At 66.6% G+C, this 49,123-nt stretch carries 44 protein-coding genes; 21 read left to right on the forward strand and 23 right to left on the reverse strand.

Annotation, left to right across the window (positions count from 1 at the left end; translation table 11 throughout):
* Both OEX18_10845 and pepT read right to left on the reverse strand, forming a co-directional pair.
* The coding region (locus tag OEX18_10845) for a DUF2277 domain-containing protein (protein MDH4337756.1) at positions 1-249 on the reverse strand (249 nt) is incomplete at its 3' end.
* 14 nt (positions 250-263) lie between these two features.
* Positions 264-1,532: a peptidase T gene (gene pepT / locus OEX18_10850; protein MDH4337757.1), complete on the reverse strand. Its 1,269-nt coding sequence runs from the start codon at positions 1,530-1,532 to the stop codon at positions 264-266.
* A 141-nt stretch (positions 1,533-1,673) separates the two neighbouring features.
* On the opposite strand from pepT, the gene OEX18_10855 reads away from it, so the two are divergent.
* On the forward strand, positions 1,674-2,690 hold the full coding sequence (locus OEX18_10855) for a DUF1028 domain-containing protein (GenBank protein MDH4337758.1): 1,017 nt from the start codon (positions 1,674-1,676) through the stop codon (positions 2,688-2,690).
* On the opposite strand, the gene OEX18_10860 is transcribed toward OEX18_10855, so the two are convergent.
* Positions 2,691-3,248, reverse strand: coding sequence for a hypothetical protein (locus OEX18_10860; GenBank protein MDH4337759.1), 558 nt, complete (start codon positions 3,246-3,248; stop codon positions 2,691-2,693).
* Positions 3,249-3,268: 20 nt separating this feature from the next.
* Positions 3,269-4,723, reverse strand: a complete 1,455-nt coding sequence (locus tag OEX18_10865; protein MDH4337760.1) for a sodium:proton antiporter — start codon at positions 4,721-4,723, stop codon at positions 3,269-3,271.
* Between the two features lie 207 nt (positions 4,724-4,930).
* On the opposite strand from OEX18_10865, the gene OEX18_10870 reads away from it, so the two are divergent.
* Positions 4,931-6,808, forward strand: a complete 1,878-nt coding sequence (locus tag OEX18_10870; GenBank protein MDH4337761.1) for a potassium transporter Kup — start codon at positions 4,931-4,933, stop codon at positions 6,806-6,808.
* A gap of 1 nt (position 6,809) precedes the next feature.
* Here the strand turns inward: OEX18_10870 and OEX18_10875 are convergent, their stop codons facing one another.
* Positions 6,810-8,450: a hypothetical protein gene (locus tag OEX18_10875; protein MDH4337762.1), complete on the reverse strand. Its 1,641-nt coding sequence runs from the start codon at positions 8,448-8,450 to the stop codon at positions 6,810-6,812.
* A gap of 257 nt (positions 8,451-8,707) precedes the next feature.
* Between OEX18_10875 and OEX18_10880 the strand changes: the two genes are divergently transcribed.
* On the forward strand, positions 8,708-9,319 hold the full coding sequence (locus tag OEX18_10880; GenBank protein ID MDH4337763.1) for a hypothetical protein: 612 nt from the start codon (positions 8,708-8,710) through the stop codon (positions 9,317-9,319).
* An 81-nt stretch (positions 9,320-9,400) separates the two neighbouring features.
* On the opposite strand, the gene OEX18_10885 is transcribed toward OEX18_10880, so the two are convergent.
* Positions 9,401-10,039 carry a hydroxyacylglutathione hydrolase gene (locus OEX18_10885; GenBank protein MDH4337764.1) on the reverse strand — a complete coding sequence of 213 codons (639 nt, stop codon included), beginning with the start codon at positions 10,037-10,039 and terminating at the stop codon, positions 9,401-9,403.
* A 73-nt stretch (positions 10,040-10,112) separates the two neighbouring features.
* Here OEX18_10885 and OEX18_10890 point away from each other — a divergent pair, with 73 nt between their 5' ends.
* Positions 10,113-10,646, forward strand: a complete 534-nt coding sequence (locus OEX18_10890; GenBank protein MDH4337765.1) for a hypothetical protein — start codon at positions 10,113-10,115, stop codon at positions 10,644-10,646.
* 4 nt (positions 10,647-10,650) lie between these two features.
* Here OEX18_10890 and OEX18_10895 read toward each other — a convergent pair whose 3' ends face one another.
* Together OEX18_10895 and OEX18_10900 are read right to left on the reverse strand one after the other, a co-directional pair.
* Entirely contained in the window at positions 10,651-13,044 is a 2,394-nt protein-coding gene (locus OEX18_10895) for a T9SS type A sorting domain-containing protein (GenBank protein MDH4337766.1), read from the reverse strand.
* A 109-nt stretch (positions 13,045-13,153) separates the two neighbouring features.
* Positions 13,154-15,148 carry a dipeptidyl peptidase 3 gene (locus tag OEX18_10900; protein MDH4337767.1) on the reverse strand — a complete coding sequence of 665 codons (1,995 nt, stop codon included), beginning with the start codon at positions 15,146-15,148 and terminating at the stop codon, positions 13,154-13,156.
* Positions 15,149-15,195: 47 nt separating this feature from the next.
* Between OEX18_10900 and ligA the strand changes: the two genes are divergently transcribed.
* The 5 genes from ligA to OEX18_10925 all read left to right on the forward strand — a co-directional run bounded on the left by ligA (position 15,196) and on the right by OEX18_10925 (position 19,323).
* Positions 15,196-17,226, forward strand: coding sequence for an NAD-dependent DNA ligase LigA (ligA, locus tag OEX18_10905; protein ID MDH4337768.1), 2,031 nt, complete (start codon positions 15,196-15,198; stop codon positions 17,224-17,226).
* A gap of 15 nt (positions 17,227-17,241) precedes the next feature.
* Positions 17,242-18,048 (forward strand): hypothetical protein, encoded by an 807-nt coding sequence (locus OEX18_10910; protein MDH4337769.1) that lies wholly within the window; start codon positions 17,242-17,244, stop codon positions 18,046-18,048.
* Positions 18,049-18,098: 50 nt separating this feature from the next.
* Complete coding sequence (locus tag OEX18_10915; GenBank protein MDH4337770.1) at positions 18,099-18,293, forward strand: T9SS type A sorting domain-containing protein; 195 nt, start codon at positions 18,099-18,101, stop codon at positions 18,291-18,293.
* A gap of 108 nt (positions 18,294-18,401) precedes the next feature.
* Complete coding sequence (locus OEX18_10920) at positions 18,402-18,791, forward strand: DUF1801 domain-containing protein (GenBank protein MDH4337771.1); 390 nt, start codon at positions 18,402-18,404, stop codon at positions 18,789-18,791.
* Between the two features lie 22 nt (positions 18,792-18,813).
* Positions 18,814-19,323, forward strand: a complete 510-nt coding sequence (locus OEX18_10925) for a GNAT family N-acetyltransferase (protein ID MDH4337772.1) — start codon at positions 18,814-18,816, stop codon at positions 19,321-19,323.
* On the opposite strand, the gene arsB is transcribed toward OEX18_10925, so the two are convergent.
* The 3 genes from arsB to OEX18_10940 form a co-directional block, all read right to left on the reverse strand.
* The gene (arsB, locus tag OEX18_10930; protein MDH4337773.1) at positions 19,318-20,397 is read right to left on the reverse strand and encodes an ACR3 family arsenite efflux transporter; all 1,080 of its coding nucleotides are present in this window, start codon (positions 20,395-20,397) and stop codon (positions 19,318-19,320) included. The two genes, OEX18_10925 and arsB, sit on opposite strands and share 6 nt — an antisense overlap.
* A 96-nt stretch (positions 20,398-20,493) precedes the next feature.
* A complete protein-coding gene (locus OEX18_10935; protein MDH4337774.1) occupies positions 20,494-22,182 on the reverse strand; it encodes a T9SS type A sorting domain-containing protein in 1,689 nt (562 codons plus the stop codon).
* Positions 22,183-22,262: 80 nt separating this feature from the next.
* Entirely contained in the window at positions 22,263-22,400 is a 138-nt protein-coding gene (locus tag OEX18_10940) for a hypothetical protein (protein ID MDH4337775.1), read from the reverse strand.
* Between the two features lie 380 nt (positions 22,401-22,780).
* Between OEX18_10940 and OEX18_10945 the strand changes: the two genes are divergently transcribed.
* From OEX18_10945 to OEX18_10960, 4 genes are read left to right on the forward strand one after another with little or no spacing between them, the layout of a single operon-like run.
* Positions 22,781-23,434, forward strand: coding sequence for a hypothetical protein (locus OEX18_10945; GenBank protein MDH4337776.1), 654 nt, complete (start codon positions 22,781-22,783; stop codon positions 23,432-23,434).
* 51 nt (positions 23,435-23,485) lie between these two features.
* A complete protein-coding gene (locus OEX18_10950) occupies positions 23,486-24,040 on the forward strand; it encodes a TlpA family protein disulfide reductase (protein MDH4337777.1) in 555 nt (184 codons plus the stop codon).
* Complete coding sequence (locus OEX18_10955; GenBank protein ID MDH4337778.1) at positions 24,037-24,975, forward strand: ABC transporter ATP-binding protein; 939 nt, start codon at positions 24,037-24,039, stop codon at positions 24,973-24,975. Before OEX18_10950 ends, OEX18_10955 begins: the two co-directional genes overlap by 4 nt.
* Complete coding sequence (locus OEX18_10960; protein ID MDH4337779.1) at positions 24,972-25,784, forward strand: hypothetical protein; 813 nt, start codon at positions 24,972-24,974, stop codon at positions 25,782-25,784. The genes OEX18_10955 and OEX18_10960 overlap by 4 nt, the downstream gene beginning before the upstream one ends.
* Positions 25,785-25,847: 63 nt before the next feature.
* Here OEX18_10960 and OEX18_10965 read toward each other — a convergent pair whose 3' ends face one another.
* Positions 25,848-26,378: a peptidylprolyl isomerase gene (locus OEX18_10965; protein MDH4337780.1), complete on the reverse strand. Its 531-nt coding sequence runs from the start codon at positions 26,376-26,378 to the stop codon at positions 25,848-25,850.
* A gap of 265 nt (positions 26,379-26,643) precedes the next feature.
* Between OEX18_10965 and OEX18_10970 the strand changes: the two genes are divergently transcribed.
* The gene (locus tag OEX18_10970) at positions 26,644-27,669 is read left to right on the forward strand and encodes a GAF domain-containing protein (protein ID MDH4337781.1); all 1,026 of its coding nucleotides are present in this window, start codon (positions 26,644-26,646) and stop codon (positions 27,667-27,669) included.
* Between the two features lie 25 nt (positions 27,670-27,694).
* Positions 27,695-28,438 (forward strand): hypothetical protein, encoded by a 744-nt coding sequence (locus OEX18_10975; protein ID MDH4337782.1) that lies wholly within the window; start codon positions 27,695-27,697, stop codon positions 28,436-28,438.
* Here the strand turns inward: OEX18_10975 and OEX18_10980 are convergent.
* Both OEX18_10980 and OEX18_10985 read right to left on the reverse strand, forming a co-directional pair.
* A complete protein-coding gene (locus OEX18_10980) occupies positions 28,435-29,463 on the reverse strand; it encodes an aspartate-semialdehyde dehydrogenase (GenBank protein MDH4337783.1) in 1,029 nt (342 codons plus the stop codon). The genes OEX18_10975 and OEX18_10980 overlap by 4 nt on opposite strands.
* The gene (locus OEX18_10985; GenBank protein ID MDH4337784.1) at positions 29,460-30,248 is read right to left on the reverse strand and encodes a hypothetical protein; all 789 of its coding nucleotides are present in this window, start codon (positions 30,246-30,248) and stop codon (positions 29,460-29,462) included. Before OEX18_10985 ends, OEX18_10980 begins: the two co-directional genes overlap by 4 nt.
* A 369-nt stretch (positions 30,249-30,617) precedes the next feature.
* On the opposite strand from OEX18_10985, the gene OEX18_10990 reads away from it, so the two are divergent.
* A complete protein-coding gene (locus OEX18_10990; GenBank protein MDH4337785.1) occupies positions 30,618-31,430 on the forward strand; it encodes a glucose 1-dehydrogenase in 813 nt (270 codons plus the stop codon).
* 58 nt (positions 31,431-31,488) lie between these two features.
* Complete coding sequence (locus tag OEX18_10995; GenBank protein ID MDH4337786.1) at positions 31,489-32,382, forward strand: hypothetical protein; 894 nt, start codon at positions 31,489-31,491, stop codon at positions 32,380-32,382.
* On the opposite strand, the gene OEX18_11000 is transcribed toward OEX18_10995, so the two are convergent.
* From OEX18_11000 to OEX18_11025, 6 genes are all read right to left on the reverse strand, one after another.
* On the reverse strand, positions 32,374-33,354 hold the full coding sequence (locus OEX18_11000) for an isocyanide synthase family protein (protein MDH4337787.1): 981 nt from the start codon (positions 33,352-33,354) through the stop codon (positions 32,374-32,376). The two genes, OEX18_10995 and OEX18_11000, sit on opposite strands and share 9 nt — an antisense overlap.
* Before the next feature lie 48 nt (positions 33,355-33,402).
* Positions 33,403-35,784 (reverse strand): transketolase, encoded by a 2,382-nt coding sequence (locus OEX18_11005; GenBank protein MDH4337788.1) that lies wholly within the window; start codon positions 35,782-35,784, stop codon positions 33,403-33,405.
* A gap of 117 nt (positions 35,785-35,901) precedes the next feature.
* Positions 35,902-36,750, reverse strand: a complete 849-nt coding sequence (locus OEX18_11010; GenBank protein ID MDH4337789.1) for a phosphatase PAP2 family protein — start codon at positions 36,748-36,750, stop codon at positions 35,902-35,904.
* 114 nt (positions 36,751-36,864) lie between these two features.
* A complete protein-coding gene (locus OEX18_11015) occupies positions 36,865-37,887 on the reverse strand; it encodes a polyprenyl synthetase family protein (protein MDH4337790.1) in 1,023 nt (340 codons plus the stop codon).
* 17 nt (positions 37,888-37,904) lie between these two features.
* Positions 37,905-38,420, reverse strand: a complete 516-nt coding sequence (locus tag OEX18_11020) for a transcriptional regulator (protein ID MDH4337791.1) — start codon at positions 38,418-38,420, stop codon at positions 37,905-37,907.
* Between the two features lie 131 nt (positions 38,421-38,551).
* Positions 38,552-39,301: a c-type cytochrome gene (locus OEX18_11025; protein MDH4337792.1), complete on the reverse strand. Its 750-nt coding sequence runs from the start codon at positions 39,299-39,301 to the stop codon at positions 38,552-38,554.
* Positions 39,302-39,463: 162 nt separating this feature from the next.
* Between OEX18_11025 and OEX18_11030 the strand changes: the two genes are divergently transcribed.
* Entirely contained in the window at positions 39,464-40,813 is a 1,350-nt protein-coding gene (locus OEX18_11030) for an AMP-binding protein (protein ID MDH4337793.1), read from the forward strand.
* Here the strand turns inward: OEX18_11030 and OEX18_11035 are convergent.
* The gene (locus OEX18_11035; protein MDH4337794.1) at positions 40,810-42,465 is read right to left on the reverse strand and encodes a T9SS type A sorting domain-containing protein; all 1,656 of its coding nucleotides are present in this window, start codon (positions 42,463-42,465) and stop codon (positions 40,810-40,812) included. The two genes, OEX18_11030 and OEX18_11035, sit on opposite strands and share 4 nt — an antisense overlap.
* Before the next feature lie 191 nt (positions 42,466-42,656).
* On the opposite strand from OEX18_11035, the gene OEX18_11040 reads away from it, so the two are divergent.
* Both OEX18_11040 and OEX18_11045 read left to right on the forward strand, forming a co-directional pair.
* Positions 42,657-44,309: a mechanosensitive ion channel family protein gene (locus OEX18_11040; protein MDH4337795.1), complete on the forward strand. Its 1,653-nt coding sequence runs from the start codon at positions 42,657-42,659 to the stop codon at positions 44,307-44,309.
* A 54-nt stretch (positions 44,310-44,363) separates the two neighbouring features.
* Complete coding sequence (locus tag OEX18_11045; protein MDH4337796.1) at positions 44,364-47,222, forward strand: protein kinase; 2,859 nt, start codon at positions 44,364-44,366, stop codon at positions 47,220-47,222.
* Positions 47,223-47,229: 7 nt separating this feature from the next.
* Here the strand turns inward: OEX18_11045 and OEX18_11050 are convergent, their stop codons facing one another.
* Both OEX18_11050 and OEX18_11055 read right to left on the reverse strand, forming a co-directional pair.
* Entirely contained in the window at positions 47,230-47,568 is a 339-nt protein-coding gene (locus OEX18_11050) for a phage holin family protein (protein ID MDH4337797.1), read from the reverse strand.
* A 50-nt stretch (positions 47,569-47,618) separates the two neighbouring features.
* On the reverse strand, positions 47,619-48,149 hold the full coding sequence (locus tag OEX18_11055; GenBank protein MDH4337798.1) for a C40 family peptidase: 531 nt from the start codon (positions 48,147-48,149) through the stop codon (positions 47,619-47,621).
* A gap of 169 nt (positions 48,150-48,318) precedes the next feature.
* On the opposite strand from OEX18_11055, the gene OEX18_11060 reads away from it, so the two are divergent.
* On the forward strand, positions 48,319-49,123 hold an 805-nt coding region (locus tag OEX18_11060; protein ID MDH4337799.1), incomplete at its 3' end, for a 3-hydroxyacyl-CoA dehydrogenase family protein.

Consider the following 49,123-nt stretch of genomic DNA (forward strand, 5'->3'; position numbering starts at 1 on the left):
CGAGCGGGCCTTTGCCTTGGCGGCTTCTTCTTCGCGATTCTTCGGCGGTGCCGTGGTGACCATGCTGTGGATGAGGGTGCGCGCGATGGCGGCGATGTCGCGCACCGCGGCGTTGAATGCGATTTCGTTGGCTTTGGACGGCTTGGTGGTGCCGCTGATCTTGCGCACGAACTGCAGCGAGGCGTTGTAGACCTCGTCGTCGCTGGCGGGCGGCTCAAAGTTGAACAGCGGTCGGATGTTTCTGCACATGGCGGCCGTTCCTCCTACTGCTTGGTGGCCGATCGCTCGGCCCAGATTTCCGCGAGGCGCACGATGGTCTCCGCGGCCTTGTCCATCACCTGCACCGGCACCCACTCCAGCTTCGAGTGGATGGCCTCGCCGCCCGCAAACAGGTTGGGGCAGGGCAGTCCCATGTACGACAGCCGCGCGCCGTCGGTGCCGCCTCTTATAATGGTGTGGTTGGGCTTGATGCCGGCGCGCACGATGGCGTCCTCGGCGTACTTCACCAGCCGCGGCTCCTTTTCGATCTGGTAGAGCATGTTGCGGTACGACTCCTTCACCTCCACCGCCACCTTGGCCTTCGGATGCATCTTCTGCACCTCGTTGGCCACCTTCTTCAAGAGCGCCTCCTGCTTCTCGATGCCGGTCATCTCGAAATCGCGCAGCAGCATGCGCAGCTGCACCTTCTCCACCTGGCCGTCCACCATGTAGGGGTGGATGTAGCCCTCGCGCTTCTCGGTCATCTCCGGGCTCAGCTCGCGGGGGAGCTTGTCGAGGAAGTCGCCCAGCACGCGAATGGCGTTGACCAGCTTGTTCTTGGCGTAGCCGGGGTGCACGCCCACGCCGTCGATGGTAACGGTGGCGCCGAAGGCGTTGAAGGTCTCGTACTCGATCTCGCCCAGCGGGCCGCCGTCCATGGTGTAGGCGAAGTCCGCGCCGAAGCGCTTCACGTCGAAGTGATCGGCGCCCTTGCCGATCTCCTCGTCGGGCGTGAAGCCCACCTTGATGATGCCGCGAGGGATGTCGGGGTTGCGCAGGAAGAGCTCCACCGCGGTCATGATTTCCGCCACGCCGGCCTTGTCGTCCGCGCCCAGGAGCGTGGTGCCGTCGGAGGTGACGATGTCCATGCCGATGTACATTTTCTCCAGGTTGGGATACTCGCTGGCGTGGATGACCTGGGTGGTGTCGCCGGGCAGCACGATGTCGCCGCCCTGGTAGTTCTTGTGGATCACCGGCTTCACGTTGGTGCCGGTGATGGCGGGGGAGGTGTCCACGTGCGCGATGAACCCGATGACGGGCACCTTCATGGCGTGCTCGGGCGGCAGGTTGGACGGCACGGTGGCGAACACGTAGCCGTGTTCGTCGATGGTGGCGTCCTTGAGTCCCAGGCCCAGCAGCTCCTCGTGCAGCAGGCGCAGCAGGTCCCACTGCTTGTCGGTGCTGGGGAAGGTCTTGGAGTCCTCGTCGGAGCGGGTGTCGATTTTGACGTAACGGAGGAACCTGTCCAGAAGGCTTTCTTTTGGGGCATTCATGATTGGCTTCCCGTGGTATTTGGCGGGCTGTCGCGCCCGCGGCCCATGTGTTAGCGTACGGCCGGAGAGCCCACAGAATAGGCCCTTTCGCGGCCGCCGTCAATGCGGCCGCGGCCCGCACGCACGCCACGGAGGAAAGCCATGCAGCGCCGTCTACTTGTTCTTCTCGTCCCGGTCCTCATGCTGTTGTCGCCCGTCCCGGGCGGGTCCGCCACCGTCGAGCGGCCCATGCATACGTATTCGATTGTCGCGCGCGACTCGGTGACCGGCGCGTTCGGCGTGGCGGTGCAGTCGCACTGGTTCTCGGTGGGCGCGCGGGTGGCGTGGGCCGAGGCCGGTGTGGGTGCGGTGGCCACGCAGTCTTTCACGGAGGTGTCCTACGGCCCGCTGGGTCTGGACCTGATGCGCGCCGGAAAGACCGCCCCGCAGGCGCTCGCCGCACTGCTCGCCGCCGACCCGCAGCGCGAGGTGAGACAGGTGGCCATGGTGGACGCGCAGGGTAATGTTGCCGCGCACACGGGAAAGAACTGTATCGCCGCATTCGGCGATCACCCGGGCGCGCAGTACTCGGTGCAGGCGAACCTCATGTTGAAGGACACGGTGTGGGACGCGATGGCAACGGCCTATGAAACCACGAAGGGCGACCTGGCCGAGCGCCTGCTCGCCGCGCTGGAGGCCGCGCAGCGCGAGGGCGGAGACATCCGTGGCCGGCAGTCGGCCGCCATCGTCATCGTGCCGGGGGAAACGGCGGGGCGGCCGTGGGCGGAGCGCACCATGGACCTGCGCGTGGAGGACAGCACCGAGCCGCTGGTGGAACTGCGCCGCCTCATCGGGGTGCACCGCGCCTACGAGCGCATGAACGCGGGCGACGACCTGATGGCGGTGGGCGACATGCCGGGCGCCATGAAGGCCTACGGCGACGCCGCGCGCCTGCTGCCCGACAACCCGGAGATCCGCTACTGGGCGGCGATCACCATGATCACGTCGGGTCAGGAGAAGGAGGGGATCGCGTATCTCAAGGACGTCTTTGCCGCGGACCCGAACTGGGTGGAGGTGACGCGGCGCCTGGTGCCGGCCGGCCTGCTCCCCGACGACCCGGCCTTGATGCAGCGCATCCTGGCGGTTGCGCCCAAGGAGTTCCTCTACGACGCGCGCTGATCAGGTGCGGTGCAGGTCGATCTCGTCGGGGTGCACGAACTCGAGGTCGTCGAGCCGCATGCGCGTCTCGATGACGCCGCCCACGTCGCCCTCCACCACGCCCTTGCCGCGGAAGGTGTACTCGTGCGCGGGTGAATACGCCTCGGTCCCCTTCGCGTTGGGGTGTACGACCTCCTCCGGCTCGAAGTCCAGCACCGCCACCCCGTCCGGTAGCGCGGCGAAGACCTTCTTGATCTCGTCGGCCACCTTGCGGCTGGGCGTGTCGAACTCGAAGTGCAGGTAGGCCCGCTCCAGCTTGGATTCCTCGACGACCTCGAACTTGTAGCGCGGCGCCGCCCCCTCGATGGCCTTGCGCAGTTTGGCGACGTTCTTGTCCGTGCAGATGATGTGCTGCACCTCGCCGTGGTGCTTGATGCGTTCGCGCAGCGCCTTCAGGCGCAATCCGGCCTCGTGGGCAAAGTAGATTTCGGTGAGCCCGGCACCGGCCGCGAAACCGGTGACGTAGGGAACCAGGTCGCGGTCGTCGCCGCGAACGATGATTTCGGTGAAGCCAGCCATAGTGCCTCCGTGCAACCCGCCTACCGGAAGAACAGGAACGTCATGATGACGAACAGCGGCATGAGGATCGGGATCGAGTACTTGAACATGTAGCCGAAGAAGCTCGGCATCTCCACGCCGGCCTCCTCCGCAATCGATTTAACCATGAAATTGGGCGCGTTGCCGATGTACGTGTTGGCGCCCATGAACACCGCCCCGCACGAGATGGCGTGCAGGTAGTGTCCGTGCAGTTCGATCAAGCGTGCCACCGCCTCCGGCTCCGGCGTGTTGGGGAAGAACGCCCCCAGCGCGGTATTGAAGAAGGTGAGGTAGGTGGGGGCGTTGTCGAGGAAGCTCGACAGGCCGCCGGTGAGCCAGAAGTAGTTCTCGGGCTTGTGCGCCAGCGCAATGAGCCCGGCCAGTGCGCCGTGCTCTCCCGCCTTGAGGATGGCGAGTGCGGGGATGATGGTCATGAAGATGCCCGCGAACAGGATGGCGACTTCCTTGATGGGGAACCAGGTGAACTGGTTGCTCTTGTGGATCGCGTCGGACGTGGTCTTGAAGGAGACCAGGCCGATCACGACGAGCAGTGCGTCGCGCACGATGCCCGCAATCTGCAGGTGCACGCCCGCCACCGAGACGTAGCCTGGCTTCCACATACCGCTCATGAGCACCGCGCCCACGATGGCGGCGAGAAACAGAAAGTTCTGCCAGCCGCGCACGCCCAGCTTTCCCACTTGCTCCACGGGCTGTTCGCGCGTCTCGCGCGCGTACAGGCGCCGGTCGATGAAATAGAACAGGGTCAGCAGCGGTACGGCCAGGAACACCATGTCCGGCAGCAAGTGCAGCGTCCAGAAGAAGGGCACGTGGTGCAGGAACCCCAGGAAGAGGGGCGGGTCGCCGAGCGGGGTGAGCGCCCCGCCGATGTTGCTCACCAGGAAGATGAAGAAGACCACGATGTGTGTCTTGCGCCGGCGCCACATCACCGCCCGCAGCAGGGGACGGATCATCACCATGGAGGCGCCGGTGGTGCCGATCCACGACGCCAGCAGTGTGCCGCAGATCAGGATGATGACGTTCTCGCGCGGGGTGCCGTGCAGCGTGCCCTTCACCAGGATGCCCGAAGACACCGAGTACAGCGCCCACAACAGGATGATGAACGGAATGTAATCCGCCATGTAGATGTGGGCGATCTCGGTGACGGCCTGCCCGCGGTGCGCGATGATGAACGGAACTGCGAACAGCAGTGCCCAGAACAGCGACACGACCGGGAAGTTGCGGTGCCACCAGTGCGGCGCGAACAGCGGAAACAGCGCGATGGAGAGCAGGATGCCGGCGAAGGGGATGGCCCACCAGATCTGCAGCCGTTCGCCCAGGTGCTGGCCCCCCGCCTGCGCGGCGGCCGCGGCGCCGGGGATGAACAACAGAGCCAGTGCGGCGAGGGCGTACAGCCCGCCGGTGCGCCATTGCGCGCGTGTCCTGGGGAGTATGGTCACGGGGGTTGCCCTGCCGGTCATTCTGGTTTCGCGCACGGGGTGGCCGTGAAGAATACGAAAACCCGTGCGAGCACTCGACTACGTCCCCGCAACGTTAGGACAACGGTGCGGCGCGCGCAAGTGGAATCCCGCTCGCGGCGTGCCGATGCGGTGGGCTGCTTATGGCTATCGGCCGCCCGGGCGGTTCTGCTATAGTAGGCACCTTCCATGTCTCACGCCGCACCCGAGAAGAATTCCCGCGCGCTCACGATGGTCGTCGCCGCGCTGGGCGTCGTCTATGGCGACATCGGCACCAGCCCGCTGTACGCCATCCGCGAGTGTTTTCATGGTCCGCACGCGGTGGCGGTGACCCCGGAGCACATCCTCGGCGTGCTCTCGCTGGTCTTCTGGTCGCTGGTCATCGTCATCTCCATCAAGTACCTCATGGTGGTGATGCGCGCCGACAACCAGGGCGAGGGCGGCATCATCGCGCTGATGGCGCTGGTCGCCAACCTCTCCGGCAAGCCCAACCGGCGGCAGTGGCTCATCGTGACGCTGGGGCTGTTCGGTGCGGCGTTGCTCTATGGAGACGGCATGATCACACCCGCCATCTCGGTTCTCAGCGCCATCGAGGGGCTGGAGGTGGTGACCCCGGTGATGCAACCCTACGTGGTGCCCATCACCGCCCTGATCCTGCTGGGGCTGTTCCGCCTGCAGCGGCGGGGCACCGGCCAAATCGGGAAGCTGTTCGGCCCGGTGACCTTTGTGTGGATGCTCGCGCTCGCGGTGTGGGGTGTCATATCCATCGTGCAGTCGCCGGTGGTCTTCAAGGCGGTCAACCCCATGTACGGTGTGCGCTTTCTCGCCGAGCACGGAATCCACTCGGTGATGACGCTGGGCGTGGTGTTCCTGGTGGTGACCGGCGGCGAGGCCCTGTACGCGGACATGGGCCACTTCGGCCTGGCGCCCATCCGGCGGGCGTGGTTCTCCATCGTGTTGCCCGCGCTGGCGCTCAACTACTTCGGTCAGGGCGCGTTCCTCATGCGCTCGCCCGAGTACGCCGTGAACCCCTTCTACCACATGTTTCCGGAGTGGGCGCTCATCCCCATGCTGATCCTGGCCACCGCCGCCACCATCATTGCGTCGCAGGCGGTCATTGCGGGGGCCTTTTCGCTGACCTGGCAGGCCGCGCAGCTGGGTTTCATTCCGCGCATGCACGTGCAGCACACCTCCGACGAGGAAATCGGCCAGGTGTACATTCCTTTCGTGAACACCGGCCTGCTCATCGCCACCATCGCACTGGTGTTCGGCTTCAAGACCTCCAGCAACCTCGCCTCGGCGTACGGGCTCGCGGTGAGCACCGACATGGTGATCACCACCATCCTGCTCTTCATCGCCATGCACCAGGTGTGGAAGTGGAATGTGTTCGCGGCGCTTGGGGTGTGCCTGGTTTTCCTGGTGGTGGACATTGCCTTCTTCAGCGCCAACGTCATCAAGATATGGGACGGGGGATGGTTCCCGCTGGCCATCGGGGTGGGCATCCTGATCGTGATGACGACGTGGCGGACCGGTCGCGTGCTGCTGGAGGCGCGTGTGGATGAACGCCGCACGTCCTTTGAGGAGCTCAAGAAGAAGCGCGCCACCGTCACCCGGGTACGCGGCACCGGTGTCTTCCTGGAACGCGACCCCAGCGACGTCCCACCCACGGTGATGCGCATCCAGCGCCACCTGAACGTGATGTTCGACCGCGTGATCATCCTGTCGCTGCAGACCGAACGCGTCCCCCGTGTGCCCATGTCGGAGCGGCTCAGCGTTGAGTCGCTGGATGACAACATGTACCGGGTGGTGGCGCGCTACGGCTTCGACGAGATGCCGAACGTGCCTCGGCTGCTGCGCCGCTGCCGGGAGCAGGGGCTGGAGATCGACCCCAGCGAGGTGACCTACGTGATGAGCCGCGAGACCCTGGTGGCCACGCGCCGCAAGGGCATGGCGATGTGGCGCGAGCGCCTGTTCTCGTTCATGGCGCGCAACTCGAGCCTGGTGTCGGACACCTTCCGCATTCCCGCCAACCACGTGCTGGAGATCGGTGCCGAGATCGAACTCTGAGTCAGCGCCGCGAGGCCTCGTAGCGCGCCCGCAAGATGTGCCGCAGCTCGGGGTGCAGGGTGGAGCGGCGCAGCAACGACTCCACGTCCTTCACCGATAGATCCGAGAGATAGTTCATCGAAATCGCCACCGGCGTCTGCGGGTTGGTCAGCAGCGCCATGCGCGCGTTGAAGGCCGAGAACAGCTCGCGCCGCCGGCCCAGCCCGCGCAGCACCTCCGGGTTGACGCGGTGGTTCTTGGCGGTCGCCAGGGCGCGGTCGCGGGTGGACACGTGCGGGACCACCTCGCGCGCGATCTTGGCGATGGGGTGCGCGATGAGCATGTTCCAGTAGTGCCCGTCGCGCGCGATCTTGCGCAGCACCACCAGCGGGACCCCGTCGAACGACGGATCCTCGCCCGCAACCGACCCCACCCGTTCCTTCTCGCGGCGCACGCGCGCGATGTAATCGGCCAGCACGCCGTCCTGGATGCCGTGTGTGGTCTCCTTGGTGGCGAGGTAGTCGAGCAGGGCGGCGAGCTTGTGGAAGTAGTTGTCCTCCAAGAAGAAGTTGAGCTTCACGAAGATGCGCGCGATGCCGCGCGTGTACAGCACGTCCGAGCGGCTGGTGAGGGTGAGCAGCCGGCGGTAGACCGTGTTGAAGAATATCTTGCGCTGTGCGGTGGTGTAGCGGCTGGAGCCGACCATGCGCTCGAGCAGCGTCAGGATGCTGGCGCAGGGCACGGTTTCCGGCGTGACCACCTTCCACACCGAACTGATGTCGGTGTTGTTGACCGCGTAGCGGCGCACCTCGTAGTCCGGGTGCAGCATGAGGCAGCGCGTGAAGCGTTCGCGGTGCGCGTCGCCCACGTCGTGCACCGCGCGCACCACCGAGGCCGCGCCCTTCTGGCTGGGGGCAAACAGTCCCGCCAGCGTGCCCGCGGCCGCGCGCGAGCGCGTGGAGCCGTGCTCGGCGAGGACGTCGATGAGGCGCACGCGCTTGGGGTGGCCCCAGAAATCGCCCGCCACCAGCATCTCCGGACGCTTCCACAGGCCGATCTCGATGTCCTCGGCGTCGCGCGGGTGGGTGGCCAGGTGGTCGGCAAAGAGGTGGCGCAGGTCGCCGGTGATCATGGTCATGGCGTCTTCCACGTCGAGGTCATCGCCGTGCGCAAGCGCGCCCAGTGCCGTGTCGAGCGCGCCGCGGTCCACGTGCGACGACGTGCGGTTGCGGAAGGAATCCCACGGGCGCGCGTCGACGTGCTCGCTCCAGCGGTGGCGCAGTTCGGTGTAGCTCTCGGCAATGGGATCGCCGGCGCGCTGGCGCAGGCCCACGCGAATGTCGTCCAGCAGGAGGTTGCTGCGCGGAATCTGGTGTTCGTAGGCGAGACGGATGGTGGTCGCGAAGGCCTTGTCCACGCTCTTCCATTGCACGTAGGCGGACTCCACCAGCTTGCATACGTCTTCTACGTTGGCGGTGCTCCCGGGACGTTCGATGTCCTCGGCCGCTACCACGGCGCCGTGGATGGCGTTGACCAGGCGTTCGGCGGCCTGTTCGGTGGCGGCCAGGTCGCAGCCCTCGCCGCGTTGAAGCTCCAGGGAAAGGACCAGTTCCGACGCAAGATCGTCGATCCGCTCGGCGGTGGCTGGCAAGAATCCGGCCATGTGCGATTCGCCTCCTGGGGGCCAACCAGTTGTCGAATCACAAGTTGTATGGATTCGACCGGCTCCCCGAAGGGCGATCGTGCAAACGGCGTGCCCCGGGAGGCGGGTGGGCGGGGTCCGACTCTCAGTAGTAGGCGAACATCCACAGGTTGACGCAGCTAGCCAGGGGGCTATGGTTCAGTCAGAAACCTGCCGCACCACCCCGCTGCCTTGCGGTTGAATCACGCCCCGTGAGAATCCGGAGGGAGGAACTCCAAATGAAGAAACTGGTACTGGTCGCTCTGGCAGCGATCTGTCTTGGCGCCGTGACGGCGAGCGCGCAGTCGTACAAGCTCGAGTTCTCGGGCGGTACTTCGGTATCGTCGTGCGAGCTTGCGAGCAGCGGCGTGGGTGTCTCGTCGGTCCACGTCATTCTGACGGGCAGCGGCGGCGTAACCGCCGTCCTCTTTGGCGCGCAGATTCCGGCGTGCTGGGCGGGCACCACCTGGATCCGCGACAATCCCGCCGTGCAAGTCATCTACCCGTCATCAATGGAGGACCCGGTGGGTGACTTCTGGCTGGCCCTCGGTGATACCCAGAGCCCGCTTGGGCTTTCCATCGCCTTCAAGGAATGCCTGGAACTTCCGCTTTACCTCGGTACGATAGAGTTCATGGGCGGTGGCCCCGCGCCGTGCTGTGAATTCGCGGCGACGCATCCGTCATATTGGGACAACTTTTCCACCCCCGCCCAGGTGGTGGACTGCAACTTCAATGAGCACGATGCCGCCGGCGGTTCGGTGAAAGTGAGCAGCGGTCCCACGTGTCCGTGTCAGAACGCGCTCGCAACCGAGCAGACCACCTGGGGGCGCGTGAAGGCGCTGTACCGCTAGACTGACAGGAGAGAAACGAACGCACGAATGCCCGGTGACCGCCCTGTGGCGGACGCCGGGCATTTTGTTTCCAGCACGCGGCTACTTGATGCCGTGCTTGCGCTTGTAGTCAAGCCAGTTGGCCTTGAGGTCGATGAAGGCGTCGAAGTCCGGCTGGAGCAGGAACGGGTTGGTCTTGCGCTCGTGGCCGATGGTGGAGGTGGGTGCGACCCCGTAGTTGTGGCCGGGCCACACCTCGGTGTCGTCGGGCAGCTTCATGAGCTTCTGCAGGCTCTCCCACTCGCGGCGTGCGCCGGGGCCGAGGTCGGTTCCGCCCACCTTGCCCACGAACAGCGTATCGCCGGTGATCACGTGCCCGCCGCACACCACGCACACGTGGTCGTCGGTGTGGCCGGGCGTGTAGATAAACTCCAGCTTCAGATCGCCGAGCGCGAGCGTGTCGCCCTCGTCCACCTTGACGTCGAGCGGGAGGTGCATGGTGGTGTGGCCCACGGTCTTCCCGCCGAAACGCTTCTTCGCGGGCGCCATGCCCCACGAGTGGTCGCTGTGGCCGTGGGTGATGACGATGTATTCCACGTTGAGCCTGTGGCCGTCGATCAAGCCGGCGTACTTCTCGGGATCGGGCGGGGGATCGATGATGACGGCGCTGCCGCCGTCCTTGTCGGCAATGAGATAGGCGAAGTTGCGGTCCCCGCCAGCGTCAATCTGGTGGAAGATCATGGGGGGATGGTAGCGGGTGGCGCGTGGATCGGCAAGCTCCCTTGTAGTGGCCGCGCAGTGCTATAATTCACCCATGCGACTCGCCCTGACAGTGTTGGTGCTGATGACCGGGCTGGCGATCACCGCGGATGCCCAGGGGCGCGGCCGGATCGCCATCTTCTCGGATGCCGAACTCACCGACTCCTCGCTGGTGGATGCCTTTCCACCGCGGATTGCCGACGTTTACATTGCCCACGTGAACCACAACGGGGTCACCGGGTCCCGGTTCAAGTTGGTCGCCGATCCGGGATTCGCGGGGATCTGGTCTTCGGAAGCGTCGCAGTTCGCGGAGGTCATCGGCACGTCCGCGTCGGGCATCGAGATCTACTACGCGTCTTGTGTCGCGGTGGATGTGATCGTGCTCAGCGTGACGTACCTGTTGCCGGGAACGTCATCGGCGTGCAGCTGCCTTCGCATCGTTCCGTATCCCGGAGATGAGCCGTACATCGTGTGCAACGGCTGCGACTTCATGGAGCTGCCCTGCAGCGGCGGGGGATCCCTCCACGTGAACTGCACGGTTCCCGTCGAAAGCACCACCTGGGGACGCGTGAAGGCGCTCTACCGCTAGCCCTTCATTTCAACAGCACGATCTTCTGCGTTTCCGTGGCGCCGCCCGCCTGCATGCGCACAAAGAACACCCCGCTCGCGGCGCGCGCGCCGTTATCGGCGGTTCCGTCCCACTCGCGGCTGTGCACGTTCGCCGAGGCGGGCACGAACTCGTCCACCAGCAGGCGCACGCGGCGCCCGGCCACGTCGTAGATGCCGATGGTGACGCGGGAATCCTGCGCCACGCGGTAGCGGATCTGCGTGGACGGGTTGAACGGGTTGGGGACCGCGGGTTCCAGCATGGCCGCGCGCGCTGGCGGAGGTGTGGAAGCCACGGCGGTGGGCGTCAGGGCCCAGCTCGCGAAGCGGTGAGCGCCGTTTCCGCCGGCGGTGGCAAATTCGCCGCCCACGAACAGGGCGCCTTCGCCCACAGCCAGGGCGTCGGCGGGCCGGTCGAGGCCGCTGTCCATGGCGGCCCACGCGGAACCATTCCAGGAAACGATGTTTCCGGCCGGTAAGCCGCTCGCGTTGGCAAAGGCGCCCGCCGCAAACAGCACACCGCCCGCCGACGCCAGCGCGCGCACCGGTCCGTCGACGCCGGGGTTCTGCGGATCGCCCAACTTCTGCCACAGGCTGCCGTCCCAGGCGGCGACGTGGTTCATCACGTCGAGTCCCCAGTGCACGAAGTCACCGGCCGCGTACAGCACGCCGCCGTGGAATTCGAGAGCGCGCACGGTGCCGTCGTCGAATCCGAACGCCATGGTGTTCCAACTGGTGCCGTCGAAGTGGGCGACGTTTCCCACCGGCTGGCCGGCGGCGTAGTTGAAGTCGCCGCCCGCGTACACGTCGCTTCCGTTCACGGCGAGCGCACGCACCGAACCGGTGTTGGTGAGTCCGCCGCCGACCGCGTGCCACGCACTTCCATCCCAGCGGCCGATCTTCTGCAGGATCTCGGCCTGGAATGAGAGAAAACCGCCACCGGCATAGAGGTTGGTTCCGTCGCTGGCCAGCGCGTACACGGGACCACCCAATGATGCGCCCACCGGGTACCACGTGCTTCCGTCCCAGCGCGCCAGGTACGCGGCACCACTGCCGCCGGCGTCGGTGAACTCACCGCCCACGTACAGATCGCTTCCCACCATGAGCATCGCGTGCACGGTTCCGTTGACGCCGCCGCCCAGCGCGCTCCAACCGTTGCCGTCCCAGCGCACCACGCGTGCCGCCGGCGTGTCGTACGCTTGCAGGAAGTCGCCGCCCAGATAGACGTCGGAGCCGGACGAGGCCAGCGCGCGCACGCGTTTGTCGGGTGCGTTGGCAACCCAGCGTTCGCCGTCCCACATGGCGAGGTGGTTGAGTGCGGGCATCCCGCCGGCGGCGGTAAACTCGCCGGCCACTATTAGATTGCCCTGGTACTCGGCCAGCGGCCCCGCCGCCGCGTACTGTCCGCTGTAGGTGACGCCGCCGTCCATGTTGTCCCACGCGCTGCCGGTCCATTTGGCCACGCCGTCCACGGGGGTGCCGCCGGGAACCGTGCTGCCGCACACCATGGTGCGATACAGTCTGTCGTTGAAGAACAGGGCGTCGGTGAAAGAGCCGATCGTCGCGCAGTCTGCCTCATCTGCCACGGCATCATACCACTGCCCATTCTGCAGGTAGCGGACGCTCGGGTAGCCGAACGCGCGCCCCCCGCACATGTACAGGTCGCCGTTGCGCTCGAAAAGCTTGCCCGGCCACATGTACGGCAGGTCGGTCTGCATGTTGGTCCACGAGTCGCCGTCCCAGAAGGCGAGGTGGTAAGCGTCGGCGCCGTTCATGCTGTGATAGTTCCCGCCCGCCACCAGGCCGCCGTTGTACCAGAGCAGCGACCAGACGGCAAGATTGCTGGTGCCACCGGCGATGCCGATCTGGGTGACGGTGGTGCCGTCCCACTTCGACACGAAGGAGGGGTAATCGCCGGCGATGTAGACGTTGCTGCCATCGGTTGCGAGGGAGAAGAGCCACTGGCTCTGCTCGAGCAGGGGATCGTGAATGCCGGTCCACGTGTTGCCGTCCCAGATCGCCATCTCGCCCGGGGAGCCGTTGACGGTGACAAACCTGCCCACAACGACAATGGAGTCCGGGGTGCCGGCCAGCGTGAAGATGGTTGGTTGCAGGGAACCCAGTCCGAAGACGGGTCCGCCCACGTTGGTCCAGGCATTCCCATCCCAGCGCGCGATGCACTGCGCGTTCACCCCTCCGATGGTGTTGAATTCCCCGACGGAGTAGAGATCCCCGCCAATGACCACGAGGTCATGGATGGTGCCGTCGGTGGGGTCGCCGGGGAAACCGCGCAGGCCGAACTGGTCGTCCCACGGGAAGGCATTGATAGATGCCGGGGCAAGAATGACCGCGAGAATGAGAGCGAGTAGAAACCGTGCCATGCGTGAAACCTCCGTTGCGGCGCGAGGCGGTCATGGTCGGCTGGTCGGCTAGAATTCAAGTATAAGTCCCGGGTTGGCCCCGGGTCAAGCGCTCGTTTTGGCGGGTCCTTCAGTCGTCGGCGATGTCCTGGGAGTGCTCCAGGCGCCGGAAGCGCAGCTGCTGGGCGGTGAGGTCCTCGTCGTACGCAAGGTTCACATCGGCGATCTTGCCGTTTCGGATGACGGGCCTGAGGTGTGGGAACGCAAACACCTTGAGCTGGGGGAGCTTGAGCTTCTCGCGGCGCGTGGCGATGTTGGCCTTCCACGCCGGGTCCACCTGGGTGCCGAACTGGTCGAAGAGCGCGTGCGCCGCGTCGGTGTCACCGGTGGATTTGATGATCTGCAGGCGCTTGAGCAGCTCGCCCGCGCCGCGGTGGGCGGCGTCGGTGTCGTTGACGCGCACGAAGTAGTCGCCCTTCACCTGGATCACTTCCACGCCGTAGTTGTGGCCGTCGTAGCCGCCGCGCAGGAGCCAGTTGAGAATGGCGTGGTGGCCGCGGTCGTGCGCCTCGCGCACCGTGGTGCCCTCGATGCGGTCCATGCGCGAGAGCCAGCCCTGCAGGTAGGTCACGAACGCCGTCTCCACCACCAGGTTACGCAGCGAGGGCACGTACGCGCCCATGTCGGAGAGGATGGGATCGCCGATGTGGTACAGCGCCACCAGGTCCGCGCGCGCCTCTTCCAGCGACGAGTACGCGCGCCCCAGCTTGCTGCGCGGGTCCACGCTGCCCAGCGCGGGGTCCGGGCATCCCGAGCCGTGGCCGACGATCTCGTGCAGGTACACCTTGAGCGGGCGTACGATGGAGTGGGAGAGCGACAGCACCGCGTCGTGGTACTCGGGCAGGTAGAACTCGTTCACCACCAGTTTCTCGATGCCCTCGGTGCGCGTGTTCTCCACATTATAGATGATGATGTTCTTGCTGCCGTGGTCGCGGCGCAGGTCGTTGTAGTTGGGGAGATTGAACGCCGCCGGCGACACCGGCCCCGCATCGCCGGTTTCCACCAGAACGTTGACGATCTTGGCCACCGGTCGCGAGATTTCGGTGCGCTTGTAGATATCCGGCCACGGCATGCGCGCCTCGAAGTACGGCGCCTCGTCGGCGATCTTCTCGGTGAGCCCCGCGCCGGCGCGGAAGCTTGCGTTGCCCTCGAAGTTGGCAATCACGCCGCGCGGGTCGAGGTAGCTCTCGATGAAACCGTTCAGGTAGTCCACGCGCGCGTCGCTCTTGAGCCAGTGCACCATGTGCTCGCGGAAGTGCTTCTCGTCGCCGGTCTCGTAGAAGGTGAGCAGGGACTGCAGCGCCGCGCGCTGCTCGCTGCTCTCCGCGTGCGGCAGCGCCAGGCGCACGAAGTGCGAGATGGTCTCCAGTTCGCGCCCGTACAACCCGCCGATCCTGTACACCTCCGGCACCACGCGCCCGTCGCGCTTTGCGAAGCGCACGTTGATGCGCTCGCGGAACTCGGGCGGCTGCGCCTCGATGTCGGCCAGGGTCACGCCGGGGTCGTAGTAGTTGACGGCACTGGTGGCCACGATGTCCACACCCGCGGACTGGTTGGTTTGCACCGGCTCGTGGGCGGTGTCGAAGATGGCGTCGTGCAGGCCCGCGAGCAGCGCGTCCACCGGTGTGCCCTCGAGCGGCAGGCGCGCGCCGTTCTTTACCGCGTGGTGCGCCGCGCGTTTGAGCATGTCCGGCGTGAGCGTGGGGGGCGCAAACTTGGCGTGGGTCTGGTGGTGGTACTGCCCGTGGTGGATCCACACCAGTTTGAGGTACTCGTGCACCGCGTCGCGCACGGCGGGGTCGAGCCCGTCGGAATGCAGAAAGATGGCCTCCAGCAGGCGCGCGATGGTGTCGGCGTGGCGGTGCGACTGCTGGAAGGAGATGCCGTTGCCGGCAATGGCGGCGCGGGTCATCAGGAAGGCGAACTGCTTTTCCTCCAGCGAGAGCGCCTCGAACCCCGGCGCCTCCACCCCGATCACCAGGGCGTCGCGGCCGTCGGGGCCGATGCGTTCCAGCTCCCCGATGCGGGGGCGCTCCGTGGCGGGTTGCGTGCGGTCCTTCGTCATGGGGGTGCATTCTACACAGTTTGCGGGCCCTCTGCTACAATCGCCGTGTGAGCAGTAAAGCAAGCAATGTGCCCGCCCGCAAGCCCGCGAAGAAGGATGTCGAGGCGCTGCGGCGCGACATCGAACACCACAACTACCGCTACTACGTGCTCGACGACCCCGAGGTGGCCGACGCCGAGTACGACGCGTTACTGCGCCGGCTGGAGGCCATCGAAGAAGCGTGGCCGGAGTTCCGCACGCCGGACTCGCCCACCCAGCGCGTTGGTGCGGCACCCGCGGAGGGTTTCCAGGTGGTGTCGCGCACCGTGCCCATGCTCTCGCTCGAAAACGCCATGGACGAGGAGGAGCTGCGCGAGTGGCGCGAACGCCTGGAGCGCGTGGTGGGGGAGGTAAGTGACTTTGTGTGCGAGCCCAAGATGGACGGCGTGGCGGTGGAGCTGGTGTACGAAAACGGCGTCCTCGCGCAAGCCTCCACGCGCGGCGACGGGGTGAACGGCGAGGACATCACCGCCAACGTGAAGACCATCCGTGCCATTCCGTTGCGGCTGCGCGCGGAAGGCAAGGGCCCCACGCCGCCGCAGACGCTGAGCGCGCGCGGCGAGGTGTACTTTGCGCTCGCCGACTTCGAGCGCATCAACCAGAAGCAGGCCGACGAGGGTGGCAAGCTCTACGCCAACCCGCGCAACACAGCCGCCGGTTCCCTGAAGCAGCTCGACCCGAAGGTCACCGCCACGCGGCCGCTCAAGTTCTTCGCCTACGGCATTGGCACCTCGGAGAAAACCGGCCTGGATACGCAGTGGGATATCCTGCAGGCGCTCAAGCACTGGGGATTGCCGGTGAACCCGCTCTCGAAGCGGGTCAAGGACGTGGACGAGATCGTCGCGTTCCACGGAGACCTCGAGAAGCGCCGCGCCAAACTCCCGTACGAGATCGACGGCGTCGTCATCAAAGTGAATTCAATCGCCACCCAGCAGGAGGCCGGCACGCGCTCGCGCTCGCCGCGCTGGGCGATTGCCTGGAAGTTCCCGCCCCAGGAGGCGCGCACGCGCGTGCTCGGCATCGAGGTGCAGGTGGGGCGCACCGGCGCGCTCACACCGGTGGCGCGGCTCGATCCCGTGCGCGTGGGTGGCGTCACCGTGTCCAACGCCACGCTGCACAACCAGGACGAGGTGGACAAGAAGGACGTGCGCGTGGGCGACTGGGTGTGGGTGCGGCGCGCGGGGGACGTGATTCCCGAGGTGGTGGCCCCCATCGTCGAACAGCGCGAGGGCTCCCCGCGCAAGTTCAGGTTGCCGTCAAAATGCCCCGAGTGCGGCACGCCGGTGGTGCGCCCCGAGGGCGAGGCCGTCACCCGCTGCCCCAACAGCGAGTGTCCCGCGCAGGTGCTGGGCAAGCTCATCCACTTTGCCTCGCGCGGCGCGCTGGATATCGAAGGGCTGGGGTGGAAACTCATAGAGCAGCTCGTGAACGCCGGCCTCGTCAAGACGCCCGCCGATTTCTACGCGCTGGCCATCGACGACCTGCTCCCGCTGGAGCGCATGGCGGAGAAATCCGCGCAGAACGTCATCGACGCCATCGCGCATTCAAAGAAGACCACGCTGCCGCGCTTCATCTATGCGCTGGGGATTCGCAACGTGGGCGAGACGGTGGCGGAACTGCTGGCCGAGCACGCGGGCAGCGTCGAGGCGCTGCTGGACGCGAGCGCGGATGAACTCGCCGGGATCCACGGCGTGGGCGATGTGATCGCGCAGGAGTTCCGCGCCTGGGCGGACGTGAATCAGAACCTGAAACTCGTCGACCGGCTGCGCAAGGCGGGCATCGAGTTCGCGCAGGTGGAGAGAAAGAGCGACGAGTTTGCCGGCAAGAGCTTCGTCTTCACCGGCGCACTGAGCAAGTTCACCCGCGAAGACGCCGAGGCCGAGGTAAAGAAGCGCGGCGGCAAGGCGTCCAGCTCCGTGTCCAAGACCACCAGCTACGTGGTGGCGGGCGAGAAGGCGGGATCCAAGCTGGAGAAGGCGCGGAAGCTGGGCGTCGAAGTGATCTCCGAAGACGACTTCCTCAAGATGATCGGGCGCTAGGCTTCCTTCGATCGCATGAGGACAATTCTGGCCGTCATTCTGGGTATCGCCGCAACGGAACTGGCGTACGCGGGGGATCCGTGCGCGCATCAATCACTGCTACCGGCCTATTCGCACAACGACTACCGGAACGCACAGCCGCTGCACGACGCGCTGGCGCTCGGCTACCGGGGCGTCGAGGCGGACCTGCTGCGCGTGGACGAGGTGCTGCTCGTGGGGCACGAGCGCGGCGAGCTGGACCCGACGAGGACGTTCGCGCACCTCTACCTGGATCCGCTGTTTGAACAACTGCACAACTGCGGATACATACTCCCCGACGCCACCTCGTTTCTCTTGAACATCGAGTTGAAGGAGAAGGACGAGCATGCGTTTCGCCTGCTGCTGGATGAACTCGAGCGCTATCCGGAGCTCTTCCAACCGCAGGACGCGAACGTGGTTCCCGCCGTCCGCCCTGTCTTGGTGGGATGGTGGCCCGCATCACGACAGCCCTGGCCCGAATACCTCGGCATTCAGCTCGTCGTTCGCGACTCCGGCACGGCCCAGGCGGACGCCGCCGGCCTGCCCGTCGCCCTGATAACGATTCCCTACGGCAGGCGGTTCACCATGGCGGGACGCGGGGGAATACCCGCGACGAGTCTCACCATGCTCGCAGAGGGCCGCAGGCTGGCCGCCGCGTATGGCGCGCCGCTCCGCGTCCACCATGCTCCCGAGAGCCCCCGCGTCTATCGATGGCTGCTCTCCGAAGGTGTCACCCTCATCGGAACCACCGATCTGACCCGCACGCGCACCCTTCTGCTCGACATCCCCGAAACATCACCGTGAGGTGATCTCCGCGGACCCCTTTTGATACGCCCGCCGATCCGGACGTGCGCGTGAACCTGAACGTGTTCGACGTGCACGGGCGTCTCGTGCGCGCGCTGGTGAAGGACCAGGCCGCCCGCGGAGCGCGGGACGTGGTGTGGGACGGCCGCGACGACGACGGCCGGGCGGTGGCGTCGGGCGTGTACTTCTATCGATTGGAGCTGGGGGGGAACACGGTGACGCGTCGCATGACGCTGTTGAAGTAGCCGCGGTCCAGCCCGTGCAGGGTTGACATGGCGGAGGTTCTGACGTTTCCTATGCTCTTCGTGAGTCGCAACGGGGCGAGACAGGGCGACCCGGGAGGGACCGTTGACATGAAGAAGGGCCCGTCGAAGAGTAGCGAGTCTGCATCCGCTTTGATCGATGCGAGAATCGAAGCGCTGGGCGACTGGCGGGGCGAGATGCTCGCCCGCATCCGCGCCGTCATCCGGGAAGCCGACCCCGACGTGGTCGAGGAGTGGAAGTGGGAGAATCCGGTGTGGTCGCACGACGGGCTGATCTGCACCGGCGAGGCGTACAAGAAGGTCGTAAAGATGACCTTCGCAAAGGGAGCCTCCCTGAAGGACCCTTCCGGTCTCTTCAATTCCAGTCTCGAAGGTAAGGTCCGGCGCGCCATCGACATCCACGAAGGCGACGCGCTGGACAAGAAGGCGCTGAAGGCGCTCATTCGAGAAGCCGTGGCCTTGAACAAGTCAAAGGCCTGACACGGGGGGCGCGCTCGTCGCCATGCACACCATCGAACAGCTGAAACCCCCCGCGCGCGACGCCGACCTGCGCGCGCTCGCGCGCCTGCTCAGCGATGCGGTGGAGTCCGGGGCGGCGGTGAGTTTTCTGGCGCCGCTCACCGTCGAGCAGGCCGAAGCCTGGTGGCGGAATGTGCTGGTGTCCCCGGGTGCAATCGTTCTTGTCGCGCGCGGCGGCGACGAAATCGTCGGCACCGTGCAGCTGCACCCCGCGTGGGCGCCCAATCAGCCGCACCGCGCCGAGATTGCGAAGCTGCTGGTGGACGCGCGTTATCGCCGCGCGGGCCTGGGCAGGGCTCTCATGCAATCCATCGAAAATGCGGCGCGCGAGGCGGGGTTTCGTCTGCTGACGCTGGACGCCAAGCAGGGCGCCGCGGCGGAAAGGCTGTACCGCAACACGGGCTGGACCGAGGTGGGAGCCATTCCGCGCTACGCCCTGGATCCGGACGGGGTCACGCCCCACGGCGCGGTGATCTTCTGCAAGGAGCTATGACGAGCCGTCGGGTGCCGCCGCCGGGAACCAGTGGCGCGTTCGGTTGCAGGCCGAGCACACCGAGAGCATCACCGGCACCTCCACCAGCACCCCCACCACCGTGGCCAGCGCCGCACCCGAGTCGGGGCCGAAGAGCGTGATGGCCACCGCCACCGCCAGCTCGAAGAAGTTGCTGGCGCCGATGAGCGCGCCCGGCGCCGCCACCGAGTAGGGAACGCGCAGCTTGCGCATGAGCCAGTACGCCAGCCCCGCGTTGAAGTACACCTGGATCAGAATCGGCACCGCGATCAACAGCACGTGGAACCAGCGCCCCGTGATGTTGTCGGCCTGGAAGGCAAAGATGAGCACCAGGGTCGCGAGCAGTGCGAGCGTGGTGACCGGGTGGAAGGCGGGGAGATACTTCTGTTCGAACCACGCGCGCCCCTTTGAGCGGATCAGCAGCACGCGGCTCACGCATCCCAGCAAGAGCGGGATCACGATGAACGCCACCACACTGTAGAGCAGCACGTTGAAGGGAACCTGCAGGCCGCTCGCACCCGCCACCAGCAGCCCCACGATGGGCGCAAACAGCACTAGCATGATGAGGTCGTTCAGGGACACCTGCACCAGCGTGTAGGCGGGGTCGCCGTCGGTGAGGTACGACCACACGAACACCATGGCGGTGCACGGCGCGGCGGCGAGAATAATGACGCCCGCGATGTACTGGTCGGCCATCTCCGGGCCGATCAGTCCCGCGAACACGTGCTTGAAGAACACCCAGCCCAAGAGCGCCATCGAGAACGGCTTGACCAGCCAGTTGACGAACAGCGTCACCAGGATGCCGCGCGGCCGGCGGCGCACCTCGAACACGCTCGCCAGGTCGATCTTGAGCATCATGGGGTAGATCATCAGCCAGATGAGGACGGCGATGGGCAGGTTGATCTGGCTGTGGCTTCCGAACTCGAGGCCGCGCAACGCGGCGATCACACCGGGAGCGGTCTTGCCGAGCAAGACGCCGGCCACCATGCACAGCCCCACCCACAGGGTGAGGTAGCGTTCGAAGATGTTGAGACGTTTGGCGGGTGTCTGTTCCATTGGATCTCCGGCGTTGAGTCGCCGGAGACGATCTTAACATGCACTCCCACGGCGGGAGTGCATGCTAAGATCACAGGCCGACCGCAGCCGACATGGCTACCGGGCGATCACCATCTTGCGCGCGATCGTCTCTCCCGCCGCCTCGACGCGACAGAAATAGATGCCGCTGGGGAGCAACCGGCCCGCGTTGTCGCGGCCATCGAAGGCCACTCGCCGCAAGGTCCCTTCGCCCAACGTCATTGCCCGAACCCGCCTGCCGGCAACGTCGAACACTTCGAGACGAAGCCGCGACGGTGCGGCTTGCTCGATGTCCAGCCACGTGGTTGCGCTGAACGGATTCGGATAGGCCTGGCCGACGAACAGAGTGCTTTGGTGGATGGGTCCTGACACGCCAACCGGAATGGCCCCGGACGCATCCAGCCGCAGGGCGTAGATGTCGTAGTCGACGGTGTTCCGGAAATCCTCCCACGCCACAATTGCGCCCCCGGCGCCGTCACTCGCCATGGCAGCAGTGCCCTCGTCGCTTCCGGGTGCGGGAGAGATTCCGTTGACGGCCCAAACGGGAGTTCCCGTGGCATCCACGCGCTGGACGTAGGCGTCGTAGCCGACTCCGCTGCGGGTGTCGCCCCAGGAAATGAGCGCGCCGCCGGCGCCATCGGAAACGATCAGGGGAAACCACTGTTCGCCCGCGGCGGTACACACGGCAACACCGTTTGCGGTCCACTGCGGGACGCCCAGGTTGCTGACGCGCTGGACGTAGATGTTGTAGTCGGTGCCGTTTCGATAGTCGTACCACGTGATGATGGCTCCGTTGGCGCCGTCGGAAGCCATCGTGGGGCCGGACTGGAAGCTCGGCGCGATACACACGGCGATTCCGTTTGCTGTCCATTGCGGGCTACCCAGCGCGCTCACGCGCTGCGCGTAGACATCCCCGCCGGGGCCGTTGCGGCCGTCCAGCCAGGTGACGATCGCGCCCCCCGCGCCGTCCGAGAGGATCACGGGCGCTATCTGGCCGGCCGAGAGGCCACAGAGGATAACACCGTCGGCCGTCCACTGGGGAACTCCCGCGGCGTTCACCCGTTGCGCGTAGATGTCATTGTTGCCACCACCTCGACCGTCCTGCCACGCGATGATCGCACCACCGGCGCCATCCGTATCGATCACGGGCAGCGTCTGGTGGTTGGCGGCGGTGCAGATGGCCACGCCGTCGATCGTCCACTGTGGAGTCCCGGAGGCGTTGATCCGCTGCGCATGGATGTCGGTATACCCGCTGCCGCTGCGGTAGTCATGCCACGTGATGATCGCGCCGCCGGCACCGTCCGAGACCATCGGCGTTCCCACCTGTTCATCGGCCGCGGTGCAAACGGCGACCCCGTCGGCCGTCCATAGAACGGTTCCCGCAGCGCTCACCCGCTGCGCGTAGAGGTCGGCGCTGGTCCCGTTGCGGTAGTCGGTCCAGGCGACAATCGCCCCGCCCGCGCCGTCGGAGACGATGGTGGGCTGCGACTGCACGCGGTCGTTGGTGCACAGCGCCACCCCGTCGAGTGTCCACAGGGGATTGCCGGTGGCGTCGATACGCTGGGCGTAGATGTCGGAGCCCCCGCTGCGGTAGTCCCCCCACGCCACAATGGCGCCGCCGGCGCCGTCCGGGACGGTGACGGGACCGGTCTGGTTTTCCACGGCCGCGCTCACCGGGCTGCCGCCGGGGGTCCAGGCCGAACGGGCGGACCGGGGGAGTCCGGGAATCAGAAGTGCCAGGATGAGGACGATGGGCAGGTATCGCATGGGAACCTCGCGGTCAATGACGTGTAGTGCAAAGCGGTCGGGAACGTCACGAAAGGTAGGACGGTCGGACGGCTGTGCCGTCACGAGAATTGTTCGAGGGTTTCCGCGGCAGCTGGTTTGCCCTGGGTCTTGCCTTCCTTGTCCGGATGGTTTTGCGCCCGGGCGGATGCCACGGTGAGCGCCACGGCAAGTGTCACGAGAACGAGAGTGCGTTTCATGTGTCAGCGGCCCCTTGTTGTTGCAATGAGCGCCGGGCCGCGGGTGGCCCGGCGCCCCGCATCATCGGACGTCACCAACCCGAGTTCAAGGGGAACGCATGTTTGCCAGTGTCAATCCGTTGACACCTGCACCCGCGCGCCCGCGTGGGGTCTATCGCGCCGGTGCAGAACGGGTTGCGCGCTTTCGCGGGGCGCCGCGCGCGTGCCGTGGCCGGCCCGTCCTGCCCGCTGGCGCCGCCGTCCGCAAGGCACAACCCCGGCGCCACCATGAACTTGCGCCCGCGGGTCGCTGAACGGCACGCCGCGTGCCTCTGTCTGTGCCCGACACGCGGGCGTTTGCCCGCGTGCCGCAACAACCAGGTGGGAAAGGGAGGATGACGATGAAGAGGCTCTTTCTGGTTCTGATATTGGCAATGATGGTGGGGGCGTGCGGGGAGTCTTCCACCGATGTCGACACCCGCCGCGGCGGCAGTCCCCGCGGCGGCAGCAGCGGCGGCGACGGCGGGTTCGTCCCGCCCGACACCGTGATCAAGACCGAGCACGCGACCCTCAACGCGTACAAGCCCGGCAACCCCGGCGCGATTGCGCCCGTACGCGATCTCACGGCGACCGCGTCGTTCAACGATGCTCTGGCAATTGCGGCGACGTTCGGCTATTCCTTCGACCCCACGGCCCTCACCGTGGCGAGCGGGCGCACCGACGACGGGCGCGCGGTGCTGGTTGCGCTGGGGGCGTTGCGGGGCGGTGACGGGGGCGGCCTCGCGGTCTACCTGCGCGTGGACGACCGGGAACGGTCGTTCCCCTTGCGCCTGACCGATCGTGACCAGAGCGGATTCGAGGTTCTGCAGGATGCCGGCAAGCAGGAGACAGGGCCCCAGAACCGGCCCTGGTACTACGGCGACCTGTTGAACTGTCTGCAGTACGTGGTCGCGGATTTGACCGCCTGCCGCCAGTCGTGTCAGTGGTGCGGTCCCATTTGCGACCTGCGCGCACTCGTGAATCTGGTGGTGTGTGTTCTGGTCTACATGTTGTAGGCTGTTCCGGCGCGGAACGAGCGACTGGAATGATCGTCCCATGGGGTATTCGTGAGCCGAAGCAAGATCTTGATCGTGGCGTTTCTGGTGCTGTCCGCGGTGATCCAGTTTCTGGTTCACCGCACGGGAGGGCCGTCGCGCACGTCTTCGGGGCCGAAGGCGGGCGCGGCGGCCCCCGCGCTTTCGCTCACCGACCCCAGCGGCCGCGCCGTGGCGCTCAGCGACTTCCGCGGCAAGTTCGTGATTCTCGACTTCTGGGCCACCTGGTGCGCGCCGTGCATGGCGGAGTTCGGCGTGCTCGATCCCTGGTGGAAGAAGCAACGCGAGAGCGGACTCGCCAACGACGTCGTGTTGATCGCCGTCAACGTGCGGGAGTCCCGCGAGCACGTGCAGGACTTCCTGTCGCGCAGCCCGCTCCCGTTTTCGGTGCTCCTGGACGAGGACGGCGCCGTGGCGCAGGAGTACGGCGTGGAGGTGCTGCCCACGCTGGTGATCATCGACCGCCACGGCGTGGTGGTGGACCGGAACACCGGCTACGACCCCTCGGTGGGCGCCAAACTCACACGGCAATTGCAGGAACTGATGCAGGAGGAGCAGACGCCGTGACGCCCGTTCAGGCCACCGGACTCGGCAAGACCTTCACCGGGAACTTCGGCCGCGCGCCCTTCACCGCGCTGGGAGACGTGTCGTTCGAGGTCCGCCCCGGCGAGATCCTCGCCTTCCTCGGCCCCAACGGCGCCGGCAAGACCACCACCATCAATCTGCTGATGGGATTTCTCACCCCGTCGCGCGGTCAGGCCACCCTGTTCGGCTTTCCGCCCTCGGACAGCCGCGCGCGCGCGCGCCTGGGATTCCTGCCCGAACACTACGCGTTCTATCCCTTTCTCTCCGCCACGCGGTTGTTGCACTACTTCGGGCGCCTGCACGGCATCGAGAAGATTGAAAGAACCAAACGCGTGGACGAACTGCTCTACAAACTGGGCCTCGCCGATGCGAAAGACCGCGCGGTGGGCAAGTACTCGCGCGGTATGCGCCAGCGCGTGGGCATCGCGCAGGCGCTCATCAACCGTCCCGAGCTCTTGATTCTCGACGAGCCCACCTCCGGCTTCGACCCGGTGGGGCGGCGCATGGTGCGCGATCTGCTGCTCGAACTCAAGCACCAGGGCACGGCGGTGTTCCTGTGTTCGCACATCCTCTCGGAAGTCGAGAGCATCTGCGACCGCGTCATCATCATCGATCGCGGGCGCGTGGTGCGGCAGGGAACCCTGGAAGAGGTGATCGGCGAGAGCCGCGGCGTCGAGGTCACCTTCCGCGACAGCGGCGATGCGGCGGGGCAGCGCCTGACCGCGATGGGCCTGAAGCCCGCCGGCGCCGGCACCGTCACCGCCCCCGACGAAGACACCGCCCAGCGCGCGCTCGACGCCATCCGCGCCGCCGGCGGTGTCATCACCGGCTACAAACCCGCGGCGCGCACGCTGGAAGAAGTGTTCATCCAGGATGTCACCGGCACTGCCGCGCCGGAAGCGGAGCGTGCGCCATGATGCAGCGCATGTTCGCGGTTGCGGAGATCACCGTCCGGCGCCTCATGAAGAGCCGGCTCCTGTGGATCGGCGTGGTGGGCTCGCTGCTCATCATCGGACTGTTCATGACCTCGGTGGTGGGCATGGTGCGCATGCTGGCCGCGGGCGAGGTGGTATCCGGCACCATGCTGATGCAGGTGCTGGGCACCATCATCACGTTTCTCGGCGCGCTGGCGCAGTTGATCGCCATCTTCGTGGGCGTGAGCGTGGTCAAGCGCGACGTGGTGGAGGGCACCGTGGCCAGCGTGCTCTCCAAGCCGGTGTCGCGCGGCGAGTACATTGCGGCCAGCTATGCCGGGGCGGCCGTCTACCTGTTGATGATGTGGGCGTTGTTTGCGCTGGTGCTCACGCTCTTCGCCGCCGCCTTCAAGAGCACGCTCAGCGGCACGGCGTACCTCACCATGTTCGCGCGCTACCTGGTGTGCGTGATGACCATGGCCATCGCGTTCTCCTTCTCCATCCGCTTCCATCCCTGGGTGGCCGTGCTGCTCACCTTCGTGGTGTTGCGCGGCACCGCCACCGTCAACGGGATCGCCGCCGTGATCGGCGCCCTGGGCGGCAACGTGCCGGACGCGGTGGTGAAGGTGCTGTCCTATCCGTTCCCGGTTCTGGGCGCGCTGGACAGCGTGGCCGATCGCCTCACGCGGGGCTCGCTGACGGAGCACTCCGCCGGACTCGGCTTCCTGCACATCGTCGACTACGGCCTGGTGATGGCGGTGCTGGCCTACCTCCTGTTCCGCGGCCTGGAGATCAACCGCGTGCGCGACTAGGCAAAGAAAAAGCCGCGCCCCCGTGCGGGAAGCGCGGCTTCTCTCCGGAGCCAATCCCCGGCGTTACTTCTTCTCGGACTTTTCCTTGTCGTCCTTGGCGGCTTCCTTGCGGTATGCCTTGAGGATGCTCACCGTTTCCAGCGGGACGTCGTTCATGCCCGCCTTGTTGCCCGTCTTCACCTTGCCGATCTTGTCCACCACTTCCTTGCCTTCGATGACCTTGCCGAACACGCAGTAGCCGAAGCCGCGCTGCGTGTTGTCGGTGTGGTTCAGGAAGGCGTTGTCGGTCGTGTTGATGAAGAACTGGCTGGTGGCGCTGTGCACCGCGTTGGTGCGGGCCATGGCCACGGTGTACTTGTCGTTGGTGAGCCCGTTGCCGGCCTCGTTGTCGATGGGGGGCTTGCCCGCCTTCTGGGTCATGTCGGGCGTGAAGCCGCCGGTCTGGATCATGAATCCGTCGATGACCCGGTGGAAGATGAGGCCGTCGTAGAAATGGTTATCCACGTACCAGAGGAAGTTCTGCACCGACAGTGGCGCCTTGTCCGGGTACAGCTCCATCTCCATCGTGCCCATTGAGGTTTCCAGAACAACCACGGGGTAGCCTTTCTTGTTGTCGGCGCTGTCCGCCGCGCCCACGGTGGGAGCACCGATCGCGACGGCCACCAGCGCCAGCGTTGTTACAAACCGTTTCATCGTTTCCTCCGGTGGATTGAAGCGGGTCGAAATGGCTCGGCGGAACGTCCGGCCCGCCATTCCGCCCAATCTATCGGATGGCGGGGGCCTCGTCAAGGTGTGCCGGGGCGGCCGGGGGCCCAAGCCGATCATTGCAAGTCGGTGGCCGGTCGCCTATTATCATGGCATGGGACAGCGCAACCGCGTGTTGATCGGCTCCTGGCTGGTGGTCTGGGGTGTCCTGTTGCTGCTGGTGAGCAACAAGGTGCTGCTGGGCTGGGAGCACATCTGGCCGGGCATCCTCATTGTCAGCGGCGTGGTCATGCTGCGCGTGTTTCAGAAGCGCCTGGACTTCGGCGTGGTATTTGCCGCCACCTGGGCCATCCTGCTGGGCGCGTTCCTCACCGCGTTTTCCCTGGGACTGATCGAGTGGGGCAGGATGGGCCTGCTGTGGCCCGCCATCCCGCTGGTCATCGGCATCGCCTGTTTTGCGGCCGGCAAGGTGGTCGCCTCCAATGCCGGCATCGTGGTGGGCGCGCTGGTCATCCTGATGAGCGCCACGTCGTTTCTGTACAAGACCGGGGTCATCAGCGAGCGCGTGGCCGGACCGTTCATTCGCTTCTGGCCGCTGGTGCTGGTGCTGGCCGGCTTCGTGCTGATGAAGCGCAGCGCAAGACTGCTGGAGCCCGGTGCGGGCACGCCACCGGCGACGCGCATCAACCCGTTCGACGCGGGTGCGCTCTCCAGTGATGTCGAAGACGAGATCTTTGCGCGCGTGCGCGCCACCACCGGTTCGCGCGGCGCCGCCGCGGTGCTGGTGACCGAACTCAAGAAGCGATTCGAGCGTTTCGCCTGGGTGGGGGTCTACCGCCTCAGCGGCGACACGCTCACCCTGGACGAGGCCGAGTACGTGGGCGCACCGCCCGAGCACCGTCGCATTCATCTTTCCGAAGGCGTGTGCGGCGCGGCGGCGAGCGAGCGCGTCACCCAGGTGGTGCCGGACGTGTGCAGCGACCCGCGCTACCTCGCGTGCAGTCCCACCGTGAAGTCCGAGATCGTGGTGCCGATTTTCCATCGTGGCACGCTCATCGGCGTGCTGGACATCGACAGCGATTCTCCGGACGCGTTTTCCGACGACGACCGGCGATTCCTGGAATCGCTGGTCGCCAAGGTGTCGCGGATGATCCGTGAGGAGCCCGTCGCCGCGGCGTGATCCCCGAGGCTCCGGGAGGTGCGTCATGCGCTCCCGATTTGTGATTCTGCTGGCCGCCCTGGCCGTTCTTGCATCCTGCGGCAACGACGACACTGCCACCAACCCGCCGCCGCTTGCCCAACCCGACACCACTACGCCGCGCGACAACCAGGAAGCCGAAGAGGCCGCCCTGTGGCTCTCGGGCGAGTTACTGGCGCCGCAGGACCTCTACGAAACCATCCGCGACGACCTCGCCGTTATTCGGAGCGAGTACCTCGACAGCATCCCGGAAACCGGAACTACCTTCTTCCCGATCTGGGTGGTCACGGAGATCATCATTTACCCCGACGAAGTCACCTGGGAGAAGCTCCGCAACCACGAGCCCAACGCGGTCGACTCGCTGAACACGGTGTTTCACGCGACGGAGCTCGATTCGCTTCGCATCGGGGTCCACCTGCTCGGCATTATCACGTTCGAAGGCCGGCTGCATCCTCAGCGGCTGTCGGAGATCTACGCCGCGCAGCACGGGGTGATCTTTGCGGAGCCGAACGGCTACGCGGGTGATTGGAGCAATGTCTACCCGTGGGAACACAACGGCAAGATGACCTACCTGTTCCGGCTGGGCGGTGGGGATTGTCCGTCGGGATGTACCGAGAACACCTTCTGGTACTTCCGCCGCGTGGCTGGACAGACCGATTATGTGGGAACGTTCGTGTGGCCCGGCGACCCCGAGCCGAACTGGTGGGCTGAGGCGAAAGCCGCGTTTCTCTACTTCCGGACGGGGAGCTAGCGGGACAGCTTCATCGCCAGCGCGGCGATATCCAGCGCGTTGAGTGCGGCACCCGGGCGCAGGTTGTCCGCCACGATCCACATCCATACGCCCGCGGGGTTGTCCGGGTTGGTGCGGATACGGCCCACGGTCACCGCGTCGGGGTCGGGGTTGAAGCGCGGCGTGGCGTAGCCGTCGATGCGCTCCTCAACGATCAAGCCCACCTCGGCCCGCAGCAGCTTGATGATCTCCTCGCGCGTGGTGGGACGCGCGCACTGCACGTACACCGCTTCGGAGTGGACGTTGACCACGGGCACGCGCACCGTGGTGGCGGTCACGGCCAGGCCGGGATCGCCGAGTATCTTGCGGCTCTCCAGCACCATCTTCTGTTCTTCCACCGTGAAGCCGTCGTCGCAGAAGACGTCGATCTGCGGCACCACGTTGAATGCCAGCGGGCGCGGAAAGCGCGACGGGCGCTCGCCCGGTCCCGCGTCGAGGCACGCGCGTGAGTCGTCGAGGAGGTCGTCGATGCACGCCAGGCCCACGCCGGAGGCGGCCTGGTAGGTGGAGACCACAGCGCCGCGCACGCCCACCGTGGCGTGCACCGGGGCCAGGGCGCGCACCAGCGGAATGGTGGAGCAGTTGGGGCTGGCGATGATGCCGGAATCGGGCCGCTCGGCGATGGCGTGCGCGTTGACCTGCGGCACCACCAGCGGAACCTCGGGCTTCATGCGGAACGCGCTGGACTTGTCGATGACCAGGCAGCCCTGCTCGGCCGCGCGCGGCACGTGCCCGTCGCTGGTTTCCGCTCCCACCGCGAAGAACGCAATGTCGGTTGACGAGAAGTCGTAGCCGTGCAGGCTCTGCACCGCGGTTGCCTTGCCGCGGATGGTGATGGTGGTTCCCGCGGAGCTTTCGGAGGCGAGAAGGTGAACGTCGCCGAAGGCGGGGGCGCGCTCCTCGATGAGGCGAATGAGTTCCCGGCCCACGGCGCCCGTGCATCCCACGATGGCGACCGTCGGGTTCCTGCGCAGGTTCCACTTCACCCGCCGGATCCCCGCTTCAGTTCGCCGAGTTCGCCCGGCGGATCCAGTTGCGACGCATCCGGTCCGACCGCGGTCGAACCCGGTGTTTCCGGAGCCATGATCTCGATGATCACCGAGCGCTGGTGGGCGTACTCCACGTCGCCCGGGCGCAGCCACTTGCCGCCCAGGTGGGCGGCGTCGTTCCAGCTGATCTTGGAGAAGTGACGGGGGCGCGGACCCTGGCGCGCGGGATCCCACTCGAACACGCCGGGCACGTCCTTGAGCATGATGCAACGCGCGGCACCCAGTTCGGCCGCGAGGAAGATGGCGGTGAGATCCGAGCCGCCGCGTCCGAGGACATTGGGACGCCCGTCGGCGCCGCAGCCGATGAAGCCGGGGAACACCACCACGCGGTTCTCCCGGAACGCGTCGCGAAACGCGCGCGCGTTGACCGCCGCCGGTGTGGCGTCGAGCGGCGACCCGCTGCACACAAAGGAAACGTCCCACGGCATGCGCGCCGTCGCCTCCACACCGGCGCCCTGCAGCGCCAGCGCGAGTTCGGTGGTGGTCTGCATCTCGCCCAGGCCCAGGTAGAACGCGAACGTGTCCGGATCCGGTTGCGGGCAGCGGTCGAGGGCCTTGTTCTGCAGCGCGTCGGTCTGATTCTTGAACGCCGACACGACGGCCACCACGCGGTCGTACGACGCCAGGTAGCGCGACACCTCGCGCACGGCGATGGGCATGGCGCCTTCGTCGGTCAGGACCGAGCCGCCAATTTTGAGTATTACAAGGGACTGCGAGGGCATGTTGGATTCAAAAAAAAGGGACGGTTTCCCCGCCCGGGAAGGCCGGTCACACCCGGCCCGGCGGGGGCAGCAAGAAACGTGCAACCTGGTGCGCCGGCACGATCTTTGGGCGCCGATCCAGCCGGTCAGCGGGTTCGCGCCGGCCCGCCGGTCAACAAGCGGTTGTGGTGTCGGGGGATGGGCGCGCGACCCGATTCCGGTCGCGCACCCGCGGCCCCGGCAACCCCTGCCGGGCGCGATCGACCGCACCGGAGAAACTTGGCCAAAGTTCCCATGCGCCGGGTAATCCGGCGCGCATCCGGGGGGACCGCTTCAGCCCGCCGTGATCGAATTTGACCGCCCCGGGGCCGTCCGCATAGTATCCGCTACATGAAGGACTTCCTCAAGCGGAACCTCCTGGGCGGGGGAGGACCCCCGGCCCGTGGCGAGCGGTTCCGCGGGAAGGTGGTGGTGGTGACCGGCGCCAGCGCCGGCATCGGCCTGGCCACGGCGGTGGCGTTCGCCGCCGAGGGGGCCAGCGTGGCCCTGCTCGCGCGCCGCGAGAAGGAGGGCAACGACGCCCTGGAGCGCGTGCGCCGCGCGGGCGGCGAGGAAGCCCGCCCCATGTTCGTGCAGACCGATGTCGCGGACACCGCCCAGGTGCAGGCGGCATTCGCGGCCATCCGCGACGCCTTCGGGCGCGTGGACGCGGCCTTCAACAATGCCGGCGCCATGCACAAGGGCGCGCCCATGGCCGCGCTGGGCGAAGACGACTTCGACCGCGTCATGGCGGTGAACGTCAAGGGCGTGTGGCTGTGCATGCGCGAGGAGATCGCGCTCATGGAGCAGAACGCCCCCAAACACGGCGCGGCCATCGTCAACATGGCCAGCATGTCGGGCGTGGTGGGGGTGGCGCGGCTCGCTTCGTACACCGCCAGCAAGTACGCCGTCATCGGTCTCACCAAGAGCGCCGCGCTCGACTACGCGACGGCGGGAATCCGCATCAATGCGCTGTGTCCGGGCTACGTGCGCACGGACATGACGCGTCCTGTGCCCGACGAGCGGGTGAAGCAGCGCGTTCCCGTGGGCTACATGTCGGAACCGGAAGAGATGGCAGCCGCCGTGCTGTGGATGTGTTCCGACGAGGCCCGCTACCTGGTGGGCCACGCCATGGTCATCGACGGTGGCGTGACCGCCGGTTGAATTGCCGCGGCGCCCGCGGCGTGTGCAGTCCCATACGAACCCGAAAGACATTCCAACCGTGAGCGACACATTGTTCAGCAAGCTTCCCGCACGGAAGATCGCCGTGCTGTTTCACGAACGTGACCAGCACCGCAACCCGTCCGCCTACCTGGTCCACCACCTTGCCGGGTTCTGGAAGGAAGACGGGCACGAGGTCATCTACCTGTACGGGACCCGGCGCTTCGTGCCGGCCGACATCGTGCTGGTCCACGTCAACCTCTCGGTGGTGCCCGACGCGTACCTCGAGTTTGCGTCGCGCTATCCCATTGTGCTCAACGGCCGCATCCGCGACATCCGCAAGTCGACCTTCAGCAGCAACCTGGTGCGCCCCGGCGACGCGTGGGAAGGGCCGGTGATCGTCAAGTCGGACTTGAACTACGCCGGTGCGCCGGAGCGCGCGTTGCAGCGCACGCGGCTCGAGCAGCGCTGGCGCGTCCTGCGCGCGGTGCGGCGGCGCGTCGATCACCTGCGCGGGGCGTCCGCGCCCTTCGGCGAGTCGTTCGACTACCAGATCTTCGACCGCGCGGCGGACGTGCCGCCGCGGTTCTTCGCCGACCGCCACGTGATCGTGGAGAAGTTCCGTCCCGAGCTGGAAGACGGCCTCTACCACGTGCGCATCTACATGTTCCTGGGCGACCGCTGGTCGTGCACGCGCGTTGGCACCCGCAAGCCGGTGGTGAAATCGGAGCCGGACGCGCGCACCGAAACGGTGGAACCCTCGCCGGAAGTGGTGGCGTGGCGCCAGGAACTGGGCCTCGACTACGGCAAGCTGGACTACGTGGTGAACGACGGCGAGGTGGTGCGGCTGGACATCAACAAGACCACCGGCGCGTCGACCTACATGGACGACGAGACGCGGCGGCGCAATCGCCGCCGGCAGGCCGAGGGACTGTACTCCTACTTCTCAGCCTGACGCGGGCGCCGTGTCGACCGGCTCCGCGTAGGTGACGTGCGCGATGGCGGCGGGGAGCAGCTGTGGGAAGCGCAACTGCGTTCGCCGGTAGCGGTCCACGTTGCGGCTGGTGAGCAGAACGGGGCGCAGCACCCCCTTGTCGTTGGGGCTGATGGCCACCTCTCCCACCTGCGTCCGCGAATCGCCCCCCGGAAACGGCCGGAACCCCAGCGTGCCCCCGGTGGCGCGCTGCGTCATGCGCACCCCGCGCACCACGTCCGCCAGGTGACGCTCGGTCATTTCTCCCGCCTGGCTGTAGCGCGCGATTCTCTCCAGCGCCTCGGCATCGTCGCACGCGCGCCCCAGGAAACGCCGCACGTTCTCCAGGTCCTGCGGCGAGGGCGACAGCGCGGCCACGTCCCGCGCCAGCCGCGCGCGGTCGATCGCATAGCCGGACAGGTCGAACGTCTCGGACTCCACCAGCGCTTCCACGCGCGCTCCCATGCCGGTCTCGTCGATCAGGCGGCGGAGCGCACCCACATAGACCATCGTATCGGCGACGGGAATGTCGTTGGTCACGAGGCCGCAGACGTTGTCGATGACCAGGGTGAAGTGCGCGCCAGGCGGGTAGATCTCGGACACGCGATTGCCAAAGGCGCCGATCTGGGAGAGGATGCACAATTCGGAGAACCCCACGCGGAACACCAGACCGGTATCCTGCGGTTCGATGCTCGCGTGGTAGCCGGCGCCGATGTCGTAGTAGAAGCGCACCGCTTCGCCGGCGCGGATGTTGCCGGCCAGCAGATCGACGGTGGCGTCTCGGAAGGGTGCGGTGCGGCCCCGGCTCAGGTAGCAGAACTCGCGGCTGGTGAGGATGGTGAAGATCTCGCCGGCGAGGGCATCCGCGTCGCCGGTCGCCATGCGCGCGGCGGGTGGCGCCGCGCGCAGGCGTTCCATGATCTTCGCGATGTACTCGGCGACGGGATCGTTCATTCCGCGTCCCGGTAGCGATGCCCTCGGCGGCGGCCGGTCATCGCGGCGTCAGCCGTCCAGCTTCCCGAGCAGGTCCTTCGCCTTCTTGAGGCGCTGCGGGCGATCCTTCGCAAAGCGGCGGATGCCTTCCAGGATCCACTTCGGTGAGAGGTGCGCCTCTTCGACCACCTCGTCCACCGAGCCACCGGTGCGCCAGCGGTTGTCCCAGTCCGAAGAGAGGGTGTAGTCGGCGCCGACACCCGCGTCGAGCCAGTCGCCCATTAGACGCCGCGCGCGGTTGGTGACCGCCATGGCATCCATGCGCTCGTGTGCGGGGTAGACCGACTCGCGGTAGGCCGCGTCCTGCAGCGCAAACAGCTGCGGGCTGATGGCCGCCACGATCTTCACGTTGAGCCCCTCTTCGTCCAGCCTGGGGAGCACCTTGAGCATGTTGTTGGTGGTCGACGTGCCCTGCACCAGCACCACGCCCATCCTGGGTGCGCCCTTCTTGTAGGGACGAATCACGTACGCGCCGCGGGCCGCCTCGAAGTGCGAGTCCATGCCCAGCTTCTCGCGGTCCGGAATCTCCACGGCGGGGCGTGTGAGGTGCAGCGCGATGATGGGCGCGCCGGTCTTGAGCGCGGCCGCGATGACCACCGGCACTTCGTTGTACTCCCACGGGTGCACGTCGATCACGTGCCCGTCGGGGAAGAGTTGCGTCACCCCCGGTGCGAAGATCCCGAAGTGCGTGCGCGAATCCTCCGCGGTCTCGGGACCGCTGTGGCCCGCCACCCACAGCACCTTGCCCACCTTGAGCTGCGAGTCCTGCGCCATCTGGCTGAAGAGCCGCATGGGGCCGTACTTGAGGTACACGAACGACCCGTAGGTGGAACAGGTGCCGTAGAAGCCGTTGTAGTCCTCCAGCGGCGTGCGCGAGAAGTTGACCGACGCGAGGCCGCACGAGATGCCCGCGTTGGCAAACTCGGTGATGCCCTGCGGCAGCAGCGAACCCTCGGGGTTGGTGTCGCGGTTGTACCAGCCGTAGCCCTTGCTGTTGCCGAAATCCTTCGCGAACCCGGAGATGTTGGTGGAATCCGCGAGGTCGGCGCTCATGGCCATGAACAACGGCCGCCCGTAGTTCTCGCGGCACCATGCGTTGACCCACGCGCCCCATTTGGCCAGTGCGGCGCGGTTGGGCTGCTTGTCGCCGGGCCTGGCCCACATCTCCGCGGGGTACTTGCGGAAATCGGTGAGCGCGGGGTCGCCGGCTGGATTCTTCGACACGTCGAAACGGAAGGTGGAGATCTCCTCCGGCACCGAGTCGCCCAGCTCGATGAGCCGCTCGCTGACGTACTCCACCAGCGCCTTGTCGGCGCGGATCACGTCGGCCACCATCTTGAGGTTGGCGCGCGCCTGCTCCTTGATGGCGGCGGCGTCGCTGGGCGCCGCCTCGCCGAAGCCCTCGAACTTGACGCCGTACTTCTCCATGAACGGTTTCTTGGTGTTCCAGAACAGCTCGCTGTTCATGGCGTGCGGGCTGCCGTGCGACTTGTTGTCGTACTTGAGGTACTCGCGGCCCTTGCGCGTGCGCATGAACATCATGCTGGGGCGCTTTTCCGGATCGGAAGCGAAGGCCATCTCCAGCATGGCGCGGGTCACGTCGGCCCAGTCGCTGCCGTTCTTTGCCTCCACCACGCGCCATCCGCGCGAGCCGAACCAGTCGCGCGGGCTGCCGTACACGAACGACGAGAACGCGTTGTCGTCGATGCCGAAGTCGTTCCAGTCGATGATGTAGTGCAGGTTGTTGAGCCCGAGCCCGTACGCGGAGTTGAGCGTTTCGTGCACGCCGCCCGGGGTGAGGCCGCCCTCGCCCTCGATGGCGAACACCTTCACGCCCTCGGCGCCGGCGCGCTTGAGCGCAAACGCCTGGCCCGCCGCCGGCGGTGAACCATGACCCGACGGGCCGGTGTTGGCCTTGAAGAAGAGCGTCTTGCCCTCCATCTCGGCGTGCCCGGGCAGGCCGCCGTTACGGCGGAACTCCAGCAGGTCCTCCCACCACACCATGCGGTCCTCGGGGATGAAGTAGCGCTTGTCTTTGGTCTGCTCGAACTTGATGCGCAGTGTCTCCGCCAGCACGGGGAGTGTCGCGTAGACCAGCGGCGCGGTGTGTCCCGCCACCAGCGCAAAGCGGTCGCCGAATGCCTTTTCCGGGTGGCGGATGTCCCAGCGCATGGCGCCGCTCATCAGCATGGTGAGCATGGCGTGCACCTTGGAGCGCGAACCGCCGGGGTGACCGCTCTGCCGGTAGTTCAGCATGAGGTCGATGTACTGGTCGATGCAGTCCTTGAGTTTCTCCCAGTGGGGAAACTGCTCGGACTGCTGCCGGAAAGCCTGTTCGATGTCGTGAATGGAGCCGGGCTGTGCGCCCTTATGACGTTGATCGACTGCCATGGATGGATCCTTCCCGGATGGGACGAGTGGTGCGACCTGTGCCGCAAGATTAGCGCGCCCGGCGGCCGGTGTCAAACATCCGGGACCGGGCGTTGGCGGGGGATATCTGTCCGGGGCTCAGAAGTTGCGCGATAAGGTGACGCCGCGGCGGCCGTCGTGAAAGTCGACGCCGAGGTGCCATTCGCGCCCGTCGCGCGGCTCGCCACCGTCGTGCGTGGAGATGACCTGCCGGGCGCAACCGACGCCCAGCAACGCGCCCACGGCGACGTCGGACAGCCAGTGCGCGCCCAGGACGATGCGCGAGTAGCCCATGGCGGTTGCGGAGCCGTAGGCGAGAACCGGCACGATGCCGTGGGACGGGTACTGGTGCGCGAATACGGTGGCCACGGCGAAGGCGCTGGAGGTGTGCCCCGAGGGGAACGACAGGAAACCCCGTCCGGGAATGCCGTCGTCGTCCGCGAAGGCGCCCGGGCCGGCCCAGTCGCCCGCGTACTCGTGGGCCTCGCGCGGCCGCTCGCGCCCCGCGGCCCACTTGAGCGCGCCGGTCCACACGCCGGAAGTAATGATGGCTTCGGTGAGCATCATGCTGGTTTGCCGCTCCCGCGCCGAGTCCGTCACCAGGCCCACCAGTCCGATGCCGGCCACCAGCGCCACCGTGTTGCGGGCCGTGGGGAGGTCCGAGATCCAGCGCGCGGGTTCGTGCAGACCGTTGTCCGCGATGAACGAGGGGGAGGCCAGCGCGTCGCGGGTCATCGGGTCGAGGACCACCAGCGCTGCGATCCCCGCGAGGCCCAGCGAGAAGCGGGCCGGGTCGTTGCGGGCGAGCTGGAACGGGTAGCCGGCCTGGGCGGAGAACTCACCGGCCAGGCGACCGGCAAAGGAAGCCAGGTCGGCGCAGGCGGAGCCCGGCGCGAGACCGGCGAGGGCGCATGCAAGGCACGCCGCCCGAAGGCGAAATGTCGTCACGAAAGTGATCCTGTCCGCAGGGGATCCGAAAAGGCTGGTACGACAATTATGCGGGACGGCCGCGGCCTGCGCAAGGCCCGGATTGGCGCCCCCGCGGGGGGGCAATCGGGACGATCAGGAAGCCGCGCGCCGCGAGAACTCGGTGAAATTCTCCACCTGGTGGGCGGAGTAGGCGCGCAGGTCGACCACGATTCCGGCCAGGAGGTCCCGGGCGGGCGAGGCCGCGAAGCGCGCCAGGGTGTCGTCGGCGCGGGTGAGATGGCGTTCGATGGCCTGGTGGGTCTGCGCGATGGTGTCGTACTCGTGGCACAGGTCCACGATGAAACGCTCGTTTTCCGGGTTGAAGTCCGCGGACTCGATGATCTGCACCAGCCGCTCGCGGTGCCCGTCCTTGAGCGCGTCCAGCACGCGGATCATGGGCAGCGCCAGGTAGCCGTTGCGCAGGTCGCAGTCGAACGACTTCTGCGGGTTGTCGAGCATGTCGTCGAGGTCGTCGATCATCTGGAAGGCCATGCCCAGGTTCCAGCCGAAGTGTCCCAGCGAGTCCGCGTACCCCGAGCCGGAGGCAATTGCGCCCGCCTTGCACGCCAGTGCGAACAGCGACGCGCTCTTCTCGGAGATGATCTCGTAGTACTGCGCCTCGTTCAGGGAGAAGTCGTACTTGTGGGTGGTTTCCAGGCTCTCTCCGCGCACCAGCACGCGCAGCGTGCGGATGAACTCCGGCATCGCCTCGGGCGCGCCGCTCTTCTGCACCAGGTCCAGCGCCTCGGCGAGCGCGAAGTCCCCCGTCAGCACCGACGCATAGTTGCCGTACTTGAGTCTTGCCGACAACTTGGTGCGGCGCATGTCCACCTGGTCGATGACGTCGTCGTGGAACAGCGTGGCCAGGTGCACCAGTTCCACAGCGCCCGCCAGCTTGATGAGCGCGTCGTCCATCTGTTCGATGTCGCCGCCGTCGGGCGCCTTGGCCGACAGCACCACCAGGATGGGGCGCAGGCGCTTGCCGCCGTTGTTGAAGCTCTCCAGCGCAATGTTGGCCTCGCGCAGCTGGTTGTCGCGGATGCGGTCCACCACCAGCGCGTTGCAGCGGTCGATGATGTCGCGGAGCACATCGTACTTCTTGAGCGCGTGGATCATTCGGTTTTTCTCTTTTCTCAGGAGAGGGCGTTTTTTACCCGGATGACGTTGGCCAGACCCTTCGGGTCCGCCTCGCCGCCCACGAAAGCGTGGAAAATCGCGTTGACCACGTCCATGTGGCGCTTGAGTTCCTCGAGCTTCTCGGCAATCTCCGTCTCGCCCGACTCGTCGGCCATGCTGAGCGCCTTGTCCACGATGTCCATGGCCGGGTCCAGTTCCTTGCGCTTCTTGGCCAGCGCGAGGAGCTTGGCCACCTTGGTGATGTCATCCTCGGGGGCGTAGTAATCCTTGCGTTCGCCGCGCACGATGACCTTGTGGACGACGCCGAGGTCGTCGAGTGCGCGCACGTTGGTGCTGATGTTGCTGCGGCTGGTTTCCAGCTGCCGCGACATCTCTTCCAGCGTGAGCGGAGAGGGGCTCACGTACAGGAGCGCGTAGATCTCCGCCATCATCTTGTTGATGCCCCACGAGGGCCCCAGGCGTCCCCATCCTTCGATGAAGATGTCCCGGGTGGATGTGCGACGCGCGGTCATGTATGTGGTTGAGAAAGATGGTGATTACAATGTTTTCTGAACGTACTGAATTTAAAGACCGTGGGCCGCGGCGTGTCAAGCGCATTCACCGCCGCGGCCCGCTTTGCTGTGGATAAGACGCGGAAGAGATTCTAATTGCCCGCCTTGACCTTTTCCACGCGCCGCTTGAGCCACGGGTCTTCGGGAGCGAGCGCGAGCGCCTTGTCAAAATTGGCGATAGCCGTTTCGCGGTCGCCCTTCACCAGATAGGTCTCCGCGATTCTCGCATAGGTTCCGGCGGACTCGGGATAGTACGTGAGGTTGGTCGCGAGGAGCGCCAGCGCCGCGTCTGCCTTTCCGGGATCTTTCGCGATGTTCTCGGCGATCGAAATGAGAGACCACTCGCTGAAGTCGTAGGCCGCCGCGCCGTAGTACTTCCCGCGCAGGCGCTCGTACTTGGCCAGTGTCGAGTCCGTTCCCGCGAGGTTGAGCGACGCGGTCAGCACCTGCTCCAGCGTCTCCGGTTTCACCAGGCCGTGGTGGCAGGTGACGCAGCGAACCTGCAGCGGGTCCGGCCGCATGGAGCCGATGCTCTTTGCGAGAATCGAATTCACCTCACCCGACATCTTCATCATCTCCCGCGCAATCTTCTTGGCGTCCTTGGCGTCGGAGGCCCAATCGTTTTCGTGCGTGACCTCGTCCTCCATGTGGCAGTGGTCGCAGCGCACACCCAGCGCCATGGAGAATGAGCGCATGGCACCGACCAGTTCCTGCTTCTTGATGTCCCTGGGGAACACCTTGAGGTTGGTGAAGGTGTCCGGGATCTGCGCCTGCGCCGACGATACGGATACGGCGATACAGGCTGTCAAAACGGGAACAACGATGCGGTGGGTGAGTGCCATCGCATGCTCCTTTCTATGGATGCATCTGGGCGTTGACCACGCGGGGTGCGGCCGGGGTGGCGCGCGAAGCAGCAATTGAACCCGTTTCGGTGGCCCGCGTCAAGCGGCCGCCGGGCTCTTTTTTGCGTGGCGTGGCGCGTGCCCCGTGGTAGCTTTCTGGCCGTGCACACACTGACCTTCATCAGCGCGCTCTACGGACAGGTGCGGGGCTACCGCCGGCTCACCATCCGTCACGCTGTGACCGCCAACGAGCTTCTGCCCCGGGAGGAAATGGCGCGTATCTCGGCCACGGCCTTCCAGGGCCGCGTCCACGGGGCCATCGCGCAGTTTCCTTTTTACGCGGAACGCGTGCGGGCACACCGCGGGTCGTTGCCCGCGCCCGGCGAAACCATCCGGCCCGAGGAACTGCCGGTGTGGACGCGCCACGACCAGCGCGCGTTCTTCGAGCAGCAGGAACGACCGTCCGACGCCATGTACGCCCACCAGACCAGCGGTTCCACCGCGCTGCCGGTGCGCTTCTACGTGACGCGCGACAGCTACGAGTGGCGCACCGCGGTGATGGACCGCGCCTACGGCTGGGGTGAAGCCGAGGAGGGGCGCAGGAGTCTTCACATCTGGGCCACCGACCACGGCACGCCACCGCTGGCGCAACGCGTGAAGCGTCGCGTCCACCTGATGCTGCAGCGCCGGCAGTTTTTCGACGCGTTCCAGCAGTTCTCCGACGCCGAGAAGCTGGCGTGCTGCCAGCTCATCAACAAGTACAAGCCGCACGCGCTGGTGGGATACCCCGGGCAGGTGGTAGACATCGCGCGCTACGTGCGCGACCACCCCGGCGTGCTCACCTGGAAGGCGCGCACCCTGGTGTGCGGCGCCGAAGGGCTGCAACCGGGGCAGCGCGAACTGCTGCAGGAGCACCTGGTGGACGAGGTGTTCGCCTCCTACGGCAGCCGCGAGTTCATGAGCGTGGGCATGGAGTGCAGCCGCCACGCGGGCTACCACGTCCACAGCGACAACCTGGTGGTGGAAGTGGTGGACGACGCCGGCCTTCCGGTTGCGCCCGGCGAGGAGGGGCGCATCGTCATCACCGATCTGCACAACTCGGCCGCGCCGTTCATCCGCTACGAGATCGGGGACATCGGCGTCATGGCGCCCGACGAGCCCTGCCCGTGCGGGAAGCCCTTCCCGGTGCTGGCCTCGGTGGACGGCCGGTTGCAGGACGTGGTGCACACGCCCAACGGTCCGGTGAGCGGGTTGTACATCACCTTCGCCATGAGGCAGTTCGACGACTGGATCGAAGGCTACCAGGTGGTGCAGGACGCGAAGGACCGCATCCTGGTGCGGCTGCTCGCACGGGAGCCGCTCACGCCCGAGCGGCTGGCGCCGGTGGCGGCGCTGTTGCGCGAAGGCCTGGGCGCCGGCATGGCCATCGACTTCGAGCGCGTGCCGGAACTGGCGCGCCGCCGTACCGGCAAGGTGGCGCTGGTCATTTCGAACATCGAAGAGAAGTCTTAGCGCGTGACGACGATCTTGCGCGTCTGCGTGGCGCCGCCCGCCGTGAAACGGCACAGGTAGACGCCGGCGGGGAGCAGACGGCCGTTGTTGTCGCGCGCATCGAAGAGGATTCCGCCCGCGCGCGCCTCGCGCACGGCCACGCGCCGTCCCGCCACGTCGAACACCTCCATGGTCACGCGCTGCGAACCCGCTTCGATGTCGAAGCGCACCGCGCGCGCGAACGGATTCGGATAGCCCCGGGATACCACCAGGCCGGGCGCGCCGGCCGGTCCGCCGACGCCGGTGGGCGTGCCTCCCGAGTTGCCGACGCGGTTGGCGTAGAGATCCACATTGCCGCCGCGCGTGTCCGCCCACACCACGTCGATACCGCCCGCGCCGTCGGGCGAGGCGAGCGGAACGGTCTGCTCGCCCGCCGCGCTGCAAAGCGCGATGCCGTTGGCCGTCCAGGCGCCTGCGCCGGCCGGGCCGATGCGCTGCGCGAAGATGTCGGCGGTCACGGAGCGGCGGTCCTCCCACGCCACGATGGCGTTGCCGGCGCCGTCGCACACCAGGGTGGGGCGTGTCTGCGCGAAGGGTGCGTTGCACACGGCGACCCCGTCGGCCGCCCACTGCGCCACGCCGCCGGCGCTGAGCCGCTGGGCGTAGATGTCGGCCGACAATCCGCGCGCGTCGTCCCACGCCACCACCGCACCGCCCGCACCGTCGCACGCCACCGCCGGGTGCAGTTGATCGGCGGTGGCGCTGCACACCGCCACGCCGTTGGCCGTCCACAGTGTCGTTCCGGCATTGTCGGCGCGCTGCGCAAAGATGTCCCAGTTTCCGTTGCGCGCATCGCGCCACGCGACAATGGCGCCGCCGGTCCCGTCGTTCACCAGCACCGGGTCGAGCTGGTCGATGGCGTTGGTGCACAGCGGAACACCGCTCGGCGTCCACTGCATGGTCCCGGCCCCGGTGACACGGCGCGCGAAGATGTCCGCGTTGCCGTTGCGGATGTCCGTCCAGGCCACCACGGCGCCGCCGCTTCCGTCGGCAACGGCCATGGGGTTGTATTGATTGTGCGCCCCCGCGTAGATGGCGATGCCTCCCGCGGTCCACAGGGGTGTGCCATCGGCGTCCAGCCGTTGCGCGTAGATGTCGTAGTTGAGCGCGCGGTAGTCGTACCAGATGACGATCGCGCCTCCGGCATCGTCGGAAACCAGTACCGGGTTGTACTGGTTGTTTACCACCACGCACACCGCCACGCCGCCCGCGGTCCATTGCGGTGCGCCGTTCGCGTCCAGCCGCTGCGCATAGATGTCGAAGACGCCGCTGCGCTGGTCGCGCCACGCGACGATGGCGCCGCCGTTTCCGTCCCGGCACACGGACGGGTTGAGTTGATCGAAGGTGGCATCGCAGACCACCACCCCGTTGGGGCCCCAGGTGGCGACGCCCGAACCGGTGACCCGGCCCGCCAGGATGTCCTGGCTGGTGCCGCGGGTCTCCGACCAGACGGCGAAAACGCCGCCCGATCCGTCGGCGCAGGCGGCGGGCGCCGCGGCGGTGGTGGTGGCGGTGGTGATGGCGACGCCGTTGGCGGGCCACTGGGCACGCGAAGCGGCCGGGAACAGGCACAGAAGCGCGGCCAGGGCGCGGGCGTCGATTCGGTGTCGCATCGGGTGATCTCCGAAGCAGGATCGGGGGGCTCCGACGCCGGCTTCAAACGGGACGTCGCGCGTTTCGCAAAGCGGAATTCTACCATGCGGCGCCCCCGCGCCACAATCCGCGCATTCGTTGACGGGACCGCGCGGCCCGCGTAGACTCGGCGACAGCGCGCCTTACGGGCGGCTGCAGGGAGGAATCGAACATGCGGATGCGTCTGGGAAGATGGATGGGCCGGCTGGTTGCTCTTGCGCTGCTATTCCTGGTGCATGCGCTTGCGGCGGGCGCCGGCACGCCCGCGCTCACCGATACCACTCTCGCCGCTTCTGCGCCCGAAGCCGTCGCTGCCTACCAACCCGCCACCCTCACCATTGCCAACCGGCCGGTATTCGTCTTCCGCGGCGAACTCATGGGCTACTCCCCGGACAAGCGTCTGGAGACCGCGACGCAGCGCCTGCAGGCGGTCATGGCCGAGCGCGGCCCGGGAAAGGTGACGGTGGGCCAAAACGACCTCGGCGCGGTGGTGCAGGTGGATGGCCGGCTGGTCTTTGTGGTGACGAAGGGCGACGTTGACCCGTTTCTGGATCAGAGCTTTCAACAGTTTCTGGAAGCCGTGACGGGCAACCTGGAAGCGGCGATCGTCGCCTACCGCGAGCAGCGCTCCCTGAATGCCATCATTTCCGCGCTGCTGCGGGCGTTGCTTGCAACCGTGATCATGGTGCGGGCCATCCAGTATCTGCGCCGGCTCGTTATCTGGCTCACGCGGTGGCTGGGGGGCTACGCCGAGGGCCGGGTGCAGCGGCTCAAGGAGGCCCAGTCCACGGTCGCCGCCCAGCTGGTGACGCTGGTTCGCCTGGTGGTCCGCCTTGCCGGCCTCGTGCTGGCCCTGCTTATTGCGTATTCGTGGCTCGCCTTCGTCCTCGACCAGTTCCCCTACACGAGCCCGTGGGGTGACCAGCTGGGGGGGTACCTGGGGAACACGGTCCTGACCGTGGTCATGGCGATTGTGCGCAGCATTCCCGGCCTGCTGATGGTGGTCATCATCTTCACGATGGCCCGGTTCATCGCGCGCTGGTCCCGGTTGCTGTTCGAAGCGGTGCGCGACGGGCGCATGGAACTCCCCGCTGTGGACGCGGACACCGCGCTTCCCACGCAGCGCCTGATCTCGATATTCATATGGTTGCTCGCCGTCGCGCTGGCATTTCCGTTCATTCCCGGCAGCGGCGGTGCGGCGTTCAAGGGCCTCAGCGTGCTGCTGGGCCTCATGGTGTCACTGGGCGCATCCAGTGTGGTGTCGCAGGCGGCCAGCGGATACATCCTCATGTACTCGCGCTCGTTGCGCGTGGGCGACTACGTCAAGGTGGCCGAGCACGAGGGAACCATCATGTCGATGAGCATGCTCTCCACCAAGATCCGTACGCCGCGCGACGAGGAGATCAACGTCCCCAACGCGGTGATTGTGAGCAGCATCACCAAGAACTACACGCGCCTCACCAGGAACACCGGTGCGATGCTGCCAACGACGATCACCATCGGGTATTCGACGCCGTGGCGGCAGGTCCACGCCATGCTGATCACCGCGGCGGAGCGCACGGAGGGCATTCGCAAGGACGCGAAGCCTGGCGTCCTGCAATCGGCGCTGTCGGACTTCTATGTGGAGTACACGCTACTGGTCCGGCTGGAACGCCCCGATACGCGCGCCAGTGTTGCCAGCGCGCTGCACGCCAACATACAGGATGTCTTCAACGAGCACGGCGTGCAGATCATGTCTCCCCACTACGAGAACGACCCCGCCGAGAAGGTGTGGGTGCCGCGCGAAAAGTGGCACGAACCGCCTGCCAGCGGGGACGACGTGTGATACTATCCGGGCTTCGCCCGTTTCCGCTCAACACGTTGAATTGAAGGAGTTTCGATGAGCACATCCCGGACCCTCCAGCCCGAGGATCAGCTGGCCCATTACCGCGTGGTAGGGCCGCTCGGCGCGGGCGGCATGGGCGAGGTGTACCTCGCGCAGGATCAGACGCTGGAACGCAACGTGGCGCTCAAAGTGCTGCCGCAGGAACTGGTGCGCAGCGAGGAGCGTGTGCGCCGCTTTGTGCAGGAGGCCAAGTCGGCGTCGTCGCTCAACCATCCCAACATCATCACCATCTATGAAATCGGCCAGGACACGGTGAAGTCGGCCTCGGGCGAGGCGTCCACCGGTTCGGTGCAGTTCATCTCCATGGAACTGGTGAGCGGCAAGACACTGGGCGCCCGGATCCACGAGGAAAAGACCGACCTGCGCACGCTACTCGGTTATCTCGCGCAGGCGGCGGAGGGCATCGCCAAGGCGCACGCGGCGGGCATCGTGCACCGCGACCTCAAGCCGGGCAACATCATGGTGTCCGACGACGGGTTCGCCAAGGTGCTGGACTTCGGGCTGGCCAAGCTCACCGAACAGCGCAGTGGCGAGGCGTCGGCCTCGGCGATGACCGAGGTGGGCGGGCAGACCGCGGAGGGCGCGGTGCTGGGCACGGTGTACTACATGTCGCCGGAGCAGGTGCAGGGAAAATCGGTCGACCACCGCTCCGACATCTTCTCGTTCGGCTGCATGCTCTACGAGGCCACCACGCGCCAGCGGCCGTTTCTCGCCGACTCCAACGTGGAGACGATGCACAAGATCCTCCACGACAAGCCGGCCCCCATCGAAGAGATCAACCCGGCCGCGCCGGCGGAGCTGCGCCGCCTCATCCGCCGCTGCCTCAACAAGGCGCCGGATCAGCGGCTGCAGTCCATGAAGGATCTCGCGCTGGAATTGCGCGAAATCGCGGACGAGTACGACTCGCTTTCAGTATCGGCCACCTCCGCCACCACCGGCAGCGGCAGCATGGCACCCATCGTGGGACGCCGCGGACGGCGCGTGCCGCTGGTTCCCGTGATCGCGGCGGGCGCGGTGGTGATTGCGGCGGCGCTGTTCTTCGCGTTGCGCGATCACGGCCGGGAGGCCGCGGTGCAGAGCAACCCGTTCGAGAATATGCGGATTCACACGGCGACGAGCCGCGGCAATGTCAGCGACTGCATCATGTCGCCGGACGGCCGCTACCTGGCGTACCTGGTGGTGGATGGCGGCCGTTTTGGCATGTTTGTTCGCCAGGTGGCGACGGGCAGCGACGTTGAAGTGTTGCCCATGGATGATCGCATCGTCGAATCACCGGTCTTCTCGCCGGACGGCAACTACCTCTTCTACCTGGCGCGCGATCCGGAGACGCCGCTGTACCGCACGCTGTTCCGCATGGCCTCGCTCGGCGGACCCTCGGAGAAGCGGGCGTTCGACGTCGATTCGCGGGTGTCGTTCTCTCCCGACGGAACCCAGTTTGCCTTCACGCGTGGGTTCCCCCAGGAAGGAAGGACCGCGATCTTCGTCATGCCCATCGGCGGTGGTGCCGAGAAGGAACTCGTCTCGGTTCGTACCCCCGAGGTGATGAGCACCGATGCCGTGTGGTCGCCCGACGGGAAAACCATCGCGACCATTGTGCTCGTGCCACCACCGGTATCCCAGTCCACGGTGGTGACGTTCGATGTCGACACCGGCAAGCGCAGCGATATCCTCCAACGCAAGCAGGCTTTCTATCTGGGCATCGGCTGGATGGGAGACGGCAGCGGGCTGCTGGCCACCGGCGTCGACCTCAACATGGGATTCACGAACCAGATCTACATGGTTTCCTACCCGGGTGGCCAGGTGCGGCGCATCACCAACGACTTCAACCAGTACCAGAGTCCCTCCGCCTCGAAGGCGGGCGACGGGATCGCGGCGGTGCGGACCACATCGCTTTCCAACCTGTGGTCGGTGGGTGTCCCGGGTGGAGACGCCGTCCAGCTCACGCGCGCCACGAGCACGGAGAACACGCCCAGTGCGTTCAACGCCGGGGAAAAGGTGGTTTACTACTCGATGGTTCGCGACCAGTTCCTGCGGCTGTTCGCCATGCCGTCCACCGGAGGCGATGCGCAGCTCATCACCACGCCTCCAGGCCACGTCACGAACATCCGTTCGGGTGGGGACGTCATTGTGCTGCAGATCTACAACGAGGGTGAGCAGCATCTCTGGCGGATCGGAACGGACGGAAGCGGCGCGCGCCGGTTGTCGGATTTCGCGGGCGAGAATCTCCTCGATATTTCGCCGGACGGGAAGTATGCGACGTTCGCCGTCTCCGATTCGGTGCAGGGGGTGTGGATCGTCCCCACCGCGGGCGGGGAACCGCGCTTGCTGGCGCCAAAAGCCACCCGCGGTTCGGGAGTCTTCTCCCCGGACGGCAGCCGTGTCCTGGTGGGGGAGTTCGAGCACGTGGCAAGCCTGCTGCGAATCGCGTACAAGGCTTACCCCTGCGAGGGGGACGGGGCACCGCTGACGGTTTCAACGCCGCAGACGGCGATTAACCTGCAGTGGCTGCCGGATGGCAGCGGGCTGAGTTATATCGATCGCTCGGACCCGGCGCGCAATGTGTCCCGCTTGAGCTTCGGTGGCGGCGAACCGGTGCGTGTGACCCGGTTCACCGACCAACAGGTCACGAACTACGCGTATTCGCTCGACGGAAAGCACGTCGCGGTAGTGCGGCAGGTGGACAACTACGACAACGTCTGGCTCACGGATGCCGCGGGAGGAAACGCGCGGCAGCTGACGACGTTTGCGGCGCTGTCCGTCTTCGGGATGCGTTGGATGCCGGACTCGAGCCGGCTCATCGGATCGGTGGGCAACGCCACGCGTGATGTGGTACTGATCCGCGATTTCCGGTAGCGTTCGGTTACTTGCGCGCGGGCTTCTTGCGCTTCTTGACGCGCACCAGAATGACCGCGGTCACCCCGACCAGCAGGAAGGTTGCCGCGGGAATACCCAGCGCATAACGCGGCGGCAGGTCGAAGCCGAATATCACCGTCAACATTGCAAAGAACAGCCCCAGCGCCACGCACACGAACGCCACCAGCCGCAGGATGAGCATGGTGAGGAAGTGAAAGATGCGGCTTTCGACGTCGGCGGAGAAGGTGTCGATGCGGTTGCGCGAAGTGCCAATGACCTCGGCGGCCTGGCTCTTGAGCTTGTCGAAGATACCGGTGCGGGCGCGGGGTTCGTTGTCGAGGGTCATGCGCACAGTCTAGCGCACCGCGAGCGCCCGCGCCACAAGGACCGTTTTCCCTACAACACCCGCCTTGCCGTCACGTAGCGATTTCTGAAGTACTTGTTGTCCAGCCGGTCGAAGCGCACGCTGCGCGCGCGGTCTGACGCGTGGATGAACTCGCCGTCACCCGCGTAGATGCCCACGTGCGAGATACGGCTTCCCGATCCGAAGAAGATCAAATCGCCCGCCTCCAGGTCGCTGCGCGGTACCGGACTGCCGACGCGCGCCTGGTCGCGCGAGACGCGCGGGAGCTGGATGCCGAAGGAGCGATACACGGTGAAGGTAAGCCCCGAGCAGTCGAGCCCCTTGGACGAAGTGCCGCCGTTGCGGTAGGGCGTGCCCAGGTAGTCCGCGGCGCGTTTGACCACTTCGTCGCCGCGGGCGCTGCTGGTGGTGTCGGAGCTGCCGGCCGGGGGCAGCGAGACGACCGGGGCCGGCTCGGACCGCGTGGGGGAACTGGTGAAACGCGGCGAACCGGAGCACCCCGCCACCACTATAATGAGGGCGGCGATGGTGCCGGAAACGGCATGTGCGCGCTTGATTCCCATACGTTCCCCGTTGTTCCTTCGGCCGGTCCGGTTGTTGCTGCCAGTTGAGTGGCAAGCACCGTGCCTTTGCCGTTGCCAGGCCACGCCGAGCCCCGTAGTTGACACGCCGCACCCGGCTGCGTATAGGTAAGGCGTCTGTTCTATTCCCAAGTCGGACAAGGAGTTTTCGTTGTCATTCTCCATCCATCGGGCCGCGGTCCTCGGCTCCGGCGTCATGGGCAGCGCGCTCGCCGCGCACCTCGCCAACGCCGGCATCCCCACGTTACTGCTCGACATCGTTCCACCCGAGGGCGCGGGGGTCAAGGGTGAACCCGCCTCGCGCGCCTACCGGGACGCGTTTTCCCGTGCGGGGCTGGAACGCGCCGTCAAGGGGAAGCCCGCGGCGTTCTTCTCGCGCGACCGCGCGCGGCGCGTGACCGTCGGCAACCTGGACGACGATCTCGCGCTGCTCAAGGATTGCGACTGGATTCTCGAGGCCGTCGTGGAGCGCCTGGACATCAAGAAGACGCTCTTTGAGAAGATCGCGCCGTTCGTGCACGAGCACGCCATCGTCACCTCCAACACCAGCGGCCTCTCCATCACCGACATGGCCGCCGCCATGCCGGAGGCACTGCGGCCGCGCTTTCTGGGCACGCACTTCTTCAATCCGCCGCGCTACCTGCACCTGCTCGAACTGATTCCGCACGCAGGAACCAACCCCGAAGTGCTCGCGTTCTTCCGCGAGTTCGGCGACGCGGTGCTGGGCAAGGGTGTGGTGGTGGCCAGGGACACGCCCAACTTCATCGCTAACCGTGTGGGCACGTTCACGGTGATGAGCGCGGTGCGGCTGATGCTGGCCGATGGCTACACCATCGAAGAGGTGGATACACTCACCGGGCGCCTGCTGGGCCGCCCCAAGAGCGCTACCCTGCGCACCGCGGACCTGGTGGGACTCGACACGCTGGTACACGCTTCCACCACGGTGTACGACCGCG

This window comes from Candidatus Krumholzibacteriia bacterium, assembly GCA_029865265.1.
In the GTDB taxonomy this organism is placed as follows: Bacteria; Krumholzibacteriota; Krumholzibacteriia; order WVZY01; family JAKEHA01; genus JAKEHA01.

Coding starts and splice junctions, on each gene's coding strand:
- OEX18_10940 (MDH4337775.1), bottom strand. CDS start 22,400: ATGAAACGCACTCTCGTTCTCGTGACACTTGCCGTGGCGCTCACCGTG.
- OEX18_10985 (MDH4337784.1), bottom strand. CDS start 30,248: ATGCCCTCGCAGTCCCTTGTAATACTCAAAATTGGCGGCTCGGTCCTG.
- OEX18_11000 (MDH4337787.1), bottom strand. CDS start 33,354: ATGAACGATCCCGTCGCCGAGTACATCGCGAAGATCATGGAACGCCTG.
- OEX18_11050 (MDH4337797.1), bottom strand. CDS start 47,568: ATGACCCTCGACAACGAACCCCGCGCCCGCACCGGTATCTTCGACAAG.
- OEX18_10860 (MDH4337759.1), bottom strand. CDS start 3,248: ATGGCTGGCTTCACCGAAATCATCGTTCGCGGCGACGACCGCGACCTG.
- OEX18_10900 (MDH4337767.1), bottom strand. CDS start 15,148: ATGACGAAGGACCGCACGCAACCCGCCACGGAGCGCCCCCGCATCGGG.
- OEX18_10990 (MDH4337785.1), top strand. CDS start 30,618: ATGAAGGACTTCCTCAAGCGGAACCTCCTGGGCGGGGGAGGACCCCCG.
- pepT (MDH4337757.1), bottom strand. CDS start 1,532: ATGAATGCCCCAAAAGAAAGCCTTCTGGACAGGTTCCTCCGTTACGTC.
- OEX18_10885 (MDH4337764.1), bottom strand. CDS start 10,039: ATGATCTTCCACCAGATTGACGCTGGCGGGGACCGCAACTTCGCCTAT.
- OEX18_11005 (MDH4337788.1), bottom strand. CDS start 35,784: ATGGCAGTCGATCAACGTCATAAGGGCGCACAGCCCGGCTCCATTCAC.
- arsB (MDH4337773.1), bottom strand. CDS start 20,397: ATGGAACAGACACCCGCCAAACGTCTCAACATCTTCGAACGCTACCTC.
- OEX18_10935 (MDH4337774.1), bottom strand. CDS start 22,182: ATGCGATACCTGCCCATCGTCCTCATCCTGGCACTTCTGATTCCCGGA.
- OEX18_10880 (MDH4337763.1), top strand. CDS start 8,708: ATGAAGAAACTGGTACTGGTCGCTCTGGCAGCGATCTGTCTTGGCGCC.
- OEX18_11020 (MDH4337791.1), bottom strand. CDS start 38,420: ATGACCGCGCGTCGCACATCCACCCGGGACATCTTCATCGAAGGATGG.
- OEX18_10920 (MDH4337771.1), top strand. CDS start 18,402: ATGAAGAAGGGCCCGTCGAAGAGTAGCGAGTCTGCATCCGCTTTGATC.
- OEX18_10975 (MDH4337782.1), top strand. CDS start 27,695: ATGCGCTCCCGATTTGTGATTCTGCTGGCCGCCCTGGCCGTTCTTGCA.
- OEX18_11040 (MDH4337795.1), top strand. CDS start 42,657: ATGCGGATGCGTCTGGGAAGATGGATGGGCCGGCTGGTTGCTCTTGCG.
- OEX18_11055 (MDH4337798.1), bottom strand. CDS start 48,149: ATGGGAATCAAGCGCGCACATGCCGTTTCCGGCACCATCGCCGCCCTC.
- OEX18_10895 (MDH4337766.1), bottom strand. CDS start 13,044: ATGGCACGGTTTCTACTCGCTCTCATTCTCGCGGTCATTCTTGCCCCG.
- OEX18_11015 (MDH4337790.1), bottom strand. CDS start 37,887: ATGATCCACGCGCTCAAGAAGTACGATGTGCTCCGCGACATCATCGAC.
- OEX18_10945 (MDH4337776.1), top strand. CDS start 22,781: ATGAAGAGGCTCTTTCTGGTTCTGATATTGGCAATGATGGTGGGGGCG.
- OEX18_10855 (MDH4337758.1), top strand. CDS start 1,674: ATGCAGCGCCGTCTACTTGTTCTTCTCGTCCCGGTCCTCATGCTGTTG.
- OEX18_10875 (MDH4337762.1), bottom strand. CDS start 8,450: ATGGCCGGATTCTTGCCAGCCACCGCCGAGCGGATCGACGATCTTGCG.
- OEX18_10910 (MDH4337769.1), top strand. CDS start 17,242: ATGAGGACAATTCTGGCCGTCATTCTGGGTATCGCCGCAACGGAACTG.
- OEX18_10890 (MDH4337765.1), top strand. CDS start 10,113: ATGCGACTCGCCCTGACAGTGTTGGTGCTGATGACCGGGCTGGCGATC.
- OEX18_10870 (MDH4337761.1), top strand. CDS start 4,931: ATGTCTCACGCCGCACCCGAGAAGAATTCCCGCGCGCTCACGATGGTC.
- OEX18_10970 (MDH4337781.1), top strand. CDS start 26,644: ATGGGACAGCGCAACCGCGTGTTGATCGGCTCCTGGCTGGTGGTCTGG.
- OEX18_10925 (MDH4337772.1), top strand. CDS start 18,814: ATGCACACCATCGAACAGCTGAAACCCCCCGCGCGCGACGCCGACCTG.
- OEX18_11025 (MDH4337792.1), bottom strand. CDS start 39,301: ATGGCACTCACCCACCGCATCGTTGTTCCCGTTTTGACAGCCTGTATC.
- OEX18_11045 (MDH4337796.1), top strand. CDS start 44,364: ATGAGCACATCCCGGACCCTCCAGCCCGAGGATCAGCTGGCCCATTAC.
- OEX18_11035 (MDH4337794.1), bottom strand. CDS start 42,465: ATGCGACACCGAATCGACGCCCGCGCCCTGGCCGCGCTTCTGTGCCTG.
- OEX18_10960 (MDH4337779.1), top strand. CDS start 24,972: ATGATGCAGCGCATGTTCGCGGTTGCGGAGATCACCGTCCGGCGCCTC.